Genomic DNA, 54,245 nt, shown 5'->3' with positions numbered 1-54,245 from the left:
GCTCAATCGTCACCGTGAACGCGAACGACCTCTCGTCCAGTCCGCCGGCCACGAGGGCGAGCCGCCGGGGCCTCCAGGACGTCCTGCCCGCAGATGCGTTCCCGCAGGTGCTCGCGCGTGTTCGAGCACAGTCGATCACTCCGCGGCCGATTGTGAACAGCAGTCACCAGTTCGCACTTATCCACTCACTCAGGGTCCCCGGTGGCGTACGCTGAGGTGCCACCGGACAGGCGTCCAAGCATCACCGGCGCGCCCCGGCGCGCGCCGGATCAGGGGCAGGGGGTGCACGATGGCGCGGCGCACACCGAAGTCCCAGCGGTCGCTCCTCGAACGCGAGACCGAACTCGTCGCCGTCGACGAGGCGCTGGCCGAACTCACGGGCATACGAGCCGAGGGGGACCACCCCCGTTCCGGCCCACGGCGCGGCGGCGTGCTCGCCTTCGCGGCCCCGGCCGGCCTCGGCAAGACGACGCTGCTCGCGGAGACCCGGCGCAAGGCCGCGGCCCTCGGCTGCACGGTCCTGTACGCCCGCGGCGGCGACCAGGAACAAGGCGTCGCCTTCCATGTCGCCCGCCAGCTGCTCCAGCCCCAGCTCGCCGGAGCCGGAGACGCGGTGCTGCGCGCCACCCTAGGCAGCTGGTACGGCATCGTCGGCCCCGCCCTCGGGCTGCGCGCCGCGGGTGAGGGCGCGCCCCCCGACCCCCAGGGCCTCGGGGACGGACTGGACTGGGTGCTCACCCACATCGCGGTCCGGCGCGCCCCCGTGGTCCTCGTGCTCGACGACGCCCACTGGGCCGACCCCGAGTCGCTGGGCTGGCTGTCCGCCTTCGCGCCCCGCGCCGAGGAACTCCCCATGCTCGTCGTCGTCGCGTACCGGCCCGACGAACTCCCCGCCCACGCCGAGGGGTTCCGCGGCCTGCCGGGCCGCTCCGGCACCCGCCCCCTCGGTCTGGAGCCGCTCAGCGCCACCGCCATCGGCCGGCTCGTCCGCGACGCCGTGGGCGACCACGCCGACGACGCCTTCTGCCGCGAGGCCTGGGCCGTCACCGCGGGCAACCCCTTCGAGGCCGTCGAGCTCACCGCCAAGGTCCTCGACCGCGGACTGCGGCCCGACGAGTCCAGCGCGCACCTCCTGCGCGACCTGGCCGCCGCGGCCAAGGGCAGCGGCCTGATCGCCCGCCTGGAAAGGCTGGGCACCTCCACCGTCCGCATGGCCTGGGCGGCCGCCGTCCTCGGTACGTCCATCTCACCGGCGATCGCCGCGAGCGTGGCCGGCCTGGGCGGCGAGGAGGCCGCCGACGCCGCCGACCGGCTGCGCAAGGCCCGCATCCTGGCCGGCAGCGACGTCCTGGAGTTCGTCCATCCCCTCATCGCCACCGCCGTATACCGGGCCATCCCCGACGCCGTCCGGGTCGCCCTGCACGGCCAGGCCGCCTGGTCCGTCGTGGACGCCGGGCTCGGCCCCTCCGTCGCCGCCCGCCACCTGCTGGAGACCCACCCCGAGGGCGACTCCTGGGTCGTCTCCCAGCTGCGGCAGGCCGCCCGCGACACCGCCCGGGCCGGCGCGCCCGACGCGGCCCGCCGCTACCTCGCGCGGGCGCTGCGCGAGCCGCCCCCGTACGAGGACCGGGCCGCCGTCCTCTTCGAGCTCGGCTGCTCCTCCCTGCTCACCGAGCCCGCCACCACGGTCAACCACCTGCGCGCCGCGCTGGAGGAGCCGGTCGTCGACCCCGAACTGCGCGCGGCGATCACCTACCGGCTCTCCCAGGCCCTCGCCCACTCCGACCGGCTTGGCGAGGCCGCCGACACCGTCGGCCAGGCCGCCCGCACCGCCACCAACGCGCGGACCCGGCTGCGGATGCAGGAAGAGCAGTTCATGTGGGACGCCTTCCGCTCCGACGAGCCCGACTCCCCGGCCCGCTCCCGCCGGCTGGCCCGCCTGGCCGACCGGCTCACCGGACGCGATCTGACCGAGCGCTACATCATCGGCCTGCGCGCCTGGGACGCCACGCTGCGCGGCGAGCCCGCGGAGACCGCCCTGCGGCACTCCGACCGGGCCCTCGACGGCGGCCTGCCCTGGGCCGACGAGAACTGGGGCTTCGAGGTCCCCACCCTCGTCGCGATGACGTACATGTACGCCGACCGGCCCGGCCGCGCCGAGGAGCTCTTCGCCGTCGGCATCGGCGACTACGAGCGCAAGGGCTGGCGCGGTGCCCACCTCGCCTTCGGATACATGCTGCTCGGCTACATCCGCTACCGCCGCGGCCGGCTCGCCGAGGCCGAGGACTTCGCCCGCGACGGGCTGCGCCTGGCCGACCGCGTCGGACGCGGCATTCCGGTGCAGTGGTACGGGGTCGCCATCCTGGTCGCGATCCTGCTCGCCCGCGGCCAGGTCCGCGAGGCCACCGCCCTCGCCGAGGAGTACGACTTCTGCGAGCCGTTCCCGGCCGCCGTGGTCTTCCCCGACGCGCAGGCCGTCTACGGCGAACTGCTGCTCGCCCGCGGGATGACCAAGGAGGCCATCGCCCAGCTCCGGTCGGTCGGCCGCCGGCTGGACCCGCGCGGCATGCGCAACCCCGCCTGGTGCCCCTGGCAGCTCCACCTCGCCCTCGCCGAGGCCCAGGACACCCCGGAGCAGGCCCGCGCCACCGCCGCCGAGGCCGTCGAACGTGCCCGCCAGTACGGCACCGCGTCCGCCATCGGCCAGGCCCTGCGCGTCGCCGCCGAGGTGGCCGCCGAGCCCGACCGGCTCAAGCTGCTGAACGAGGCGGTCGGCCACCTGGAGCGCTCGCCCGCCGGGTACGAGTTCGCCCGCGCCCTGGTCGACCAAGGCTCCGCCCTGCGCCGCGAGGCCCGGCTCCACGAGGCCGCCGAGCAGCTCTACCGGGGCCTGGAGACGGCCGTCCACTGCGGCGCCGACGGTCTGGCCGAGCGCGCCCGCGACGAGCTCGCCGCCGCCGGACTCCGCCCCCGCAGGCTCCGCGCCACCGAGACCGACGCTCTCACCGCCCAGGAACGGGCGGCCGCCGGCCGGGCCGCCCGCGGTGAGGACGACGAGCAGATCGCCGCAGGCCTGGACACCGATCCGGAGAACGTCACCCGGCTGCTCTCCGCCGTCTACCGCAAGATCGGCACCGACCGGGCGGGCCTGGCCAGGGCTCTGGCACCTTAGCGTCGCGGCCCCGGGCACGCGGGCGGCCCGGGGACCGTACGATGGGCCCATGTCGTTCCTCCGCCGCCGCAGCGCCGCAACGCCCACAGGGCCGGAATTCGACGTCCTGGCCATGGACCCGGGCGACTGGCCCGGCGAACTGGGCGCCGGGCTGCTGCCCGGAGAGGACGGCAGCTGCCAGGGCATCTTCCTGCGCTACGACCTCTTCGGCGGGCGCGGTCCCGCCATGCTGATCGGCAACCTCCCCGAGGGCTCGCCGGCCCGCGACCTCGAAGAGGGCCAGATCCCCTTCGAGGTCGCGCAGCTGCTGCTGGCCCTCGGCAACGACGAGCCGGTCGAGGTCGTCGGCACCGAGGACACCCCGGTCATGCACGGTGACAACCTGCTGATCGTGCGGAAGGTGAAGCTCTCCGAGGGGCGCATCGCCTGCACGCAGTTCGACCGCAGCGACGGCGTCCTGGTCACCATCGCGACCTGGGACCGTCCGATCACCGACGACCTCTACCAGCTGCTCAAGCCCCTCCCCGCGGAGATGTTCCAGCAGGACTGAACGGGACCCAGGAGGGCCGCAGGGTCACGTCCTCGGCCTTGACGTAGGCCACCCGGTGGCCGAACTGGATCTCGTAGTAGAGCTGCTTGCCGCGCACCACCACGTGCTGGGAGGCGTTGAAGGTGACCGCCCGGTAGTACTCGCCGCGCGTCGCCAGGCCCACCACGTAGCTCTGGCCGGCGAGCAGCCTGTACGGCAGCGGGGACTCCGGCTGCACCGGCACGCCCGCCGGGTAGGCGGCGGCCTCCGGATAGGCGCGCCCGTACACCGGGACGTCGGCGCGGCCCTCCTTGGGCGTGATCACCCAGCCCGTGGCGGGCACGGCGGTCCGGTGCGCCTTCGGGTCGTGGAACCAGGCCTTCTGGCCGAGGTACCAGATCGCCGTCCACTCACCGCGCCGCTCGGCCACCGCGAACTGCTGGCCGGTCGAGGCGCGGGCGCCGGTGTCGTTCACCCCGGTCGTCGAGGGGGCCTCCCCGTGCAGGCCGACGTCCTTGACGAGGGGGGCGTCCTCACTCGGCTCGGTGTAGAGCCGGACCGCCTCGGAGCCGCGGGACGGGCAGGTGTCACCGGCGGTGGCGCAGCCGGTGTAGACCGGGCGGTTGGAGACGTACTCCGGGTCGATCGTCACCAGGGCGCTGTCCGGCCCCGCGGTCACCCGGAAGGGCGCTCCCAGGAGCTGGAAGTAGTGCGCCCAGTCCCAGTACGGGCCGGGGTCGGTGTGCATGCCGGGGATGTTCGCGGCGGTCGGGCCGGGGACGTTGTCGTGGCCCAGGATGTGCTGCCGGTCCAGCGGGATGCCGAAGCGCAGCGCCAGGTAGCGGACCAGCCGCGCCGACGCCCGGTACATCGCCTCGGTGTACCAGGTGCCCGGATCGGTGAGGAAGCCCTCGTGCTCGATGCCCACCGACTTGGCGTTGACGTACCAGTTGCCCGCGTGCCAGCCGACGTCCTTGGTCCTCACGTGCTGGTCGACGTGGCCGTCCGCGGAGCGGATCGAGTAGTGCCAGGCCAGGTAGTCCGGCTTCTGCACCAGTTGGAGGGTGGTGTCCCAGGTGGCCTCGGTGTCGTGGACGACGATGTAGTCGATCTTCTGGCTCGTCGGCCGGTCGGCGAGGTCGTGGTTTCCGTAGTTGCCCGTGCCGTACTCCTCGTACGGGGCCGGGAGCCATTCGCACGCGATCGTGCGCGGGCACTCCGTCCCGTCCGAGGCGACCGTGCGCAGTCCCAGGGAGCCGAGCTGGCCGGTGTCCGGCGAGAGGCCGGGGTGCGCCTCCAGGGCGACGGTGTCCCCGTCGTCCGTGGTGCGGGCGGCGCCCTCCCGGATCACCTGGAAGACGTCGTCCGCGAAGACCGAGGCCGTCGCGGTGTCGTCGGCGCCGGAGTAGCGGGCCACCGCGCCGTACCAGCGCGCCGGGTCGGAACTCGCGGGCGCGCCCAGCGACTTCTGGGCCTGGGCGAGCAGCGCGGCACCGCCCTCGATGTTGGCCGCGGGGTCCTCGCGCAGCTCGTCGGCGGCCAGCCCCGTCAGCCCGGCGGCGCGGTCCAGCGTGGTGAGCGTCGGCGGCAGCGCCCGCGTGCCGGCGGCGGGCAGGCCGACGTCGACGAGGGGGCGTCCCACGTCGCCGCGCGGATCGTCGCCGCCGTCACCCCTTCGAGGAAAGTCGGCGAGTGCCGTCCGGGCGTCCGTGAGGTGCATGGGGCCGTATCCGGCGGTGACACTGGGCAGTCCGCGATGGGTGTCCCAGCGCGACTCCATGTACGCCACGCCCAGCAGCACGCTCTCCGGCACGTGATAGCGCTCGGCGGCGTCCTTGAAGGCCTGTTGGAGCGTTGAGTCCCGCTCGTCCGGGGTCGCGCCGGCCGCGGGCAGCGGCGACAGCGCGGCGACCGAGAGCAGGGCGCCGGCGGCCACGGTCACCGTGGCGGCGGTGACGACCTTGCGCGGGCGTCTCGCGTTGTGGGGGGTGGTTCCTCGCACTGCAGCCTCCTGTGGGTGACGCACGGGGCCGTTCGGAACCACAGAGGTATCCGTTGCTCGACGATCCGTCAACTATGCAGTGCGACAGCTGTTTACGCATGTCAGCGCCCGTGCCGGGAGCTTTCCCCGCACGGGCGCCATGGCCTGCGGTGCGTCAGTGGACTGGACCACAGGCGGTGCCGCCGCGGTCGTGAGACCGCCCGGGCGGCACCGCGACGGCACCGGAGGACTCTCCCCTGGCCCCCGGGTCCGCGACCGCGGTGATGCGCCGTCCACCACGCACCGGTTCCTCCTCTTCCGTCCGGGAACCGGCTCGGGGATCACCTCGTACCGACGGCGGCCCTGACGGCCCGCCGGGCGAGGCCCCCGTCGTCGTGCAGCCGGCGCAGCAGCAGCCGCTGCTCCTCGCCGGCCTCGGCCGCGCCCGGACCCGCCGGGACGGTGCTGCGCATCGTGCGCTGCACGGCCGTCTCGTAGGTACGGATCTCGCGGGTGATCACCAGCATCAGGTTCACCAGGAAGGCGTCACGCGCGATCGGGCCCGCGGCCTGCGCCATCTGGCTGATCTGCCGCCGGGTGACCGGGTCGTCGCCCAGGATCATCCAGAGCAGCGCCAGGTCGTAGCCGGGCAGGTACCAGCCGGCGTGCTCCCAGTCGACCAGCACGGGGCCGGCCGGGGAGAGCAGGATGTTGGACAGCAGGGCGTCACCGTGGTTGAACTGCCCCTGTACATGGGCCAGTCCGTGCAGCAGCTTCTGGAGGTCGCCCATGTCCCGGTCGGTGAGCAGCCCCAGCTCGTGGTAGCGGGACAGCCGCGCCGCGTAGTCGATCGGGGCGTCGAAGACCCCGGCCGGCGGGCGCCACATGTTGACCCGGGAGATCGCGCTCAGCGCCATCCGCACGTCGGCCCGCGGCGGGGCCTCCGACGGGTGCCGCTGCAGGGCGGCGACCCGTCCGGGCATCCGCTCCAGGACGAGCGTGCAGCTCTCGGGGTCGGCGGCGATCAGCCGCGGGGCCCTGACCGGCGGACGGTGCCGCACGAACGCCCGGTACGCGGCGATCTCGTGGCGGTACCGCTCCACCCAGGCGGGGGAGTGGTCCAGCAGGCACTTGGCGACCGCCGGGGCGCGGCCGGAGGTGCCGACCAGCAGCACCGAGCGGCCGCTGCGCCGCAGCATCTGGACGGGCGTGAACTCGGGGCAGATGCGCTGCACCGAGGCGATGGCCGAACGCAGTTGCGCGCCTTGGGGTCCGGTCAAGTCGAGCCTCCCGCTGAGCGGGTGGGAGGTCCCGGGCGCGCCCCTGCGCGGGCCGGGCAGCACCGGGCGAGGACGGATGGCGGTCCCTGTCCCGGCGAACCCCGGGAGCTGGGTCGGCCGGGGCGGTGCGGACACGGAGGACGATGCTGAATACATATGGGGAGACAGATCCCTTCGTGTGCCAACGAGCTCTTGACGAGGTGGCGGGGCCGGCGCGTGGACGGATCCGGAGCCGGAGTCGGCATCCGGTCCCGCACCCTGGGGAATGCGGGCCCGGGCCGGCGGTCCGAGCTGTCCACGCGCCGTACGCCCCTCGCGTACCAGTACGCACATGGCTCTCGAGGTGTTCAACGCTGATCGGCGTTTTTCGAAAGTTGTTCATATGCGACCGTTCGCGAGCCGGCGAGTGCCGGGCCGGGTGGCGCGTTCCTACCTGACCACCGAATGCGGGTGGCAGACCATCTGGCGCACCCTGGCGAACCCTGGCGAATGCTCGCGGCGGCGCTGACCGGCCGTTAGTGTCAACAGTGCCGAGGAACCTGGGGGCTTGAATGGACAAGGAAGCCAACACACGGCTATCGGACCTGTTCGCACTCACCGGATGGTCCAAGGGAGAGCTCGCGCGACTCGTCAACCGGCAGGCGGCGGCCATGGGCCACCCGCAGCTGGCGACCGACACCTCGCGTGTGCGCCGCTGGATCGAGACCGGGGAATCCCCCCGCGAACCCGTACCCACCGTGCTGGCGGCCCTGTTCACCGAGCGTCTCGGCCGTGTCGTAACCATCGAGGATCTCGGGTTCGGCCGGCATCGGCGTACGGGAAGGAAGCAGGCCGTCAGCGCCGACGGGCTGCCCTGGCCACCGGAGCGAACAGCCGCGGTCCTCACCGAATTCACGGGAATGGACCTCATGCTCAACCGACGCGGTCTGGTGGGCGCGGGTGCCGCGCTCGCCGCGGGTTCCGCACTCAGCAATGCCATGTACGACTGGCTGCGCACCGATCCGGCGCTCGCGGCCGACGCCCCCACCACCGACAACCCCTTCACCGTCGACCCCGCCTCCTACGACCTGTACGAGGCGGCCCCCATCGGCTCCCAGGAGATCGAGGCGCTGGAGCGCTCGGTCGAGGTGTTCCGCGCCTGGGACGCGTCCCGCGGCGGCGGGCTGCAGCGCAAGGCGGTCGTAGGCCAGCTCAACGAGGTGGGCGGCATGCTCGCCTACCACCACCCCCCGCACCTCAAGCGCAGGCTCTGGGGCGTGGCCGCCAACCTCGCCGTACTGGCGGGGTGGATGTCCCACGACGTGGGCCTGGAGCCCACCGCCCAGAAGTACTTCGTCATCGCGGCGCACGCCGCCCGCGAGGGCGGCGACCGGCCGAGGGCCGGTGAGGCGCTCTCCCGCGCCGCCCGGCAGATGGTGCACCTGGGCCGGCCCGACGACGCCCTGGATCTGATGAAACTGGCGCAGTCCGGCTCCGGGGAGGAGACCCTGCCGCGCACCCGCGCCATGCTCTGCACCATCGAGGCGTGGGCACAGGCCTCCATGGGCCGGGGCCAGGCCATGCGCCGCACCCTCGGCGAGGCCGAGGACCTCTTCACCTCCGACCGGGGCGACGTCCCGCCGCCCAGCTGGATGCAGATGTTCGACGAGGCCGATCTGCACGGCATGCAGGCGCTCGCCTACCGCACCCTCGCCGAGCACGAGCCGCTGGCGGCCCGGACGGCCCAGCACCACGCCAAGCAGGCACTGGAGCTGCGCGGTAAGGGCCGGGACCGGTCGAACATCTTCGACTACATCTCGCTCGCCTCAGCGTGCTTCATCGCCGACGACCCGGAGCAGGCGGACCGCTACGCGCGACTGGCGCTGCTGACCATAAGGCAGAACTCGTCGCTGCGTACGTGGGACCGGCTGCGGGAGATGTACCGGCTCACTGCCCGCTACTCCGACTTCACCAAGATCCAGGACCTGCGCGAGGAGATCGAGATCGCGCTGCCGAGCAGCCCCAAGCGCAAGGGCACCGCCATCTGAACGGAGTCCGCCGCGGAGGCCGCGGACGGACAGGGCGAGGCCGTGCGAGAAGAGGCCGCGCGCATCCATGAGCGGGACCAGCCGACTCGCGCCGAATGAGCCGGCTCTCCCGGATGCCGTCATCAGGTCAGCGGATCGCCATCAGGTCAGCACATCAACCCGTCAACACGTCGACCGCCCGCACCGCACCCGGTGTGGCGCGGCATTCACACGGCGGTCAGTGGAACTCGGCGATGAGCACGCAGGCGTCGTCCTCGCGCTCGGGGGCGCCGAGTTCCTCCACCACGATCCGTACACACTCCTGAGGAGTGCGCGCCCGGGCGAACCTCGGGCCGAGCTCCAGCAACCGCCGCACCGCGGCGGCCGCGTCCGACGCCGACACGGAACCCGAACGGCGCGGCAGCAGGCCATCGGTGTGCAGCACCAGCAGGTCGCCGGCGATCAGCCGCTCGGTCGCCTGGCCGTACTGGGCGCCCGACGTGGCGCCCAGCAGCACGCCCTCGGGCGCGTCGAGCAGCCGCCCCGTCCCGTCGCGGAAGAGCAGCGGGGCGGGGTGGCCCGCTTGCGCCCACACCAGGGAGCGGTCCTCCGGTCGGTAGCGGCAGCACAGGGCGCTGCCGAGAGCGGGCTGCGCCGAGCTGTCCAGCAGCTGGTTGAGCCCCTCCAGCAGCGGGGCGGGCTCCAGCCCGGTCATCGCCATGCCGCGCAGCGCGCCGAGCAGCATGGCCATGCCGGAGGTGGCGGAGACTCCGTGCCCGGTGAGGTCCCCTACGGTCAGCAGCGCGGAGCCGTCGGGCAGCTGCAGCGCGTCGTACCAGTCGCCGCCGACGAGGGCGCCGGTCGCGGACGGCAGGTAGTGCGCGGCGAGGTCGACGGTGGTGGGGCCGCCGTCCTGCGGGAACCGCAGGGAGCCGCGCCACGGCGGCAGCACGGCTTCCTGCAGCTCAACCGCCAGCCGGCGCTCGGTCTGCGCGATCTGCCGCTCGCGCTGCAGCGAGTCACGGGTCTCCCGCAGCGTCCGCTGGCTGCGGCGCAGTTCGCTGACGTCGCGGAGCACCGCCCACATGGAGGCGGTGGCCCCGGCGGCGTCGAGCACCGGCTCGCCCACCATGTGCACCGTGCGCACGGCACCGTCCGGGCGGACGATGCGGAATTCGCAGTCGATCGGCCGGGCGTCCACCAGACAGCCGGTGACCGCGGCGGTCAGCGTCTGCTGATCCTCGGCGAAGAGCCACGAGGGCAGCTCGTCCAGGGTCAGCGGTCCGTCCTCGACGGTCCGCCCGAAGATGCGGTACAGCTCCTCCGACCACTGGACACCGTCCGTGACCAGATTCCACTCGGCGCTGCCGGCCCGCCCCAGGGCCTGCACGGCGCCGGGACCCGGTGCCGGAACGGAGAGCTCCCGGGCCTCCCGAGCCGCGTACGCGGCTCCGCCATTCCCGGCGCCCGTGCTCCTGTCGCCGGTGGCGGGGAGGCCGTCGCGCAGCTGCCCGAGGTGCGCGCCCAGGTCGTCGAGCTGGTGGACGGCGAGGTCGCACAGCGCGCGCTGCCAGCGCAGCTGCGGGTCCTCCTCGTCCTCGGTGGCGGCGTCACGCCGTACGGCGTCGACCTTGCCGCGCAGCTGGCGGGTCTGGGAGATGAGCGCGTCCACGGCGTCGGGCTCAGGCTTCGCGGTGGCGCGGTCCTCATGCAAATGGGGCGGCATGACGCTCTCCGAACATGTCTCCGAACCGGGCGCCGGCCTCAACGGGCCGTACGGATGGGCCAGTCACGACTGTTGCACAAGGAGTGATGGCCCGTAAGGGTTTCCGCAATACCCGATCCGGTGGTGCTATAGGCATATGCCAGGAGCCCAGGAGCCCAGGAGCCCAGGAGCCCAGGAGCCGTCCACGGCCCGCGGACTCGGCGGAATGCCTCGGTCCGGGTAAGCTGCGGGCCGCCGCCCGCAGGCGTCCTCGCAAGCCGTCCCAGCGCCGTGCAAAGGGTTTGAACCCGGGACGATCTGCGAAGATACCTCGCAGCCGGTAACGGAAAATCCCGTTGCCAACCAACCCCCCGCACCGGATGCTGACCTCATGTTCGACCCCGACATAGCGCCCAGCGGTACCCTTCTCGGCCTCCTCCAGAGAGGACGCGGAGACGGGACCCTGCACGCCCTCGCGGCGCAGCGAGCCGACGCGCTCGCCGCGCTGGAGCAGTGCGTCCTGCGCGACCCCCGTCACGACTGGCGCGTGGAGTCCCGCTCCCTTTATTACGCGCGCCTGTACTCGGAGCTCGAGGGCCCGCTCGACGGGATCGAACAGCATCTCTTCCACCCTGACGACATCGTCACCCCCGACGAGCACCGCTGCGGCCTCGCCCTGTCCGTCCTCGGCCACCTCGCCGGCTACGGCCGCCGCGACGCCGTCCTGCTCCTGCGTCGCTACGCCGCCACGGGCGGCAGCTGGGAGTGGGCCCTGGACGAGCTCGCCGTGCGTGACGACGACGAGGCGCTGCGCGCGCTCGGCCCCGCCGTGCTCGCCCGATTCCCCCGCACCACGGAGGGTGACGCCCAGCTCGCGGCCGCGCTCCGCGAGGCGTACGAGCCCCGGCCCTGGCGGCTGTGGGCCGAGGATCCGGACCCCGCCGTCTCCGAACGTGTGCGCAAGGCCTCGGAACAGACCGCCTTCGACCGCTGGCAGCGCCAGATGCGGCCCGCCGGGCCGACCCCGGGCTGGAGCGTACGGGCCGTCCTCGAATGGGCCCAGGAGGGTCTGGCCGCCCATCCGCCGCAGCACCGCGACGCCCCCGCCGCCCGCTGCCTGGCCGCGGTCGCCGGTCCCGAGGACCGGGAGGAACTCGTCGAGGCCGCCCGCGGCGGTCCGGAGGCGGCCCGCGCGGCCGCTCTCCGCCACCTCTCCGACCGGCAGGACCGCGATGCCCTCGACCTCATCGAGGCCGCCGCGCTCAGCGACTGCGAACTCGTCGCCCGCGCCGCCATCGAGTCCTTCGAGCGGATGCGCAGCGTCGCCGCCCTCACCCGGGCCCGCATCTGGTCGGGTCGTGAGGACGCCCTGGGGGCCGCCGCCGCCCGCATGCTCGCCTGCCGCGGCGGCGAACAGGACGCCGACCGCGTCCTGGGCGCGCTGCGCCGCCTCGTCCAGCGCGAGGGCGCCGACGCCGAGGGCCTGGCAGGTCTCGTCGAGGGCTCGGGCCGGCTCTCCATCGACTGCGCCGCCCCCGTCCTGCGCCACATCTACCGCGAGACCAGTTCCTCACAGGTGCGCGGCGTCGCCGCCCACGCCCTCGCCCGCACCGACCCCTCCTTCGGCGCCGGACTCGCCGTCGAGTGCCTCTGGGACTGCGAGGAGACCACCCGCGAACTCGCCGCCCGCACGGCCACGACCGCGGACGTCCGCGTCCTGGCCCAGCTGCGCCGCCTCGCCGCCGACCCGGCGGAGGAGGCCGAGGTCCAGACAGCCGTCCGGGGCCGCCTCAGCTCGGGCGATCCCGCGCGGTAGCGCCGGCGCCCCGCGAGGCCTGCCCCGACCGCCGCAGTTCGCCCGTCGCCCCCAGAGCGGCGGGCTGCCGCACGCCGGCGGCCGAACGCGGCCGATGCGGCCCGGGAAGGCCCGCAGGTGACGGTGCGGCCGGAAGGCCCGATCAGGGGCCAACGCTCACGGCACGTTCCCCAAGGTGAAAGATCCACGTGACCCGGACAACGCCCGCGGAGCCGACAACGTCCGTATGCGAGTAGCCATCGTCACAGAGTCCTTCCCTCCCGACGTCAACGGAGTGGCCCACTGCGCGCTGCGCACGGCCGAGCACCTGGTCCGCAGAGGCCACGAGCCGCTGGTCATCGCACCCGCGGGCCCGCAGGACATGCCGCCGAACGACGACCCGTGCCCGGTCGTACGGGTGCCGTCGCTGCCGCTGCCCGGCTACCCGCAGGTCCGGGTGGCGCTCCCCGGCCGCAGGACCGCGGCGGCGATCGCCGCGCACCGCGCCGAACTCGTCCACCTGGCCAGCCCGTTCATCCTCGGCGTGCGCGGCATGGCCGCGGCCACCCGGCAGCACATCCCCGCGGTCGCGGTCTACCAGACCGACCTCGCGGGATACGCACGCACCTACCTGAGCCTCGGCGAGAACACCGCGTGGCGCCGCATCCGCGCCGTGCACACGGCCGCCGACCGCACGCTCGCCCCGTCCAGCGCGTCCCAGCGCGACCTGGAGGCGCACGGCGTCCCGCGCGTGCACCTGTGGCCGCGCGGCGTGGACTCCGTGCGCTTCGACCCCTCGCACCGCGACGAGGAACTGCGCCGCGAACTCGCCCCGAACGGCGAGGTCCTGGTCGGCTACGTCGGCCGCCTCGCCCCGGAGAAGCACGTGGAGCTGCTGGCCGGCGCGTGCCGCCTGCCGGGCGTGAAGGTGGTCGTCGTCGGTGACGGCCCCAGCGCCCAGGGGCTGCGCGAGGCGCTGCCGGGCGCGGTGTTCCTGGGCCGTCGCACCGGGCACGACCTGGCGCGGATCTACGCCTCGCTCGACGTCTTCGCCCACACCGGGCCCTTCGAGACGTTCTGCCAGACCGTCCAGGAGGCGATGGCCAGCGGGCTGCCCGTGATCGCCCCCGCCGTCGGCGGTCCGCTCGACCTCGTCGACCACGGCCGCACCGGGCTGCTCGTGCCGCCCGCCGACGTCGACGCGGTCACCGGCGCCGTACGGCTGCTCGCGGGCGCCCCGGCCGTGCGCGACCAATTCGGCGCCGAGGGGCGCGCCGACGTGGCCGCGCGCACCTGGGAGGCCGTCGGCGACCTGCTCCTGGACCACTACGCGCAGGTGCTCGACGCCCGTACGGCGGTGGCGGCATGACGGGCCGGCTGCGCATCGTGCGGATGGCCAACTTCGTCACGCCCACCTCCGGCGGCCTGCGCACCGCGCTGCGCCACCTCGGCGAGGGCTATCTGGGGGCCGGCCACGATCCGGTGCTGATCGTCCCGGGGCCCGCCGCCCGGGACGAGATCACCTCCCAGGGCAGGATCATCACCGTCCCGGGCCCGCTCGTCGCGGGCACCGGCGGCTACCGGGTGCTGACCGGACGGCCGCGCCTGGAGGCGCTGCTGGACACCCTCCGCCCGGACCGGCTGGAGGTCTCCGACCGCACGACACTGCGCTGGACCGGGGAGTGGGCACGCCGCCGCCGGGTGCCCTCCGTCATGGTCTCCCACGAGAGCGTCGACGGGGTGCTGCGCACCTGGGGCATGCCCAGCGGTCTCGCCCAGGGAGCCGCCGACCGGCTCAACCGGCGCAGCGCGCACGTGTACTCGCGCATCGTGTGCACGACCGCCTGGGCGGCCGCGGAGTTCGAGCGGATCGGGGCCCGCAACATCGTGCGGGCGCCGCTGGGCGTCGACCTGGAGGCGTGCCACCCGGCGCACCACGACCCCGGGTTGCGTGCCCGGTACGCCGGCGAGGCCGAGGTGCTGCTGGTCATGTGCTCCCGGCTATCGCCCGAGAAGCGGCCGGGACGCGCCCTGGAGGCCCTGGCGTACATGCGCCGGCAGGGCGTCGACGCCGTCCTCGTCGTCGCCGGGGAGGGGCCGATGCGCGCCCGGCTGGAGGCGCGGGCCCGGGAGGCCCGGCTGCCGGTCACCTTCCTGGGGCACGTTCCCGTCCGCCGCACGCTGTCCGCCCTCCAGGCCACCGCCGACGTGGTCCTGGCGCCGGGCCCGGTGGAGACCTTCGGACTGTCCGCCCTGGAGGCCCTCGCCTGCGGCACACCGGTCGTCGCCAGCGCGCTCTCCGCGCTGCCCGACATCCTCGGCCCGGCCGGCGCCGCGGCCACCGACGACGGCCCCGCCTTCGCCGACGCAGTCGGCCACCTCCTCTCCCGGCCCGAGCACATGCGCCGCGCCATCGCCCGCGCCCAGGCCGAGCGCTACGGCTGGCCCACCGCCGTCAGCGCCTTCCTCGCCGCCCACGACGCCGCGCCCCGGCTCGCCGCCCCGGATGTCACGCCATGACGACGGCGGGCACGGACACGCCCACCGCCCCCGGACGCGCTAGACCCGAGGCCCCGGGGCAGGCGGAGATCCCGATCCCGACCCCGGCTCGCGCCCCGGACCGGCCCGTATCCACCACCACGCGGGAGATACGTTTCGCCGCGCTCGGGGACTCGCTCACCGCGGGCCTCGGCGACCCCGTCGCCGGCGGCTGGCGCGGCTGGGCGCCGCTGCTGGCACAGGGGCTGGCAGCCGAGCCGTCGGCGGTGAGTCTGCTCAACTGCTCGCGCAGCGGCGCCCTCACCAAGGACGTCGCCGAGGAGCAGCTGCCGCGGGCCCTGGACCACCGGCCGCACCTGGCCTCGGTGGTGATCGGCGCCAACGACACGCTGCGCGGCACCTTCGACATCGAGACGGTGGCCCGGCGCCTGGACGCCGTCCTCGGTGAACTGCGCGCGCACGGAGCGGAGGTGCTCACCGCCTGCCTGCCCGACCCCGGACGCATGCTGGGGCTGCCGTGGCCGCTCGCCCGGCCGCTGGGCCGCCGGATGACCGCGCTGAACCAGGTCGTCCACGCCCTGTCCGAGCGGTACGGCGCCGTGCACCTGCACGCCGCCCGCCACCCCTGGGTCGCCGACCGCGCCGCCTGGAGCGCGGACCGGCTGCACCCCAGCGAGCTGGGGCACCGTCTGCTCGCCCGGGACTTCCACGCCCTCCTGGTCACCCGGGGCCTGTCGGACGGCGAGCCGCCGTCCACGACCCCCGGCGGCCCGGGACCGGGCGCCGCGGCGAGCGTCTGGTGGATGGCGACCAAGGGCACCCGCTGGGTCGCCGACCGCTGCACCGATCTGCTGCCCGACCTGCTGCGGCTCGCGGGCCAGGAGGCCAGGCACCGGCTGGCCGGCACGGACGGCCTGCTGGACCTGCGCTCCCGGGACGCCACGGCCGGCGCACTCGCCCGCCTGGGAGGGGCGTCCCTGGGACAATGAGGGAGTGACCGGGCACTGGGAGTTCTGGATCGACCGGGGCGGCACCTTCACGGACGTCGTCGGCAGACGGCCCGACGGCCGCCTGGAGACCTGCAAGCTGCTGTCCCACGATCCCGGGCGCTACCGGGACGCCCCCGTCGAGGGGATCCGGCGGATGCTCGGACTGGGCCCCGGCGAACCGATCCCCGCCGATCGGATCTCCGCCGTCAAGATGGGCACCACGGTCGCCACCAACGCCCTGCTGGAACGCAAGGGGGAGCCCACCGTCCTGGTCGTCACCGAGGGCTTCCGCGACGCGCTGCGCATCGCGTACCAGAACCGTCCCCGGCTCTTCGACCGCAGGATCGTCCTCCCCGAGGCGCTCTACGAGCGCGTCATCGAGCTCCCCGAACGCACCGACGCACACGGCGAGGTCGTCCGTCGCCCCGACCTCGCCGCCGCCGGAGCGGCGCTGCGCGACGCGCGCCGGGCCGGCCTCACGAGTGTCGCCGTGGTCCTGCTGCACGGCTACCGCCACCCCGCACACGAGCTGGCCGTCGCCCGGGCGGCCCGCGAGGCCGGGTTCACCCAGATCAGCTGCTCGCACGAGGTGAGCCCGCTGATCAAACTGGTCCCGCGCGGCGACACCACCGTGGTGGACGCCTACCTGTCGCCGATCCTGCGCCGCTACGTGGACGAGGTGGCCGCCGAACTGCGGGGCGTCCGCCTGATGTTCATGCAGTCCAACGGCGGGCTCCGCGAGGCCGGGCACTTCCGGGGCAAGGACGCCGTCCTGTCCGGACCCGCCGGGGGAGTGGTCGGCATGGCGCGCACCTCGCGGCAGGCGGGCTTCGACCGCGTCATCGGCTTCGACATGGGCGGGACGTCCACCGACGTATCGCACTGGGCGGGCGAGCTGGAACGCGTCCTCGGCACCGAGGTGGCGGGCGTGCGGATGCGGGCCCCGATGATGAACATCCACACCGTGGCGGCGGGCGGCGGCTCCGTCCTCCACTTCGACGGGCAGCGCTACCGCGTCGGCCCCGACTCCGCGGGCGCCGACCCCGGTCCGGCCTGTTACCGCAGGGGCGGCCCGCTCACCGTCACCGACGCCAATGTGATGCTCGGACGCGTCCAGGCGGCGCACTTCCCCGCCGTCTTCGGTCCGGACGGCGACCGGCCGCTGGACACCGAGGCCGTCCGCGCCGGCTTCGCGCGGCTCGCGGACGAGGCCGCCGCGACCGGCGACCGCCGTACCCCGGAGGAGGTCGCCGCGGGCTTCCTGGAGATCGCCGTCCTCAACATGGCCAGCGCCGTCAAGAGGATCTCCGTGCAGCGCGGTCACGACATCACGCGCTACGCCCTCACCAGCTTCGGCGGAGCCGGCGGCCAGCACGCCTGCGCGGTCGCCGACGCCCTGTCCGTCGACACCGTCATCGTGCCGCCGCTGGCGGGCGTGCTGTCCGCGTACGGGATCGGGCTCGCCGACGCCACGGCCATGCGCGAGCGGTCCGTGGAGACCGGGCTCACCGAGGAGAACCTGCCGGGGCTGCGGGAGGTCCGCGCCGAACTCGAAGGCCTGGCCCGCGCGCAACTGCGCGAGGACGGAGTCCCCGACGCCACCGTCGGGACCGTCACCCGCGTCCATGTGCGCTACGCGGGCACCGACGCCGCCCTGCCGGTGCCGATGGGGACGGTCGCCGCGATGCGCGAGGCGTTCACCGCGGCCCACCGCACGCGGTACGCCTTCACCATGGACAAGCCCCTGGTCGTCGAGGCCGTCTCGGTCGAGGCGATCGGCGCCGCGGGCCCCCCGGGACGGCACTTCGTGGAGCTGCCGCCCCGCGAGGGCGGCCTGCGCCCCACCGCCGAGGTGTCCCTGTACGCGGAGGGCCGGCAGAAGAGCAGTCCCCTCTTCCGCAGGGACGGGATGCGCCCCGGCGACACCGTCGACGGGCCCGCCCTCATCGCGGAGGCCGACGCGACGACCGTGGTCGACCCCGGCTGGCGGGCCGCGGTGGGCGAGCACGGCCACCTGCTGCTCACGCGGGTGCGGCCGCGGCCCGGCCGGGTCGCCGTCGGGACCGACGTCGACCCCGTGATGCTGGAGATCTTCAACAACCTCTTCATGTCGATCGCCGAGCAGATGGGCGTCCGCCTGGAGAACACCGCCCACTCCGTCAACATCAAGGAGCGCCTGGACTTCTCCTGCGCCCTCTTCGACCCCGAGGGCAACCTCATCGCCAACGCCCCCCACATCCCCGTCCACCTCGGCTCCATGGGCGAGTCCATCAAGGAGGTGCTGCGGCGGAACGAGGGGGCCATGCGCCCTGGCGACGCCTACGCTGTCAACGATCCGTACCACGGGGGCACCCACCTGCCCGACGTCACCGTCGTCACCCCCGTCTTCGACGACGAGGGGCGGTCGCTGCTCTTCCTTGTCGCCTCGCGCGGCCACCACGCGGAGATCGGCGGCCTCACGCCCGGCTCCATGCCCGCCTTCAGCCGCACCGTCCACGAGGAGGGCGTGCTCTTCGACAACTGGCTCCTGGTCCGCGACGGCCGCCTGCGCGAGGAGGAGACCCGCGCCCTGCTCACCGGCGCCCCGTACCCCTCGCGCGACCCCGACACCAACATCGCCGACCTGCGCGCCCAGATCGCCGCCAACGAGAAGGGCATCGCCGAGCTCCGCCGCATGACCGGGCAGTTCGGCCTCGACGTCGTGCACGCCTACATGCGCCACGTGCAGGACAACGCCGAGGAGTCCGTCCGCCGCATCATCGCCGGCCTGAGCGACGGCGACTGCGCGTACGAGACGGACAACGGAGCGGTGATCCGCGTCGCGGTGCGCGTCGACCGCGAGGCGCGCAGCGCGGTCCTGGACTTCACCGGCACCTCGCCGCAGCAGGAAGGCAACTTCAACGCCCCGCAGTCCGTCGTCATGGCGGCCGTGCTCTACGTCTTCCGGACCCTCGTCGCCGACGACATCCCGCTCAACAGCGGCTGCCTGAAGCCCCTGGACGTCCTCATCCCCGAGGGGTCGATGCTGGCGCCCGTGTACCCGGCCGCGACCGTCGCCGGAAACGTCGAGACGTCCCAGGCCGTCACCGGCGCCCTCTACGCCGCGCTCCGCGTGCAGGCCGAGGGCTCGGGCACGATGAACAACGTCACCTTCGGCAACGAACGGGTGCAGTACTACGAGACCGTGGCCAGCGGTTCCGGCGCCGGAGACGGCTTCGACGGCGCCGACGCCGTGCAGACCCACATGACCAACTCCCGGCTCACCGACCCCGAGATCCTCGAATGGCGCTACCCCGTCCGCGTCGACGGCTTCGCCATCCGCGAGGACAGCGGCGGCGCGGGCCGCTGGCACGGGGGGCGCGGCGCGGTCCGGCGCATCCGCTTCCTGGAGCCCATGACGGTCGCCCTCCTGTCCGGCCACCGCCGGGTCGCGCCGTACGGGCTGGCGGGCGGCGGACCCGGCGCCGTCGGCGAGAACCGCATCGAGCGCGCCGACGGCACGGTCACCCCGCTCGGCGGGGTCGACTCGGCCGACGTGGGTCCCGGTGACGTCCTGGTCGTGGCGACACCGGGCGGGGGCGGCTACGGGGCCGCCGGCGCCTGAGGGCTCCGGGCGCCGGCCCGCCCGGACCGTGCCGTTTGGGTCGTTGTCGGTGCGACCGCCTAGTCTGTGCGTCGTGACCACGACCGTTCCGCACCAGCTCAGCGGCGGTGTCCGGCCCGCGCCGGGACCGGCCGCCGACGAGGGCCTGGCCCGTCGGCTCAAGGCCCTGGCCTGCACCGCGCCGCTGCACGACCTCGACGCGCGCAAGGCCAACCTCGCGGGCGAGTACTCGGTGTACGCGATGGCGGAGGTCGCCCTGGCCGCCATCGACTTGGTCACGCTCAACATGGACTTCGACACCGGCGCCGACCACGACCAGATAATCTCCCGCCTGCTGCCCCGCATCGCCGCCCAGGCCCCCGCCCGTCCCGCCGCCGAGCACGAGCGCGTGGGCCGCTGGGTCCTGGAGAACCTGATCAACGTCGGCAGCGTCGACCGCGGCTTCCGCGCCGTCTACGGCACTTTCGGCGCGGACGGGGCATATGTCCGCCGCGATTACGACTTCAAGCTGATCGAGGAGGTCCCGGGGCGCGACGGCACGGTGTATCTGCGCACCACCGACGAGGCCGTCAACGTGCTCGTCGGCGCCCTCGACACCGACGTCACCAGCGCCCAGATCGCCGCCGAGGTCAAGCTGGAGGTGCTGATCAACCGGGGCCGCCTCGCCGACGCACAGCTCGCCGCAGAACAGGCCCGGTACCGCACGGTCCAGTACGCCGAGACGCTGCGCCGCGCCCTGGACGCCACCCGCCGCAACGTCCGGGCCGTCGACTGGCTCCGCACCGTCCCCGACATGATCGCCGAGGCGCTCGACCACGTCGCCGACCGCTACCGGCACGAGAACGCCATCCTCACCAACATCCGCAAGGCCAGGGACGAGTCCGAGGAGCAGGAGCACAAGCGGCGCGCCGCCGAGCTCGTCGACATCGTCAAGGACTGCATCCGCCGCCACACCCAGCTGCAGTCCCGGCTGCTGGAGGCCGGCCCGATCTTCCGCGCCGAACAGGACCGGCAGGCCTTCGCCGCGCCGCGCGGCAGCGCCCTCGTCGGCATGCTCGACCTGTACGGGCAGCTGGTCGCGCCGGTTCTGCCGCTCCCCGTCGAGCAGGCCACCCGCGTCACCGACGCCTGGTTCGCCCGGGGCACGGGCTTGCGCACCCCCGCCTCGGTGCGCGTCACGGACCTCGTGGACGCCCTGCTCACCCCGCCGCTGGAGCGCGAGCACCTCGGCGCCGAGATGCCCGAGCCCGATCTGGTCGCCACCCCGGACGACAGCCGGTTCAGCGAGGAGCAGCTCGAGACCGCCCTCGAACTGCTCGACCTGCCCCACGACGCCCCGCGCCGGCTGTCGGGACTGCTCGCCGAGGCCCGCCGCCTCGACCCGGAACTGCCCTACCTGGTCGCCCTGCTGGCGGTGCACGCGGCCAGCCCGCCGGTCGGCACGGCCTACCGCCAGGGCGAGGAGCGGTTGCTCTTCGCCGTGGACGACGGCACCCGGCTGGACGACCCCGAGTTCGGCGGCGCCGACCTGATCGTCGGCACGGCCCGGCTGGACGCCGCCGGCATGGCCGCGGAGCGGTCGGAGGTGGCGTGACCATGAGCGAACCGATGATGTGTACCGAGGAGACGACCCCGTGAGCGACCACCGCGACGGCGAGAGCGCGCAGCCGCCCGCAGCGGCCACCGGCCCGGCGGCCCTCACCCCCGCCGACGCCGCGGACGCCGCCCGCCTCGTCTCCTTCGGGCTCCAGCCGAAGCTGCTGCCCGCCCGCGACGCCGAGTACGCCGAGCTGATCCGCCGCTACCGCGAGGACCAGCCGTTCTCGCGTCTCGCCGACGCGGTCGCCGCAGGTCTCGGCCTGGTCGTGCTGGAGGTCTCGCCCAGGGCCGGCATGGCACTGGCCGCCGCCGAGGACTCGGTCTTCGCCGTCCGCATGGGCGACTACTCGCGCCGGGCCGCCTCCGACGCGGGCGACCGCTTCCTGCACGGCCTGGCCCATCTCGCCACCGCCGCCATGGCCTTCCCGCGCCCCGAGGACCTCGCCGACGACGCGTACATCGGCCGGGTCACCGTCAACGGCATCGACGGCTTCCTGCGCCAGGCCTGCCGCCGCCTGGAGGAACGCGCCGAGGAGCAGGGCGAGAACACCGACCCGGCCAGCGACGCCCCCGGTCTCGAGGCCGCCTGGCGGGTCTACGTTCGCCGCAGCTCCACCGGCGCCACCAAGGACGCCCGGCGCCTGGCGGGCTCGACCACCGGCATCGTGGGCAAGGCCGTCGCCTTCCTCGTCGACTCGGGCTTCCTGCAGCGCACGGGCGACGAGTCGGGCGGCACGTACCGCACCACCGCCCGCTACCAGCTCCAGGTGCGCGACATGGCGGGCAGCGCAGCCATGGCCGAGCTCCTCGACCTCGGCATCGTGCCCCGGGCCGGCGACACGGCGGCGCTGCTGCCGCCGGAGGAGGGCGACCTCGACCTCGTGGCCGGTGCCGGCCTGCCCTTCCACTCCTGAACCGCCCGATCCGCGGGATCCGCCCGATCCCGGCGATCTCCCCGACCACAGACCACCACGACGAGAGTCCTCCATGTACGAGCTGTCCCGGGTCCGCCTCTACTCCATCGGGCCTGCCGGTGCGCGCTACGCAGACACCGTGCTGGACCTGCGCGGAGTCGGCGAGCCTGTGCCGCAACCGGCCCCCGCGCAGGCGGAGTTCTTCGAGGACGAGCCGACCGGGCCGCCGCGCCGTCCGGCGCCGGCCGGGGTGCTGTTCCTGGAGAACGGCGGCGGCAAGTCGGTCCTGCTCAAGCTGATCTTCTCGGTCATGCTCCCCGGTCACCGCAACACCCTGGGCGGCGCCAGCTCCGGCGTGCTCCGCAAGTTCCTGCTGGCCGACGACTGCGGCCACGTCGCCCTGGAATGGCAGCACACGGTCACCGGCGAGCTGGTCGTCGTCGGCAAGGTCAGCGAGTGGCGCGGACGCCAGGTCTCCTCCGACCCCCGCAAGTTCGCGGAGGCCTGGTACTCCTTCCGCCCCGGTCCCGGCCTGGGCCTGGACTCCCTGCCGGTCGCCGAGTCCACCGCCGTACGGCCGTCCGCCGAGGGCACCTCGGGCGCGCGCGGCCGCCGCCGCACGATGAAGGGCTTCCGCGACGCCCTGACCGACGCCGGACGCTTCTACCCGCATCTGGAAGTGATGTGGGAGGAGATCCACGACCGCTGGAACGAGCACCTCGGCGAACTCGGCCTGGACCCCGAACTCTTCCGCTACCAGCGGGAGATGAACGCCGACGAGGGTGAGGCGGCCGGTCTCTTCGCGGTGAAGAAGGACTCCGACTTCACCGACCTGCTGCTGCGCGCCGTCACCGACACCCGCGACACCGACGGGCTCGCCGACCTCGTGCACGGTTTCGCCGGCAAGCTGGGCCGCCGCGCCGAGCTCACCGCGGAGCGGGACTTCACCGCGGGCTCCCTCGAACTCCTCGGCCGGATCGTCGACGCCACCGCCGCCCGTGACCAGGCCCGCGGCGTCCACGCCCAGTCCGAGCGCCGCACCCGCGGCCTGGCCCGCCGGCTGTCCGCCCGCGCCCGCGAGGAACGGGGCCGCGCGGCGGAGCTGGCGCAGGAGACGGCCCGCGCCGCCCACACCGTCACCGACGCCGAGGCCGCCCGCGGCCGCAGCTCGCTCGTCGCCGCCGAACTCGCCTACCGGCACGCCTCGCTGGCCCTGGCAGCCGGCGAGAAGAGCGCCACCGCACTGCGCCGCGAGCTCAACGACGCCCGTACGCTGCATTCCGCCTGGCAGGCCGCGGAGACCGTGCTGCGGCACCGCGCCGCCGCCGACCGGCTCGCCAGGGTCACAGCCGCCATCCGCGAGGCGGAGCGGGACGCCGCCCCCGCCCTCGCCGCCCGTACGAAGGCCGCCGGCGACCTCGTCCGCGTCCTGCGGGCCGCCGCGGACACCGCCGACGAGCGGGCGGACGCGGAGGAGGAGCGCTCGGCGGAGCTCCAGGCGCAGTCCGAGGCCGCCCATCGCGACGCCACCGCCGCCGCGACCGAGGCGCAGCGCGCCCGCAGCGAGTCCGGCCACCTCGCGCAGCGGCTGACCGAGGTCGAGCAGGAGACCGCCGAGGCGGTCCGTGCCGGCTGGCTCGACGACTCTGCCCCCGACGCCGACCCGGCCCGCGCCGCCCTGGAGGCCTCCGACGCCGAGAAGGCCGCCGCGACCGCCGCGGAGGCCGCCCGTGACGCCGCCCGCCGCGCCGGTGACCGCGCCAGGGAGGCCGCCGCCGCCGAATCGCGCGCCGAACTGTCCGCCGCCCGCGCAGCCGACGCCCTCGCGGCGGCCGAGGCCGCCCACGCCGCCGAGTCACGCGTCGCGGACGCCCTCGCGGCGGAGCCGCGGCTGGCCGAACTCCTCAGCCTGCCGCCCGCGCAGACGCCCGCGGCGGCCGCTCCCGCACCGGCGACGCAGGGCGCGGGGGAGCGCGGTCCCGCCATTCCCGCGCAGAGCTCGGCGGCCGGGCGGCGCGGCCCGGCCGGCTCTCGCCGCCCCGCCGAGCAGGGCCCGCTGACCGCCGCGGAACTCGACGCCTTCGCCGAGCCGTTGCAGGAGATGCTGGACGGCGCCGTGGCCGCCGCCGAGCGGCAGCTCTTCGATCTGCGCACCGCGGCCGCCGACGACGCCCGGATCCTGGCCGCACTCGGTGACGGCGGCCTCCTGCCGCCCGGCCCCGACGTCCTCGCCACCGTCGAGTACCTGGGCGAGCACGGCATTCCCGCGCTCCCCGGCTGGCGGTACCTGGCCCAGGCCGTCGACCCCGCCGACCACGCCGGCGTGCTCGCCTCCCGCCCCGAACTGGTGGACGGCGTCGTCGTCACCGACCCCCAGAGCTATGCACGCGCCCGCGAGGTGCTGGCGCTGGCGGCACTGCTGCCGCGGTCGACCGTCGCGGTCGGGACGTCCGCCGCGCTGCTCGCCCCGCCGCCCACGGCCGGCTCCGAGCCCGAGCTCTTCCTCGTCCCGCCGAACCCGGCGATGCACGACGAACAGGCCGCCGACGGCGAGCGTCAGGCGCTGCGCGCCCGCGCGACCGCCCGCGAGGAGGACATCCGCGGGCTCGCCGCCCGACTGGCCGAGGACCGCACACTGGCCGCCCGGCTCTCCTCGTGGCGTTCCGGCTGCCCGAGCGGCCGGCTCGCCGAGCTCGCCGCCGCCGTGGAGACCGCCCGGGAGACGGCGGCCGCCGCGCGCGAGGAGCTCGCCGAGGCACGCGCCGTACGGATGGAGACCGACGAGGCCGCCGCCGGGGCGACCGCGCTGCGTGACGAGCGCCAGGAGACGGCCCAGCAGGCCCGCCGGGCCGCCGACGCGCTCGCCGGTCTCGCCTTCCGGCTGCGGGAACGGGCCAACTGGCAGCGCAGGACGAGCGAACTGGCCGAGGACGCCGCCGAGGCCGAGACCCGCGCCGAGGCCTGTCTGACCCTCGCGCGCGCGGCCGACGAGGACCGCCGCGCCGCCCAGCGCGCCGCCGACGACGCCCGCCGCACCGCCCGGGTGCTGCGCGCCGAGCGCTCGGAGATCACCGGCGCCCCCGACGAGGCCCTGGAGGACGAGAACGGCGCCGAGGAGCCGACCGGTTCGCTGCCCGCACTCCGCGAGGCGTACCGCGCGGCCTCCCAGGTGTACGAGAAGGTGGGCGTCGGCGCCGACCTGCGGGCCGAGCAGGCCCGTGCGGAGAGCACCGAGCAGTCCGCGCTCTCCGAACTGGAGCGCCTCACCAACAAGGTGCGCACCCGCGCGGCGCAGCTGCTGGAGGGCCCGGACGGCGCCGACGGCCCGGCCCGCCAGGCCGCGGCGGCCCGCGCCGAACAGCTGGTGGCGACCCTCGACTCCCGTGCCTCCACGGCCAGTGAGCACCTCGGCCGGCTCCGCGGAGAGGCCGAGCGGCACGCGCCCGCGGACGGCGAGGCGCACACCGGGCTCCCCGAGGGGCTGGTGCCCCGCGACGCCGAGCACGCCCAGGAGCTGCTGCGCGGGGCCAACGCCGAACTCGCGGCCCGCACCGACGCGCTCACCGGCGCCCGTGACGGCCACGGCGCCCTCGTGCGGGCCCACCGCGCCGCCGAGGACGCGGCGACCGGCTTCGACGAGCTCGCCGCCCTGCTGCGGGACCTGCTCCGGGACGGCGACCGGCAGCCCGAGGACGGCGAGGAGGAGCCCGAGCCGCACTCCGGCTCCCTGGAGGAGGCCAGAACGGCCGCCGCCGAGGCCCGCCGCAGCCTGCGCGGCTGCGCCGCCGACCTGTCGGCCGCGGAGTCCCAGCTGCGCGAGGCCTGCGACGTCCTCGTGCGGCACGCCAACGCGGCCCGCTACGAGCAGGTGCGGACCCCGGCCCGGCAGCAGATCCGCGAGCTGCCCGCGTCCGCGCTGCCCGAGCACGCGGCGGCCTGGCACACCGCCTTCGCGCCGCGGCTGCGTGTCCTGACCGACGAGCTGGAGCAGCTGGAACGCAACCGTGACAGCATCGTCGACCGGCTGCGCGGCCTGGTGGAGTCCTCACTGACCACCCTGCGGTCCGCGCAGCGGCTGTCCCGCCTCCCCGAGGGACTGGGGGAGTGGTCGGGCCAGGAGTTCCTGCGCATCCGCTTCGAGGACCCGGACCACTCGGCGCTCAACGAACGGCTCGGTGCGGTGATCGACGAGGCGACCCGGGCGGCCGTCCGCAAGAACTCAGACCTGCGCCGGGACGGCATGTCGCTGCTGCTGCGCGGCGTCGCGGCCGGCCTGGAGCCCAAGGGCATCGCCGTGGAGATCCTCAAGCCGGACGCCGTGCTGCGCGCCGAGCGGGTCCCCGTCGGGCAGATGGGCGACGTCTTCTCCGGCGGGCAGTTGCTCACCGCGGCCATCGCGCTCTACTGCACGATGGCGGCGCTGCGCAGCAACGACCGCGGCCGCGACCGGCACCGGCACGCGGGCACGCTCTTCCTCGACAACCCGATCGGCCGCGCCAACGCCACCTATCTGCTGGAGCTGCAGCGCGCCGTCGCCGACGCGCTGGGCGTCCAGCTGATCTACACCACGGGCCTGTTCGACACGACGGCACTCGCCGAGTTCCCGCTGGTCGTACGGCTGCGCAACGACGCGGACCTGCGGGCGGGCCTGAAGTACATCAGCGTCGAGGAGCACCTGCGGCCCGGACTCCCGGTCCGGGACCCGGAGTCCGAGCCGGTGCACGGCGAGATCACGGCGACGCGCATGTTCCGCCGCCCCGCGGACCAGCCCGCCCCGCAGGGCGGCTGACCGCCGGGCCCGGGTCGCAGGTCCGGCCCCTACGCCCCGGGCCGTACGGGCCCCGGCCCCTCAGGCCGTACGGGCGCCGCTGCCGGACAGACGGCGGCGCCGTGCGGCGCCGCGTGCCTCGGCGCGGGCCCGGCGGCGCTCCCGCCGGCGCTCGCGGCGCAGCGCGCGCGCCGCGCTGCTCGGGCTGGACACCACGCCGTTGCGCTGGTTCCACACCTGACGGGTGATCCACACGTCCAGCACCGCCCAGGTGGCGACGACGGTGCAGGCTATGGCGGTGAGTGTCGCCGGGGCGGCGAGCCAGGACTTCCCGGCCGCCGCGAGCATGGCGATCACCGCGGCGATCAGGGTCAACGAGACGATGAGCCCGGCGCGCACGGCCGCCGTGCGGACCGGGTCGGCCATGCGGGGCCGGCCCACGGGCTCCTCGACCCACAACGGCCGCCGGGTCTTACGCGGCGGAATGTCGCGATCCAGTGCGTCCTCGACGAGGTCGTCCATGAAATCTGCTCCCCTGCGGGATACCGGTGGTGCGGTGCCGGATCCCCGATGTCCGACTCCAGAGTGGCTGCCCGGTTTCCGCCGATGAATGCCCTCCGCATTCCGGAACGCCCCTCCCCCTGGAAAACACGAACGACAGGGGCGTCAGGTTCCCTGTGCGCTGCATTTCAGCCAGCCGGGGCCACTGTTCATCCGTACGAATCGGGTCGTCCCGGGGCAAGGGTGGAAGGCGGGCTTTCTGCTTGGTCATGCGGCAGTAGTAGGCTCGCGCCGTTTGCAGTCGGAACACGACAGCCCTTGACCGGGTTTGACGTTGGGGAGGCCATGCGCTTTCGCGGTACGACGATCCGGCGGAAGATCGTGGCACTGCTGCTCATTCCGCTCGTGTCCCTCACGGCCATCTGGGCCTTCGCCGCGACCCTGAGCGGGCGTCAGGTCTGGGGTCTCTTCGGTGTCGAGCAGACCGTCAACGAGCTCGGCTACCCCGTCGAGGACAGCATCCAGGCGCTCCAGCAGGAACGTCGTTCCGCCATGCTCTACTTGGCCGATCCTCGTCGCTCCGACGCCCGCGGCAACCTGCTGGCCCGCGAACGCGAGACGGACGAAGTCGTCGCCCGGCTGCGCGCCAACGCCGCCTCCGGTGCCAACCGGGACCGGCTGACCCCGGACGCGCTGCACCGACTCGACCTTGTCGTACGGGAGTTCGGCGGCCTGTCAACGCTGCGCGACAAGGTGAGCAAGGCGACCATCACCCGCAACGACGCCTTCGGCGCCTACAGCGGCCTGTTCCACCCCGCCTACGCCTTCCTCGACTCGCTGAACCCGCTGAACAACGTCACCATCGACAAGCAGGGCCGCGCGCTGATCCAGATCACCCGCGCCCGCGAGGCGATCAGCCAGGAGGACGCCCTCATGGTGGCGGCCATCACGGCGGGCCACATGAGCCGGGACGAGATGCGCTCGTTCAGCTTCGCCGTCGCCGAGCAGCGCGCCTACTACGCGGACAACCTCGGTCTGCTCACCCAGGACGAGCGTGCCCTCTACGAGGAGTACTGGCGCGGTCCCTCCGGCCGCGCCCTGCGCGCCGCCGAGGACGCGGTCATCGACGCCGGCGCGTCCGGCGCCCCGCGGGCCGCCGACAAGGCGTCCTGGCAGTCGACCGCCGCCACCGCCCTCGCCCGGCTCGACACCATGGGCACGCGGGCCGGGGACCTGCACAAGAAGCGTGCCGAGCCGATCGCGATGCGGCTGGTCGCCACCGCCGCGATCGCCGGCGGCCTCGGTCTGATCGCGGTCGTCGCCTCCGTCATCGTCTCCATACGCGTCGGCCGCAGCCTCATCCGCGACCTGTCCCGTCTTCGCAAGGAGGCGCAGGAGGTATCCGGCACCCGCCTGCCGCGCGTCATGCGCCGTCTCGCCGCCGGCGAGGAGGTCGACGTCGAGACCGAGGCGCCCCGCCTGGACTACCCCGACGACGAGGTCGGCCAGGTCGGCAAGGCCGTCAACACCCTGCAGCGGGCGGCCGTCGAGGCCGCCGTGCGCCAGTCCGAGATGCGCCGCGGCGTCTCGGAGGTCTTCGTCAACCTCGCCCGCCGCAGCCAGGTGCTGCTGCACCGGCAGCTCACCCTGCTGGACGCCATGGAGCGCCGCACCGAGGACCCGCAGGAACTCGCCGACCTGTTCCGACTCGACCACATGACCACCCGCATGCGCCGGCACGCCGAGGGCCTGGTGATCCTCTCCGGCGCCGTGCCGTCCCGGCAGTGGCGCAAGCCGGTGCAGCTGATGGACGTCGTCCGGGCGGCCGTCGCCGAGGTCGAGGACTACGAGCGGGTCGACGTGCGCCGGCTCCCGCGGCTCGCCGTCACCGGCCAGGCCGTCGCCGACCTCACCCACCTCGTCGCCGAACTCATCGAGAACGCCACCGTGTTCTCGCCCCCGCACACCAGAGTCCAGGTGCACGGCGAGTCCGTCGCCAACGGCTTCGTCCTCGAGATCGACGACCGCGGCCTCGGCCTCACCCCCGACGCGATGCTCGAGGCGAACCTCCGGCTCGCCGAGACCCCCGAGTTCGAGCTCTCCGACACCGACCGGCTCGGCCTCTTCGTGGTCAGCCGGCTCGCCCGGCGCCAGGGCGTCCGCGTCTCGCTGCGCCAGTCCCCGTACGGCGGCACCACGGCCGTCGTCCTCGTCCCGGCGACGCTCCTCACCGAGGCCGGCGAGGACGCGGACGCGCCGTACGGCGAGGCGGACGAGGACGTCGAGGCGCCGCACGGACCGGACGAGCCGCGCCCCACCCCCATGTCGGCCGCCACCGAGCACAGTTTCCGGCAGTGGGGCCTGACCCCGGAGCCGCACGACGAACCGCGCGAGCACCGGCCGCACGTCACCGAGCCCGGTGAGCCCCTGGCGCTGCCCCCGGCCCGCAGCGAGGCCCCGCCGGCAGCGCCCGCCCCGGCCCCCGGGCCCACGGTGCTCCCGCGCCGCCGCCGTGCCCCGGTCCTGGTCGCCGAGAACGGCCGCCCGGTGAGCGAGGCCCCCCGTCCCGCCGATCCCGCGCCGGAGGAGCCCGCCACGGCGGTCCTGCTGCCCCGCCGGGTCCGCCAGGCCAGCCTCGCCCCGCAGCTGCGCACCGACTCCACCACCGGGACCCGCACGGCCGCCACGGGGCGCGCGGGCGACGACGGCGGGCGCGAGCGCTCGCCCGAGGAGGTGCGCGACCGCATGGCCTCCCTGCAGCGGGGATGGATGCGCGGCCGCGCGGACACCATTGACGAACCCGACGACCGCGAAGGCGCCGGCGGCACCGATGACCTTCACCCCGCCGACCGCACGGGGGTCCCCCCGGCGGAACGAGGGGGAGACAGCGCAACCAGATCCACCACGGAGGGGAACGGTCCATGACGGCACCATCGAGCCCGACTCGCGAGCTCAGCTGGCTTCTCGACGAACTGGTCGGCCGCGTGGCCAGCATCCGCAAGGCGCTGGTGCTCTCGAGCGACGGCCTGGCCACGGGCGCGTCCGAGGGCCTGACCCGGGAGGACGCCGAGCACCTCGCCGCCGTCGCCTCCGGCTTCCACAGCCTCGCCAAGGGCGTCGGGCGGCACTTCGAGGCCGGCAAGGTCCGGCAGACCCTCGTGGAGCTGGACGAGGCCTTCCTGTTCGTCACCGCCGCCGGGGACGGCAGCTGCCTCGCCGTGCTCGCCGACGCCGACTCCGACGTGGGCCAGGTCGCCTACGAGATGGCGCTGCTGGTGAAGCGGGTCGGCGTCCACCTGGCGACCACCCCGCGGACCGACGACGACGCGGCGCGGGCGGTGTGACGAGGGCGTCATGACTTCCGAAGCGGACCGCTGGTACGACGACGACGCCGGGCCCGTGGTGCGGCCCTACGCCATGACGCGCGGCCGTACCAGCCACGCCGCGGAAGGCCGGCTCGACCTGATCGCCCTGGTGATCGCCGAGTCCCGCAGCGCGGACGCGGACGCCGACGCCGACCGCACCCTGTCGCCCGAGCACCTCGACATCGTCGAGCTCTGCCGGGAGCAGCCGATGTCGGTCGCCGAGCTGGCGGCCGACCTCGACCTGCCCGTGGGCGTCGTCCGAGTGCTGATCGGCGACGTCCTGGAGGCCGGGCTGGTGCACGTCACCCGGCCCGTCCCGCCCGCGGAGCTGCCCGACGCCGGGCTGCTGCGCGACGTGATCGACGGCCTGCGCGCGCTCTGAGCCCGTCGACCCGCTCGGCGGTCCACGTCGGGTGACCGCCGCGATCGGCGACCCCGGAAAACGGTGGCGCGGGCGGCCGGGGCCACTCACATGACGGTCGCCTGCCCGGCGCGCCGGGGCATCCCCCAGGCGCGCGGGCTGTACTACGGCGCCGGGTTCCGGGAGCTCACGCGGGACGCGCCGCTCATCAAGACCAGGACCGCGGGCTGAGGACGGGACGTTCGGGTGGTCGCCGGTCAGGCCACGCCGGCCCGGGCGGCGACCTGAGGCAGGCGGATGTCGCCACATGACGGGGCGAAGGCCGACCGGCGCGGCACTGGTCGTCGCCGAGGCCGGTCGTCCGCCCGCCCGGTCCCCGGCGCAGGTCCTGCGTCGCCGCGCCGCGCAGCAACTCCCCGGCGGCGAGCGTCGCTGTCGCCAGGACGCGGACCCAGCGAGGCCCGTCGCGCGTCCGGTTCGCCGTGCGCGTCCGGCGCCGGCCGCTCGCCGGGGGAGGCGTCTACCCCTCCGGCGGGGACCGCGCGGCCCGGCGCCCGCGGAGCCCCGGGCAGGGGTTGAGGGCCCGCCAGGAAGGGGTGCGGGAGCGCCGGGTCGGTTGCCGGGCGTGTAACGCCTCGCGGACCGCTGGTAGTTGTGGGGTCGGATCGTAGTAATGTTCCACTGCCACAGCTGATCGCCCGATGCAGTCCTTAGGACCCAGGATGCCTCTGACCTGTGTAAACGGCACGACCGGAGGAGTGAGCGATGGCCTTCGGACGCTCTGAACGCCGTCTTTCCGTCGTCGAGCCCGTCACGCTGAAGATCCTGGTGGCAGGCGGCTTCGGTGTGGGCAAGACCACGCTCGTCGGCGCGGTCAGCGAGATCCGGCCGTTGCGCACCGAGGAGACGCTCAGCGAAGTCGGGCGCCCGGTCGACGACACCGCCGGCGTCGAGGCCAAGCGGACCACCACCGTGGCCATGGACTTCGGCCGGATCACCCTCCGCGACGACCTCGTGCTGTACCTGTTCGGCACGCCCGGCCAGGACCGCTTCTGGTTCCTGTGGGACGAGCTGGCGCAGGGCGCGCTCGGCGCGGTCGTCCTCGCGGACACCCGGCGCCTGGAGGACTGCTTCTCCGCGGTCGACTACTTCGAACGCCGCGGCATCCCCTTCGCGGTGGCCGTCAACGTCTTCGACGGGGCCGAGCGGCACGCCGCCGAGGTCGTGCGCGACGCGCTCGACCTCGACAACGAGGTGCCACTGGTGATGTGCGACGCGCGGGACCGCGCCTCGGCGAAGAAGGTGCTCATCACCGTGGTCGAGCACGCGGCCCAGGTGGCGGGCGACCGGCGGGCGGCCGCCGCCAACTGAGCCGCGCGGCGCGGGCGGGGACGGCGCGGGCCGATCAGCCCTCGGCCGCCGGCCCGGGGCCCTCCTCCTCGTCCTCGTCCTGCCAGCCGAAGCTCCGCTCGACCGCCTTCTTCCAGCGGCGGTACCCCTTCTCACGGGTCTTCTCGTCCATCCGGGGCTGCCACTCGGCGTCCTTCTGCCAGTGCGCCTTCAGCGTGTCCAGGCCGTCCCACACACCGGTGGCGAGCCCCGCGGCGTAGGCCGCGCCCAGCGCCGTGGTCTCCGAGATCCGCGGCCGCACCACCGGGACGCCCAGGACGTCGGCCTGATGCTGCATCAGCAGATTGTTGGCCGTCATGCCGCCGTCGACCTTGAGCCCGGTGATGTGCACGCCGGAGTCCTGGTACATCGCGTCGACCACCTCGCGGGTCTGCCAGCTGGTCGCCTCGAGCACGGCCCGCGCGAGGTGCGCCTTGGTGACGTACCGGGTGAGACCGGTGATCACGCCGCGGGCGTCGGAGCGCCAGTAGGGGGCGAAGAGCCCGGAGAAGGCCGGCACGATGTACGCGCCGCCGTTGTCCGGCACGCTCGCCGCCAGCGCCTCGATCTCGTCCGCCGACTTGATGATGCCGAGGCTGTCGCGGAACCACTGCACCAGGGCGCCCGTGATGGCGATCGACCCCTCCAGGCAGTAGACCGGGGCCTCCCCGCCCAGCCGGTAGCCCATCGTGGTGAGCAGGCCGTTCTTCGACGGGACCGGCCTGTTCCCGGTGTTGAGCAGCAGGAAGCTGCCGGTGCCGTAGGTGTTCTTGGCGTCGCCCGTCTCGTAGCAGGCCTGGCCGAAGACGGCCGCCTGCTGGTCGCCGAGTGCCGAGGCCACCGGCACGCCGCCGAGCTGGCCGACCGCCGTGCCGTACACCTCGGAGGAGGAGCGGATCTCCGGCAGGACCGCCTCGGGGACGTTCATCGCGGCGAGGATCGCCGGGTCCCACTCCAGCGACTCCAGGTTCATCAGCATCGTGCGGCTGGCGTTGGTGACGTCCGTGACGTGGACGCCGCCCTCCGTGCCGCCGGTGAGGTTCCAGATCAGCCAGGAGTCGATGGTGCCGAAGGCGATCTCGCCGTTCTCCGCGCGGCGGCGCAGCCCCGGTACGTTGTCCAGCAGCCATGCCGCCTTCGGCCCGGAGAAGTAGCTGGCCAGCGGCAGCCCGGTGGACTCGCGGAAGCGGTCCTGGCCGTCCTGGCCGCCGAGCTGCGCGCACAGGGCGGCGGTGCGGGTGTCCTGCCACACGATCGCGTTGTGCACCGGGCGTCCGGTGGTGCGGTCCCACAGCACGGTGGTCTCGCGCTGGTTGGTGATACCGAGCGCGCTGAGCTGGTCCGCGCGCAGCCGGGCCTTGGCGAGCGCGCCCGCCACCACGGCCTGCACCTTGGACCAGATCTCGGTGGCGTCGTGCTCCACCCAGCCAGGCTTGGGGAAGATCTGGCGGTGCTCGCGCTGGTCGAGCGCCACGATCGACCCGTCGGAGTCGAAGATGATGCAGCGGCTCGAGGTCGTGCCCTGGTCGATGGCGGCCACGTATCGGGTGGCCTGGTCGGACGTTTCTGTCATGACCGCCTCACTTGAACGCTACGTTGTAGATGAGACCGGACAGGGCGCCGCCGATCAGCGGGCCGGCCACCGGGATCCAGGCGTAGGCCCAGTCCGAGGTGCCCTTGAACGGGATCGGCAGGACGGAGTGGACGATGCGCGGCCCGAGGTCGCGGGCCGGGTTGATGGCGTAGCCGGTGGGGCCGCCCAGGGACAGCCCGATGCCGGTCACGAGCAGCGCCACGATCAGGGTGCCGGTGCCGGTCTCGCCGAGACCCTTGCTGAGGCCGAAGGCCAGGATCGGCAGGACGAGACCCATGGTGGCGATGGTCTCGGTGATCAGATTCTGCCACCAGATGCGGATCTCCGGGATGGTGGAGAAGACGGCGAGCGTCGGCTGGCGGGTCTCCTCGGCGGCGTTCGCCGCGAACTGGCCGTAGTACACCAGCCAGCACAGGACGGCGCCCAGCATCGCGCCGAGGATCTGCCCGGCGAGGTAGAACGGCACCTGGTTCCACTTGCCGGAACTGATGGCGACGCCGAAGGTCACGGCGGGGTTGAGCTGTCCGCCGGACAGCGGGCCGGCGGTGTACGCCCCGGCCAGGACGGCGAAGCCCCAGCCGAACGAGATGACGATCCACCCGGACGCCCGAGCCTTCGAGTGATGGAGCAGCACCCCGGCCACCACGCCGGCACCGAAAAGGATCAGGATCGCCGTCCCGATGATCTCGCCGACGAAGACGTCTCCGTTGGAATACATGACGGCTCCTTCGTGCAGGCGCACGGGTCGGCCATGCGCCGCCAGAGAGTTCGCTCGGAGGCACGGGTGGGGAGAGTCCCGCCTCCCACCCGGCTTCCGGGCCACCCGGAAGTGTTGTCCCGGGGTGATGGAGCGTCAAGGTATCGGACAGATCACCTGATTACGACCACCGACGAGCCGTGCCCGACCAGGCCTTGGTTCGCCGTCACCCCCACGCGGGCCCCGTCGACCTGGCGGGGCCCCGACCGGCCGCGCAGCTGCCAGGTCAACTCGCACACCTGGGCGAGGGCCTGGGCGGGCACCGCCTCCCCGAAGGAGGAGAGCCCGCCGCTGGGGTTGACCGGAATCCGTCCCCCGAGCGACGTGGTGCCCTCGCGCAGGAGTTCGACCGCCCCTCCCGGCGGACACAGACCCAGGTCCTCGTACCAGTCCAGCTCCAGCGCCGTCGACAGGTCGTAGACCTCCGCCAGGTCCAGGTCCTCCGGGCCGATGCCCGCCTCCTCGTACGCGGCTCGGGCGATGGCCGCCCGGAAGCCGGTGACCTGGGTGTGCGGATCGGCCGGGAGGGCGGAGTCGGTGGCGATGTCGGGGAGGTCGGGCACGGTTCGCGGATAGCCGGGGGTGACGGTGGACACCGCGCGGATCCGCACCGGGCCCGCTGTCGCGCGGCGCCGGGCGAAGTCCAGGCTCGACAGGACCACGGCGGCGCCCCCGTCGGACGTGGCGCAGATGTCGAGCAGCCGCAGCGGGTCGGCGACGACGGGGGAGGCGGCGATCTCGGCGGCCGTGACGGGCGTCCGGTACCGGGCGAGCGGGTTGGCGGCGCCGGCGGCCGCGTTCTTCACCTTGACCTGGGCGAAGTCCTCGGGCGTGTCGCCGTGCAGGGCCATGCGGCGGCGTGCGTACAGCCCGAAGTAGGCGGGGTTGGTGGCGCCGAGCACGTGGAAGCGCAGCCAGTCCGGATCGTCTGGCCGGTCGCCCCCGGCGGGCGCGAAGAAGCCCTTGGGCGCCGCGTCGGCGCCGACGACCAGGGCCGTGTCCACGATCCCGGCGAGGATCTGCGCCCGGGCGGCATCGACGGCCTGGGCCCCGGAGGCGCAGGCGGCGTACACACTGGCCACCCGGGCGCCCTGCCAGCCCAGTGCCCGGGCGAAGGTGGCCCCCGCGACGTAGCCGGGGTAGCCGCCGCGCACGGTTCCGGCGCCCACGACCAGGCCGATGTCCCGCCAGTCCAGACCGGCGTCGGCGAGGGCGGCGCGCGCCGCTACGACCCCGTATCGCGTGAAGGGGTGACCCCACTTGCCCCAGGGGTGCATGCCGACGCCGAGCACGGCCACGTCCCGGCTCATCGTCCGCCTCCCACGGGACGCCAGTGCCAGGTGGTCCAGGTGTGCTCCGCGTCCTCGTACAGCACGCCGGGCACCAGTTCCACCTCCATGCCCACCGCCAGGTCGGCCGTGCCGGTCCCGGGCTCGGCCTGCCCCAGCACGATCATGCGTTCCGCCGCCAGTTCCACCGCCACCAGGGCGTACGGCTCCCAGGGGCGCCCGGGGTCGGAGACGTACGGAGCGGGCGGGCGGTAGCGGGCGTCGGTGTACGACCAGACCCGGCCCCGCCGGGACAGCGGGACCTCCTCCAGCGCCTCCCCGGTTCCCGCGCAGGCCGGGTTGCGGCAGGCATGGTCCTCGCGGGGGAAGAACACCGCGCCGCAGTCACGGCACCGGGTGCCGAGCAGCAGGAAGCCGTCCGTGTCTCCGGCGCCACCGGTGAACCAGCCCGCCACCACGGGTTTCCGTACGCGTGCCACGGACCGCCCCCTCCGCGCCCTTACCTGACGACTCGTCAGAAGTGTGCCACGGGCGGCATGGCGGCGAAACGGGGTGGACGCTGTCGGTGCCGGGTGGTAAGTTCTTCTCGAATCGAGAAATACTCGAAGTGAGAACAACTGGCGATGGGTGGCGCACGATGGCAGACCGGCAGGGCGAGGACGCGTTCCTCGCCGCCTACGACCCGCACGCCTTCGACCCCATCGCCGTGACCGTCGACATCGTCGCGCTGACGCTGCGTCAAGGCGTGCTGCACGTCCTGCTGGTGCGCCGGGGCGGCCCGCCGTACGAAGGCGCCTGGGCGCTGCCCGGCGGCTTCGTCCAGGCCGGCCGCGAATCGCTGGACGAGGCGGCGGCCCGCGAACTGGCCGAGGAGACCGGGCTCGACGAGGCGCGCGGCCTGGGCCGCGTCCACCTCGAACAGCTCGGCTCCTACGGCCGCCCCGACCGGGACCCGCGTATGCACGTCGTCTCCGTCGCCTACCTCGCCTTCGCCCCGGACCTCCCCGAGGCGACGGCCGGCAGCGACGCCGCGGCGGCCGAGTGGATTCCCGTCGAGACGCTGACCCCTGAGGGGAAACCGGACGCCGCCCAGGCGCGTCCCTTGGAGCAGGACCGGCCGGCCGGGATCCACGGGGGTGGTTCCGGCCGCCGGTCCGACCGCTCCCCGGAGGGCCTGGCGCTGGCCTTCGACCACGCCACGATCCTCGCCGAAGGTCTCGACCGGGCCCGCGCCAAGATCGAGTACACCCCGCTGGCCACGGCCTTCCTGGGCGAGGAGTTCACCATCACCGAGCTCCGCTCGGTCTACGAGGCCGTCTGGGGCCGCGCCCTCCACGCCGGGAACTTCCACCGCAAGGTCCTCTCCGTCCCCGGCTTCGTGGAGTCCACCGGCGCCACCGCGACCCGCGGCGGCACCAGGGGCGGTCCCCGCGCACGCCTCTACCGCGCCGGCGACGCCCGCCTGCTGCACCCCGCACTGCTCCGCCCCGACCGGGAGGAGAGCGTCCGATGACCGCCACGACCCGCCGTACGTCCGCCCACCGCGTCCGCAGCTTCGACGACGCCCTGGCCGCCCTCGGCCGGCCCTTCCCGGCCGACGCCGCCGAGGCCGCCCGGCACTACCGCCGGCTCGCCCGGCTGCTCCACCCCGACACCGCCCCGCCGGGCCGCGCGGACGAGGCCGAGGCCGCCTTCGTCCGCCTCACCGCCCAGTGGCGGCGGCACGCGGGCGACGGCCCGACCCTGACCACCGCCCGGGGCGCGTACCCGCTCGGTCCGGTCCTCGTCACCGGCGACCTGGCCGTGCTGCGCGCCGGCGGACCCGACACCGTACTGAAGATCCCGCGGCGGCCCGCCGACAACGACCTGATGGAGCGTGAGGCCGACGCGCTCACCCGGCTGCACACCGTGGCCGACGCCCGGCACCGCGCCTACGCCCCCCGCCTGGTCGAGTCCTTCCGCCACCGCGGCCCCGACGGCACCGAACGCCGCGTCAACGCCCTCCAGCGGCTGCGCGGCTTCCACACCCTCGCCGAGGTCCGCGCCCTCCACCCGGGCGGCCTCGACCCGCGTGACGCCGCCTGGATGTGGCGCCGCCTGCTGGTCGCCCTCGGCTGGGCGCACCGGGCCGGCATCGTCCACGGCGCCGTCCTGCCCGAGCACGTCCTCATCCACCCCGCTCAGCACGGCCTCGTGCTGATCGACTGGTGCTACTCCACCGAACGCGGCGGCACCGTCCCCGCCCTCGTCGAGCGGCACCGCGCGCTCTACCCGCCCGAGGTGACCGGCCGGCGCCCCGCCACCGAGGCCACCGACATCCACCTCGCCTCGCGCTGCGTCGAGCAGCTGATGGGGGACCGCGCGGCGAGGCCGCTGCGCGCCTTCCTCCACGGCTGCACCCTCATCGCCCCTGGCCTTCGGCATGGGGGACCCCAGGCACGCCGCCCGCACGACGCATGGCGGCTCCTCGCGGAGCTGGACGAGCTCCTGGAACGCCTGTACGGCCCGCGCACCTTCCGCCCGTTCACGATGCCCGGCACCGGCACCGGCACCTGACACACCTGACACGCCTGACACACCAAGGGGGAACCACCATGGGCAGCGGAAGCTGGTCCACCAACGTCTACGACGCCGCCGCGCGCTACCGCGCCGCCTCCGGCGCCGGCGCCTTCGCCTACAGCGACCGCGTCACCTCGTCCTCGCCGCGCAGTTCCTGGACCGCGCACGCCTCGCTCGACCCGAAGGGCATCGGCGTCCGCGAGAGCCGCGACTCCGACGAGCACCCCGCCTCGCTCGCCATCTCCGTCCTCTTCGACGTCACCGGCTCCATGCGCACCGTGCCGCAGGTGCTGCAGACCAAGCTCCCCGAGCTCTTCGGCCTGCTGCTGCGCAAGGGCTACACCGAGCACCCGCAGATCCTCTTCGGCGCGGTCGGCGACGCCACCTGCGACCGGGTCCCGCTCCAGCTCGGCCAGTTCGAGTCCGACAACCGCATGGACGACGACCTGGGCAACATCCTGCTCGAGGGCGGGGGCGGCGGCCAGATGACCGAGTCGTACGAGCTCGCCATGTACGCCATCGCGCGGCACACCTCGATCGACTGCCACGAGAAGCGCGGCCGCCGGGGCTACCTCTTCCTCATCGGCGACGAACTGCCCTACGGCAAGGTCAAGGCCCGCGAGGTGCGCGACGTCCTCGGCGACGACCTCGCCGAGGACATCCCCGTCACGCGGATCGTCGCCGAGCTGAAGCAGAAGTTCGACGTCTATTACATCCTGCCGGCGGGCTCCTCGTACGTCGGGAACGCCGAAGTGCTGGGCACCTGGCGCAAGCTGCTGGGCCAGAACGTCATCGAGCTCGACGACCTCGACGCCGTCTGCGAGACCATCGCCCTCACCATCGGGCTCGGCGAGGAGGCCATCGACCTCGCCGAGGGCCTCGACGACCTCGACGCCGTCGGATCCACCGCCACCGCCACCGTCGGCAAGGCCCTCGCCGCCCTCGGCCGCGACCGCGCGGCCGTCGCCGCGACCGACGCGCCCCTGATCGACGACCAGGACACGCCGCCCGGAACGACCCGCCTGTAACCGGGCGGTGGCGCCGTGGGCAGCCCCCCTCCCCCCGGGCCTCGCCCCGGTCCCGCCCGGGGGAGGACGGGCACACGCCACGCACCGGCGGACAGCCGGCGACAGAACACGAACCCCCACCGGAGGGAGCGGAACCGTGCACACCATCGTCGTCGACCTCGGCTACGGCGACGCCGGCAAGGGCACCGTCGTGGACCGGCTCTGCGCCACCGAGCCGGTCCACACGGTCGTCCGCTTCAACGGCGGCGCCCAGGCGGCCCACAACGTCGTCACCACCGACGGACGCCACCACACCTTCGCCCAGTTCGGCTCCGGCACCCTGCGCGGCGTCCGCACCCACCTGTCCCGCTTCGTGCTCGTGGACCCTCTCGCGCTGGCCGCCGAGGCCGACCACCTCACCGCGCTGGGCGTCCCCGCGCCGTTCTCCCTGCTCAGCGTGGACCGCGAAGCCCGCCTCACCACCCCGTACCACGCCGCCGCCAACCGCCTGCGCGAGCAGGCGCGCGGCGCGGCACGCCACGGCTCCTGCGGCATGGGCATCGGCGAGACCGCCGCCTACGCCCTCGCCCACTCCGAGGACGCCCCCACCGCGGGCGACTGCGCTTCACGCCCCCGTCTGCTGCGCAAGCTCCGCCTCCTGCGCGACCGCCTCGCCGACGAGTTCGGCCGGTCGCTGCCGGCCCCGCCACCCGAGGACTGCGCCGACGCCTTCACCGCCTTCGCCCGTGCCGTCACCCTCACCGGCGACGGCCACCTCGCCCGCGTCCTGCGCGAGGACACCGTCGTCTTCGAGGGCGCCCAGGGCGTACTCCTGGACGAATGGCACGGCTTCCACCCGTACACCACGTGGTCCACGACCACCTTCGCCAACGCCGAGACGCTGCTCGCGGAGGCCGGGGCGACGGCCCGCCGGCTCGGCGTGGTGCGGACGTACACCACCCGGCACGGCCCGGGCCCACACGTCACCGAGGACCCCGAACTCGCCCCGCTCCTGCCCGAGCCGCACAACGGGCACGGCCCCTGGCAGGGCGCCTTCCGCAGCGGCCACTTCGACGCCGTCGCCCACCGCTACGCCGTCGACGTCTGCGGCGGCGTGGACGCCCTCGCCGTCACCCACCTCGACGCCCCCGCCCGCCGCTGCCCGCAGCTGCGCCTGGTCCGCGCGTACGACACAGGCGAGACGCGGCTGCCCACCGCCCCGCCAGGCGACCTCGCCCGCCAGGCCGCGCTCACCGACCGGCTGCTCAAGGCCCGCCCCGCCCGCTGGGACGTCCCGGGCCCCGATCCGGCCGCCTGGTCGCGAGCGATCGGTGAGGTCCTGGGAGCTCCGGTCGTCCTGGAGTCCCACGGTCCGACGGCCGCCGACAAGCGGGAGGTTCAGCGCAGGATCCCGGCCTGCCGCGCGGCCGTCATCCAGGACGGGAACTCCGACAGGATCCGGTCGTAGAGCTCCGCGTCCGGCACGCCGGCGATGTCGTCCACGGCGAAGAACCCGACGTTGTCGACGCGCCGGCCGGGCAGGGTGTCGAAACGCTCCAGCACCCCGTAGTTGGCCCGGCCCAGACCGACGAACTGCCAGAACACCGGCTCCTCCACCGCCTCCCGCAGCTGCTGCTCGATCTGGGCGTTGCGGTAGACCCCGCCGTCGGAGAAGAACAGCACGAGCGTCGGCGCCGCCGTCGGGTTCGCCCGCACGTACGCCCGGACCTCCGCGATGACCTTCTGCTCCTCGTTCTGGATGCCGACGAAGCGCATGTCGACCTGGCCCGGCTGCAGCCCGTGCCGGGGCTTCTTGGGGCGGCCGAACAGACTCAGCTCGCCCACCCGGACGTGCAGCCGCAGCCACATCGGCAGCTCCGCGATCCGCAGGTCCGGCAGGCGCGCTGGGTGCGAGGCGAAGGTCCACGCCTGCATCTCGCCGTCGTCGTCCAGTTGCGCCGCGACCGCCGCCATGCGCTCGACCACGTCGGCGACGACCCCGCGCGCGTACAGGCCGCTCATCGAGCCCGACGCGTCCAGCACGAGGACCACCCGCGCCACGACGCCCGCCGCGCCGTGCTTGCGCAGGCTGACGGCCACCTGCTCCTTGCGCAGGCTCAGCCGCTTGCGCATGTCGGGAGGCAGGTGCTCCTCGCCCATGGTGAGCCGGGTGGCCGACGGCGGAGCGGCCGCGGCCGGGAAGGGCGGCGGCGGGGGCACCGTCACGGGGAGCGCGGGCCGCGGGTACTGCGGAGGTCGAGGCACAGGCGGTGCGGGCGGCTGGGGCGAGTCGACGGTGATCCCGAAGTCCGTGGCGAGTCCGGTCAGCCCCGACGCGTAGCCCTGCCCGACGGCACGGAACTTCCACACCCCGCCGCGCCGGTACAGCTCGCCGCCGATGAACGCCGTCTCGGTCGTCGCCGGCATGTCGAACCGCGCGATCTCGGCCCCGTTCCGGGCGTCCAGCAACCGCAGCCGCAGTCCCGGCACCTGCCCGAAGGTCCCGCCGTCCGCGGAGGCGCACAGGACGACCCGCTCGACCGCCGGCTCCACGCGGGCCAGGTCGACGTCGAGCGCGTCCGACGCCTGCCCCGGGCCCGTGTGCTTCCCGGTGTGCCGCACGGCTCCGGAGGCGTGCACGGGCTGGTTGTAGACCACGAAGTCGGCGTCCGAGCGCACCCGCCCGCCGTCCGTCAGCAGCAGCGCGGAGGCGTCGACGTCGGGTACGCCGGGACCGGCGGTCCAGTCGAGCACCGCCCGCACGGCGGGCACGGGAACCGGCAGATTGGCGCCTTTGCCGAGGGATTCGGGTGTCACGGACGCCAGTGTGCCCTCTCAACCTCCGGGACGGACAGGGCTGCGCGCGGCGCCCCGGCCCGAACAGGCCGCACGGGGCCCGGCGAACCCGTCGGATACAGTCCGCGCGTGACCACTCGTCAGAAGGACAGCCACTGCTCCTACTGCGGTACGCCGTTCTCCCCCGCCGCGGGCTGGCCGCGCTCCTGCGCCGCCTGCGGTGGCATCACGTACCGCAATCCGCTCCCCGTCGCCGTCGCCCTGCTCCCGGTACGGGCCGCCGCGGGCACCGGCCTGGTCGTCGTACGCAGGGCCATCGAGCCGGGGCGCGGACTCCTCGCCCTCCCCGGCGGCTTCGTCGACCTCGGCGAGACCTGGCAGCAGGCCGTGGTCCGCGAACTCGACGAGGAGACCGGCATCGAGGCCTCCGCCGACGACGTCCGGCTGGCGGACGCCCTCAGCGGCGACACCGGCCACCTCCTGGTGTTCGGCCTTCTGCCGGAGCGCGCCGCCGAGGATCTCCCGCCCGTCGTCGCCACCGAAGAGACCGACGACCGGGAGGTCCTGCTCGCCCCGGCGGAACTGGCCTTCCCGCTGCACACCGAGGCGGTGCGCAACTGGTTCGACGGCCGCTACTGAACGACCGCGCCGCGCACCCGCACCGGGTACCCCACCTCGTCGTGCCCCTCACGGACCACGACGACCTCGCCGTCCACCAACCGCGAGGTGAAGCGCTCCACCCGCGGCTCGGCCCAGCCGTCGCCGGCGTCGGTGATCAGCATCCCGCCACCGGCGCGCCCGGTCACCGGCGCCCACACGTCGAGCCCCACCGTGCCGTCCTCCTCCGCCACCGGCACCACGGCACCCGCCCGCGCCAGCACCGGGATACGTTCCGGCGGCGCGGCCAGCAGCACCTGCCCGGGCCCCTGATGCGCCTCCCCGGTCGCCGTGTCGTACCACAGACCCCGCGGCAGCCGCACCGCACGCTCCGTCGCCCCCTGCTCCAGCACCGGGGCCACCAGCAGCGCGTCCCCCAGCAGGAAGGCGTCCCCGCAGGAACGCAGCTTGCGGTCCTCCGGATCGCCCCACCACACCGGCCGCACATAGGGCGCCCCGGAACTGCGCGCCGTGTGCGCCAGGGTGTAGAGGTACGGCATCAGCCGCTCGCGCTCGCGCATCGCCGCCCCCGCCGCCTCCAACACCCGGGGCCCGAACTCCCACGGCTCGCGGTGCCCCGCGTGCAGCGCCGAATGCGTACGGAAGAACGGGAAGTACGCGGCCATCTGGAACCAGCGCAGATACAGCTCCGGCGTCGGGATCCCGGTGAAGCCGCCCACGTCCGGCCCCGAGTACGGCACTCCGCACAGGCCCAGCCCCAGCACCAGCGACAACGAGGAGCGCAGCCCCGGCCACCCCGTCGACACATCGCCCGACCACGTCCCGCCGTACCGCTGCATGCCCGCCCAGCCGGAACGCGAGAACAGGAACGGCCTTGAGTCGGGGCGCAGTTCGCGCAGCCCCTCATGACCGGCCCGGGCCATGGTCAGCCCGTACACGTTGTGCGCCTCGCGGTGGTCGCCGCCGCGGCCCTCCAGGGCGTGCCGGGCGGAGCGGGGGAGCGTGGTGTCCCCGAAGGCGGCGAAGGACACCGGCTCGTTCATGTCGTGCCACACCCCGGCGAAGCCCTGCGTGAGCCGCTCCGCGTACAGCCCGCCCCACCACTTGCGCACCCGCGGATCGGTGAAGTCGGGGAAGACCGCGTCACCCGGCCACACCACGCCGCGGACCGTGCGGCCCTGCGCGTCCCGTACGAAGGCGTCGGCCGCCGCCCCGCTGTCGTGGACCGGATTGCCCGGCTCCAGCTTGACCGCCGGGTCCACGATCGACACCAGGCGCACCCCGTTGCCGCGCAACTCCTCGGCGAGCGCGGGCAGGCCGGGGAAGCGCTCGCGGTCGACGGTGAAGACCCGGTGGCCGTCGTAGTGGTCGATGTCCAGGTGCAGCGCCGACAGCGGGAGCTCCCGCTCCCGGTAGCCCGCCGCGACCCGGCGCACCTCGGCCGCGGTGCCGAAGCCCCAGCGTGAGTGCTGGTACCCCAGCGCCCACCGCGGCGGCAGCGCCGGCCGCCCGGTCAGCGCGCTCCAGGAGGCCAGGACCCGTGCGGGCGTACCGGGAATCACCCAGTAGCGCAGCGGACCGCCGTCCATCCGCACCTCGCAGCCGCCGGGCCGGTCGTGGCCGGAACCCGCGCCCTCCTCACCGTCGCGCAGGGTCACCCGGCCGTCCCAGGTGTTGTCGTGGAAGACCAGATGGCTGCCCGCGTCGGCGACCACCAGCTGCACCGGCATCGTGATGTACAGCGGATCGGTCTCCGGTTCGAAGGCACCGCCCGGGTCGGTGTTCCACAGCCGGTACGTGCCCTCGCCCAGTCGCGGCCCCGAGGCGCGCCCGCCGAGCCCGAACACCGCCGCGTCCGCCGGCGTCTCCGACCGCTGCACCCAGCGCGGCTCCGCGCCCTTCGCGGCGGTCAGCGGATCCCACCACCGCGGCGGCAGGTCACGCCGCAGCAGCAGGCCGCCCGGCGTGCGGAACTCCACCGCCCCGTGCCGGGACACCAGGACCGTGATCCGCTCCGACACCACCCGCCAGCCGTCCTTGTCGGGCTCGATGACCGCCCGGGTGTCCGCGTCCGGGCAGCCGCCGTCCAGCGCGTACGAGGGCTCCGGCTCGGCCCCGTCCCAGCCGCAGAACACCGCGCCGCCCGACGCGACCCGCACCCGCAGGCTCGACCGGGCGAAGCGGACCAGCCCGCCGCCCGGCAGCGGATCCGCGCCCTCGGCCGCTCCCGGCACCCTCGCCCGCTCCGGTCCCCGGCGCGGGAGGTCCCGCGCGTCGGTGCGCTGCCGGCGCCATGCCGCGCGCACCGCCCTCAGCCCGTTCGCCGATCCGACCTGCCGTACCTGTCGCACCAGGTCCCGAGCATCCATAAGGCCCACCCTTTCACCGTTCCCGCCCGCCCCGCCGCCGGATCGGCCGCCTTCCACCTGGCGGCCCGGCACATGGTTCCACCCCCGAATGTGTGGGGTGTGCCCTGGCGCCGGCGACGATCACGTGGCATCGTCCTGCCCAGCCGTGACCGGGGACATTCCGCCCGGCCGGGGTCCAGCAGCACACAACGCAGCGTCGCGTACCGTCCGGGAGCCGCCCCATGAGCACCACACCTGAGCCCACCGCCGACCCGGTGACCGAGCAGCCCCTCTGGCAGCCCGGCCCGGACCGGGTCTCCGGTGCCCAGGTGACGCGCTTCCAGACCTGGGCCGCCGAGCGCCACGGCGCGCCGGCCCCCGACCCGGCCGACCCCGTCGCCGGCTACCAGGCGCTGCACGCCTGGTCGGTGCGCGAGCCGGAGGCCTTCTGGCGCTCCGTCGTCGAGTGGTTCGACGTGCGCTTCTCGTCCCCGTACGAGACCGTCCTCGCCGACGCCTCCATGCCGGGCGCGAAGTGGTTCCCCGGGGCCACGCTCAACTACGCCGAGCACGCCCTGCGCCCCGCCGGCGACGCCGCGCGCGCCGACGCGCCCGCGCTGCTCCACCTCGACGAGCGCCACGACATCGGCGAGACGAGCTGGTCCGAACTGCGCCGCCAGGTCGCCTCCCTCGCCCACGAGCTGCGCGCCCTCGGCGTCCGGCCCGGCGACCGGGTCAGCGGCTACCTCCCCAACATCCCCCAGGCCGTGGTCGCCCTCCTCGCGACCGCCGCCGTCGGCGGCGTGTGGACTTCCTGCGCCCCGGACTTCGGCGCCCGCAGCGTCCTGGACCGCTTCCAGCAGGTCGAGCCGGTCGTCCTGTTCACCGTCGACGGCTACCGCTACGGCGGCAAGGAGCACGACCGCGCGGGCGTCGTCGCCGAGCTGCGCGCCGAACTGCCCTCGCTGCGCGCCGTCGTCCACATCCCGCTGCTGGGCAGCGCCGCCCCCGAGGGCACCCTGGAGTGGGACGCCCTGGTCTCCGGCGACCAGGAGCCCTCGTACGAGCAGGTGCCCTTCGACCACCCGCTGTGGGTGCTCTACTCCTCCGGCACCACCGGCCTGCCCAAGGCCATCGTCCAGTCCCAGGGCGGCATCCTGCTGGAGCACCTGAAGCAGACCGGCCTCCACATGGACCTCGGGCCGCAGGACCGGTTCTTCTGGTACACCTCCACCGGCTGGATGATGTGGAACTTCCTCGTCGGCGGCCTGCTCGCCGGTTCCACGATCGTCCTGTACGACGGCAGCCCCGGCTTCCCCGACACCGGCGCCCAGTGGGGCGTCGCCGAACGCACCGGCACCACCGTCTTCGGCACCTCCGCCGCGTACGTCATCGCCTGCCGCAAGGCCGGCGTCCACCCCGGCCGCGACTTCGACCTGTCGGCCGTCAAGTGCGTGGCCACCACCGGCTCCCCGCTCCCGCCGGACGGCTTCCGCTGGATCCACGACGAGGTCAAGGAGGACGTCTGGATCGCCTCCGTCAGCGGCGGTACCGACGTGTGCAGCTGCTTCGCGGGCGGCGTCCCCACGCTCCCGGTGTACATCGGCGAACTCCAGGCTCCCTGCCTCGGCACCGACCTGCAGGCCTGGGACCCCTACGGCAAGCCCGTCACCGACGAGGTCGGCGAGCTGATCGTCACCAACCCCATGCCGTCCATGCCGATCCACTTCTGGGACGACCCCGACGGGACGCGCTACCGCGACAGTTACTTCGAGATGTTCCCCGGCGTCTGGCGGCACGGCGACTGGATCACCCTCACCTCGCGCGGCACGGTGATCATCCACGGCCGCTCCGACTCCACCCTGAACCGCCAGGGCGTCCGCATGGGCTCCGCCGACATCTACGAGGCCGTGGAACGACTCCCCGAGATCCGCGAATCCCTCGTCATCGGTGTCGAACAGCCCGACGGGGGCTACTGGATGCCGCTGTTCGTCCAGCTCAGCGAGGGCGCGGTCCTCGACGACGCCCTCCGCGACAAGGTCAAGCGCACCATCCGCGAGCGACTCTCCCCCCGTCACGTCCCCGACGAGATCATCCCGGTCCCCGGCATCCCGCACACGCTCACCGGCAAGCGCATCGAGGTCCCGGTCAAGAAGCTCCTCCAGGGCACGCCGCTGGACAAGGCCGTCAACCCCGGCTCGGTCGACAACGTGGACCTGCTCACCTTCTACGCGGAGCTCGCCCGCACCCGCGGCTGAGGTGAGGCGGGGCAGCGGGTGACCGGGCCCCGCCATCGAGTACGCCGTTGGGGTGTGGTCGGGTGTTCCGCCACGCGGGACGCCCGACCACAATCCACCCCTGGGCCGCACGGGGCGGGCGACCCGAGGCCCGGTCCGCTCACCCCCCGTACGTCGCCCCGAACTCCCCGAGGACCTCGGCGAAGTCGACCGCCAGCGCAAGCGCATCGGCGGGCGGCAGATCCGCCGTCGTGATCCGCACCCCGGGTCCCGCCGCCAGGCGGAACCTCGCTCCGGCCGCCACCCACCACCCCCGCGACCGCAGCCCGTTCACCACCGCCGCCTCGTCCCGCACCGGTACCCACACGTTCAGGCCGCTCGCCCCGTGCGCCGGGATGCCGCGCCGCCGCAGTTCACCGGTGAACGCCTCCCGTCGCTCCGTGTACGCGTCCCGCGCGGCCCCGACGAGCACCCGGGCCCCCGGGTCGGTCAGCAGCCGGGCGACCATCTCCTGCAGCACATGACTGATCCACCCCGAGGTCAGCAGCAGCCGCCCGTCGTGCCGCGCCAGCGTCGTGGGGTCGCAGGCGAGCGCGGCCCACCGCAGGTCCGTGCCCAGGTACTTGGTGACCGTGCGCACCTGCGCCCACCGGGGCGGCTCTCCCGACGTCAGGCTGTTCAGCGGCACGCCCGCGATCTCGGCGGCGTGGTCGTTCTCCACCACCAGCACATCGGGTGCCTCCCGCAGTACGTCCAGCAGCGCGTCCCGCCGTCCGGGCGAGAAGCAACCGCCGTACGGGTTCTGGGAGCGCGGGCTGCACACCACCGCCCGGGCCCCCGCCCGCAGCGCGTCCCGGAGCGCTTCGGGACGCATGCCCTCGTCGTCCACCGCGACCGGCACCATGCGCAGCCCCAGCGCGGGCACGAGGTCGAGCAGATGGTGGTACCCCGGATCCTCCATCGCCACCGCGTCGCCGGGCCGGAGTTCGACCGACAGCAGGCGGCCGACGCAGTCGAGCGCGCCGTGCGCGAACGTCACCTGCCCGGACGGCACCCCGTCGCGCTCGAACCACTCGCGGGTCAGCGACTCCAGTTCGGGCAGCCGCGGGGACGCCCGGTGCGAACGCACCCCGGGAGCCACGCGCACCGACGACGGCAGCTCCGGCAGGAAGGCCGGGTCGGGGTGCCCGCCCGCAAGGTCCCGCAGCCCGGGCGGCACCCTCGGCGGCCGGCGCGACGCCACCGCCGGCGCCTCCGCGACGACGGTGCCGCCCCGGCCGCGGGTGACGACGATGCCGCGCTGCCGCAGCTCCTTGTACGCGGTCGCCACCGTCCCGGGGCTCACCCCCAGGCGCTCGGCCAGGGCCCGCACCGGGGGGAGCGCGGCACCCGGGGACAACGTCCCGTCGGCCACGCCCCGTTCGACGGACGCGGAAATGCCCTTGGCGCTCGTACCGGTGATCGCATATTGTGCTGCCACATTCGTAAGTCTGTATCAATACAAACTTCGGGTCAAGGGGGCAGTGCATGCGATTCCCTCGCAGTCGCGGCGACATCGAGAACCTCGTACCGGGCGGCCGCGACGGCCGCCGACTGCTGTGGGTCAGCTTCACCGACAAGGCCGGTTCCGGCCTCTGGTACGGCACTTCGGCGCTGTACTACACCTACGTCGCCGGTCTCGCCCCGCACCGGATCGGCCTCCTCCTCGGCATCGCGGGAGCCGTCGGCGTCGCGGGCACCCCCGTCGCGGGACGCCTGGCCGACCGCGTCCCGCTCACCCGGCTGCTCCCCGCCGTTCACGCCCTGCGCGCCGCGGCCGCCGTCGGCATCCTGCTCACCGGCACGTTCTGGCTGCTGCTGCCCATCGCCGCCCTCGGCAGCCTCGGCGACCGCGCCGCCTCGGTGCTCACCAAGCTGTACGCCGCGCGCGTCGCGGGCCCGGACCGCGTCCGCTACCAGGCGCTTCAGCGCACCGTGGTGAACATCGGCTTCGGCATCGGCGGACTCACCGCCGCCGTCGCCCTCGCCATCGGCACCGACACCGCGTACCGCGCGATGCTCGCCGGGGACGCCCTCTCCTTCGTCGGCGCGGCCCTGCTCGTTCTGCGCTGCGCCGAACCGCCCACCCCGGCAAGGGTGGTGACCTCCGCGACCACCCCCGCCGGCGGGGCACCGCCCCGGACGACCGCACCGTCCGCGAGCCCCTGGCGCGACCGCGGCTACCTCGGCTACACCGCCACCGAGACCCTGCTGTTCCTCGACGACACGGCACTCAACGTCGGCCTGCCGCTGTGGATCGCCACCGCGACCGCCGCCCCGCACAGCCTCGTCGCCCTGCTCTTCGTCCTGAACAACGTCCTCGTCGTGCTGTTCCAGGTCCGCCTCAGCCGCCTCGGCGACGAGCCGCGCAGGGCCGCGGCCTCCCTGCCCCTGCTCGGCGCCGCCTTCCTCGTCGCGGGGGCCGCCATGGCCGTCTCGGCCGTGGACTCGGAAGGGGTCGCGGTGGTCGCCCTCGTCGTGGCCGCGACGGCCTTCACCGCCGCCGAGATCGTCCACGCGGCGATCTCCTGGGAGTTGTCCCTGGCCCTCGCCCCCGGCCGCTCGCAGGGCGCCTACCTGGGCGTGCACGGACTCGCGCAGTCGGCCCAGCGCTCGGCGGGCCCGGTGCTCCTCACCTCGGCCGTCATGGCCGCCGGCCCGCTCGGCTGGCTGGGCCTCGGCGGCGGGCTCGCCGCCGTCTCCCTCGGGCAGCGCGCCCTGGTGCGCCGCCGGCTTGACCGGCTGGACTCCCTGGAACTCCCGGAGCCGGCCACCGCGCCGGCCTCCGTCACACCCCACCGACCGGTCACTGTCAGTGGCGGGGATTACGGTGAGTGACAGTTGACCGCCGTACCGAGGGGGAGCCGTCATGGCACACACCAAGCACCGCAAGCAGACCACCCGCCCCGCCCGCCGCCCCGCACGGACCGGCCGCCGCGCCCTGCGCCGCGAGGCACCGACCACCGTCGCCGTCCTCACCGACCCCGGTGACTTCGCCGCCATGCGGGAGTACGGCAGCTTCACCTTCGACGACCACGCGACCTACCTGCGGCAGATGGAGGGCCTGCTGCGGTCCCTCGCCTCCCGCGGCATCCACGTCCGGGTGGGGGTCTTCGACCCCGGGGAGTACGCCGAGTACTGCGCCGACACCGGCCACGACCCCGACAGCTCACGCTCCCGGACGCGGTACGCCGCCGACGTCACCACGGCCGGTCCCACCGTCCCGTACAGCGGCCAGCCCCTCGAACTCCTCGTCACCGAGCTCGAGTACGAGGCCGGCCGCCAGGCCACCTGGGAACGGGCCTCCGACATCCTGGCCCGCGCCGGGGACTGCTCGGGCTGCGGCGACGACCTCGCCCGGACCTCCTTCGACCGCGCGTCCCAGGCCCTGATGCGCCTCCTCGAAGCCGCCGGGCCGGGCCACCACCACCTCGTGTGCAGCGTGCCCGCCGAGGGCACCACACTCCTCGCCGCCATGCGCGCCCGCTGCGACGACCGGGGCATGGTCCACCTCGTCGAGGCCGAGGCCCTGGTCTGCTGCACCGTCCTCGCCGCCGGGATCGCCGAGGACAGCACCGGAGGCGTCGTCCTGCGCAGCGGCACGGGCACCGGCCAGCCCCCACCGGGGCGCCCCGACGAGGTCCGCGGCTGGACGCTGCGCGACGGCTGGCTCCAGCCCCTCACCGAGGCCCAGGTCTTCAACGCCTACTGCACGGACGCCGAGTCCGGCGACCCCGTCCCCCCGGAGCCCGGAGTCGTCCACCGCCCCGGATTCGTCCTCCCGCCCCCTGAGGACGGCTGACCACAGCGAACACCGAAGGGCGCCCCACCCAACGGTGGGACGCCCCTCGGGAGGACGCGGAACGGTCACTCCCCGGACAGCACCGCCTGCGCCGCGCGCCGCGCCTCGTCGGCCGTGTCGGTCGCCCGGGCGGCCGCCGCCGCCCGCTCGCACTGCGCGAGGGTGTACTTCGCCAGCGTCGCGCGGACGTAGGGAAGCGAGGCCGCGCCCATCGACAGGCTCGTCACGCCCAGACCCGTCAGCACACACGCCAGCAGCGGATCGGAGGCCGCCTCACCGCACACACCGCAGCTCTTGCCCTCGGCCCGCGCGGCCTCGGCGGCCGCCGCCACCAGGTCCAGCAGCGCCGGCTGCCACGGGTCCTGGAGCCGCGAGACCGAACCGACCTGGCGGTCGGCCGCGAAGGTGTACTGCGCCAGGTCATTGGTTCCCAGCGAAAGGAACTCGACCTCCTGCAGGATCGACCGCGCCCGCAGCGCCGCCGACGGGATCTCCACCATCGCCCCGAACTTCGCGTGCAGCCCGGCCTCCCGGCACGCGTCCGCGAACGCCTTGGCGTCGATGCGGTCCGCCACCATCGGCGCCATGACCTCGAGGTACACCGGCAGACCTTCGGCGGCCCTGGCCAGCGCCCGCAGCTGGGTGCTGAGCACGTCGGGGTGGGCGAGCAGCGTCCGTAGACCGCGCACACCCAGTGCCGGGTTCGGTTCGTCCGCCGGTGTCAGGAACTCCAGCGGCTTGTCCGCCCCCGCGTCCAGCACCCGCACCACGACCCGGCCCTCGGGAAAGGCCTCCAGCACCTGCCGGTACGCCTCGACCTGCGTCTCCTCCGACGGCGCGTTCTTCGAGTCGTCCAGGAACAGGAACTCCGTACGGAACAGACCCACGCCCTCCGCGCCCGCCTTCACGGCGGCCTCGACGTCACCGGGACCGCCGATGTTCGCCAGCAGCGGCACCTTGTGACCGTCCGATGTCGCGCCCGGCCCCGAGGACGCCGCGAGCGCCGCCCTGCGCTCCTCCGCGGCCTTCGCCAGCTCGGCCCGGCGGTCCCTGCTCGGATCGACGTAGATGTCGCCCGTGCTGCCGTCCACGGCGATGACCGTGCCCTCGGCCAGCTCGGTGGCGCCCGGCAGCGCCACCACCGCCGGCACGCCCAGAGCACGGGCGAGGATCGCGCTGTGACTGGTCGGGCCACCCTCCTCGGTCACGAAACCGAGCACCAGCGACGGGTCCAGCAACGCCGTGTCCGCGGGCGCCAGATCGCGCGCGATCAGCACGTACGGCTCGTCGCTGTCCGGCACACCCGGCATCGGTACGCCGAGCAGCCGTGCCACGATCCGGTTGCGCACGTCGTCCAGGTCCGCCACCCGCCCCGCCAGATACTCGCCCGCGTTGGCCAGCAGCGCCCGATAGGAGGCGAAGGCGTCGTAGACCGCGCGCTCGGCCGAGCTGCCCACCGCGATACGGCGCTCCACATCGGCCATCAGCTCGGGGTCCTGCGCCATCAGCGCCTGTGCCTCCAGCACAGCCTGTGCCTCGCCGCCCGCCAGGTTGCCGCGTGCGATCAGGTCATTGGCCACCGCATCGACCGCCTGACGCGCCCGGGCCTGCTCCCGAGGCGCCTCATCGGCCGGAATCTGCTTGGCCGGGGGCTCGAGAACCGCGGTTCCCATGTGCCGTACCTCGCCGATCGCCACGCCGTGGCTGACACCGACGCCTCGCAGCGTTGTCTCCATCTCACCCGTCTCCGGTTGTCGCGGACGCACGCGACCGCGTTGCCTGTGTTTATGCGTCGGGAGTGGCCTTGCCGAAAAGGCTACGTCCAAGAGAAGAGCGTGGCCCCGGCGGTCACCTCTCCGTCCTCGACGAGAGCGGTCAGCGCATCGGCCGTCGCCTCGAGCGCCACCACCGGGCACACCGCGGACTTGCCCGCGGCTTCGACCGCCGCGGGGTTCCACCGCACCATCGCCTGCCCGCGCACGACGGTGTCGCCCTTGTTGACGAGCACCTCGAAGCCCTCGCCGTTCAGCTGCACGGTGTCGATGCCGAGGTGGGTCAGCACCCCGTGCCCGTCCGTGTCCACCACGACGAACGCGTGCGCGTGGAGCGAGACGACCACCCCGTCCACCGGCGACACGGCCACCGAGGGCTCGCGCACGGGGTCGATCGCCGTGCCCGGCCCCACCATCGCCCCCGAGAAGACGGGGTCGGGCACCGCGGCAAGCCCGATGACGCGCCCGGTCAGGGGCGAAGAGACAGTCGTCATGATGAAGCCTCCAAGCAAGTGGTCCAGACCACTCAGTCTGCCACCCCTGCCGAGCCGGCCACACCACGCCACCGCCGATTTGCTCCGACCGGCCTCCTCCAGTACGTTGGCACAACCCCCGCGACGAGAAGGCCACGGAGACGTGCGCCCTCGAAGCGGTGCGGTAAATCCGACGGAAAGCATCTGCTAAAGTCGTCGAGTGCGAAAGCCGAAAGGCGGAAACGCAAAAGCAGAATCCCGCCGGCGGGAATCGGACGCGAAAGAGTCTGATAAAGTCGGAAACGTCGAAAGGTGAAAACCGGAAGACAAAACCCCGCTCCAACAGGGGGCCGGAAACGAAGAGCGGAAACGCGAAACGGATCTGGTAAGGTTGGAGACAATGAAGGGAAAGCCCGGAGGGGCCGGTGAAACGGTCTCGAAGGAAGCTTCCGTTCCTTGAGAACTCAACAGCGTGCCAAAAGTCAACGCCAGATATG

36 protein-coding genes are annotated in these 54,245 nt (G+C 74.1%); 23 read left to right on the top strand and 13 right to left on the bottom strand.

The features are described 5' to 3' along the window. Positions 1-289: 289 nt before the first annotated feature. Together ACWDAS_RS24045 and ACWDAS_RS24040 are read left to right on the top strand one after the other, a co-directional pair. Complete coding sequence (locus ACWDAS_RS24045) at positions 290-3,172, top strand: ATP-binding protein (protein ID WP_450394376.1); 2,883 nt, start codon at positions 290-292, stop codon at positions 3,170-3,172. 49 nt (positions 3,173-3,221) lie between these two features. Further along, positions 3,222-3,722 (top strand): hypothetical protein, encoded by a 501-nt coding sequence (locus ACWDAS_RS24040; RefSeq protein ID WP_450394373.1) that lies wholly within the window; start codon positions 3,222-3,224, stop codon positions 3,720-3,722. On the opposite strand, the gene ACWDAS_RS24035 is transcribed toward ACWDAS_RS24040, so the two are convergent. Together ACWDAS_RS24035 and ACWDAS_RS24030 are read right to left on the bottom strand one after the other, a co-directional pair. Continuing rightward, the gene (locus ACWDAS_RS24035) at positions 3,685-5,703 is read right to left on the bottom strand and encodes an N-acetylmuramoyl-L-alanine amidase (RefSeq protein ID WP_450394370.1); all 2,019 of its coding nucleotides are present in this window, start codon (positions 5,701-5,703) and stop codon (positions 3,685-3,687) included. The genes ACWDAS_RS24040 and ACWDAS_RS24035 overlap by 38 nt on opposite strands. Positions 5,704-6,023: 320 nt before the next feature. Beyond that, entirely contained in the window at positions 6,024-7,118 is a 1,095-nt protein-coding gene (locus ACWDAS_RS24030; protein ID WP_450394367.1) for an aminoglycoside phosphotransferase family protein, read from the bottom strand. Positions 7,119-7,513: 395 nt separating this feature from the next. On the opposite strand from ACWDAS_RS24030, the gene ACWDAS_RS24025 reads away from it, so the two are divergent. Continuing rightward, on the top strand, positions 7,514-8,989 hold the full coding sequence (locus ACWDAS_RS24025) for a DNA-binding protein NsdB (RefSeq protein WP_450394364.1): 1,476 nt from the start codon (positions 7,514-7,516) through the stop codon (positions 8,987-8,989). Positions 8,990-9,206: 217 nt separating this feature from the next. Here ACWDAS_RS24025 and ACWDAS_RS24020 read toward each other — a convergent pair whose 3' ends face one another. Then, positions 9,207-10,694 carry a PP2C family protein-serine/threonine phosphatase gene (locus ACWDAS_RS24020; protein ID WP_450394361.1) on the bottom strand — a complete coding sequence of 496 codons (1,488 nt, stop codon included), beginning with the start codon at positions 10,692-10,694 and terminating at the stop codon, positions 9,207-9,209. Between the two features lie 370 nt (positions 10,695-11,064). Between ACWDAS_RS24020 and ACWDAS_RS24015 the strand changes: the two genes are divergently transcribed. From ACWDAS_RS24015 to ACWDAS_RS23980, 8 genes are all read left to right on the top strand, one after another. Beyond that, a complete protein-coding gene (locus tag ACWDAS_RS24015; protein WP_450394359.1) occupies positions 11,065-12,489 on the top strand; it encodes a HEAT repeat domain-containing protein in 1,425 nt (474 codons plus the stop codon). A gap of 226 nt (positions 12,490-12,715) precedes the next feature. Beyond that, on the top strand, positions 12,716-13,837 hold the full coding sequence (locus ACWDAS_RS24010) for a glycosyltransferase family 4 protein (RefSeq protein ID WP_450394643.1): 1,122 nt from the start codon (positions 12,716-12,718) through the stop codon (positions 13,835-13,837). After that, positions 13,834-14,988: a glycosyltransferase gene (locus ACWDAS_RS24005; protein WP_450394356.1), complete on the top strand. Its 1,155-nt coding sequence runs from the start codon at positions 13,834-13,836 to the stop codon at positions 14,986-14,988. Before ACWDAS_RS24010 ends, ACWDAS_RS24005 begins: the two co-directional genes overlap by 4 nt. Continuing rightward, positions 14,985-15,956, top strand: coding sequence for an SGNH/GDSL hydrolase family protein (locus tag ACWDAS_RS24000; protein WP_450394354.1), 972 nt, complete (start codon positions 14,985-14,987; stop codon positions 15,954-15,956). Before ACWDAS_RS24005 ends, ACWDAS_RS24000 begins: the two co-directional genes overlap by 4 nt. 4 nt (positions 15,957-15,960) lie before the next feature. Next, the gene (locus tag ACWDAS_RS23995; RefSeq protein WP_450394351.1) at positions 15,961-19,560 is read left to right on the top strand and encodes a hydantoinase B/oxoprolinase family protein; all 3,600 of its coding nucleotides are present in this window, start codon (positions 15,961-15,963) and stop codon (positions 19,558-19,560) included. A 73-nt stretch (positions 19,561-19,633) separates the two neighbouring features. Further along, entirely contained in the window at positions 19,634-21,154 is a 1,521-nt protein-coding gene (locus tag ACWDAS_RS23990) for a hypothetical protein (protein ID WP_450394349.1), read from the top strand. 40 nt (positions 21,155-21,194) lie between these two features. After that, complete coding sequence (locus ACWDAS_RS23985; RefSeq protein ID WP_450394347.1) at positions 21,195-22,073, top strand: hypothetical protein; 879 nt, start codon at positions 21,195-21,197, stop codon at positions 22,071-22,073. A 73-nt stretch (positions 22,074-22,146) separates the two neighbouring features. Then, complete coding sequence (locus tag ACWDAS_RS23980) at positions 22,147-26,862, top strand: hypothetical protein (protein WP_450394342.1); 4,716 nt, start codon at positions 22,147-22,149, stop codon at positions 26,860-26,862. 60 nt (positions 26,863-26,922) lie between these two features. On the opposite strand, the gene ACWDAS_RS23975 is transcribed toward ACWDAS_RS23980, so the two are convergent. Further along, positions 26,923-27,363 carry a hypothetical protein gene (locus ACWDAS_RS23975; RefSeq protein ID WP_450394340.1) on the bottom strand — a complete coding sequence of 147 codons (441 nt, stop codon included), beginning with the start codon at positions 27,361-27,363 and terminating at the stop codon, positions 26,923-26,925. 324 nt (positions 27,364-27,687) lie between these two features. Here ACWDAS_RS23975 and ACWDAS_RS23970 point away from each other — a divergent pair, with 324 nt between their 5' ends. The 4 genes from ACWDAS_RS23970 to ACWDAS_RS23955 all read left to right on the top strand — a co-directional run bounded on the left by ACWDAS_RS23970 (position 27,688) and on the right by ACWDAS_RS23955 (position 32,439). Beyond that, on the top strand, positions 27,688-30,267 hold the full coding sequence (locus ACWDAS_RS23970; protein ID WP_450394338.1) for a sensor histidine kinase: 2,580 nt from the start codon (positions 27,688-27,690) through the stop codon (positions 30,265-30,267). Further along, on the top strand, positions 30,264-30,686 hold the full coding sequence (locus tag ACWDAS_RS23965; RefSeq protein WP_450394336.1) for a roadblock/LC7 domain-containing protein: 423 nt from the start codon (positions 30,264-30,266) through the stop codon (positions 30,684-30,686). Before ACWDAS_RS23970 ends, ACWDAS_RS23965 begins: the two co-directional genes overlap by 4 nt. A gap of 10 nt (positions 30,687-30,696) precedes the next feature. Then, a complete protein-coding gene (locus ACWDAS_RS23960) occupies positions 30,697-31,089 on the top strand; it encodes a DUF742 domain-containing protein (RefSeq protein ID WP_450394334.1) in 393 nt (130 codons plus the stop codon). Between the two features lie 744 nt (positions 31,090-31,833). Continuing rightward, positions 31,834-32,439, top strand: coding sequence for a GTP-binding protein (locus tag ACWDAS_RS23955; RefSeq protein WP_450394332.1), 606 nt, complete (start codon positions 31,834-31,836; stop codon positions 32,437-32,439). A gap of 34 nt (positions 32,440-32,473) precedes the next feature. Here ACWDAS_RS23955 and glpK read toward each other — a convergent pair whose 3' ends face one another. The 4 genes from glpK to ACWDAS_RS23935 form a co-directional block, all read right to left on the bottom strand. Next, positions 32,474-34,030 (bottom strand): glycerol kinase GlpK, encoded by a 1,557-nt coding sequence (gene glpK, locus ACWDAS_RS23950; RefSeq protein WP_450394329.1) that lies wholly within the window; start codon positions 34,028-34,030, stop codon positions 32,474-32,476. 7 nt (positions 34,031-34,037) lie between these two features. Further along, on the bottom strand, positions 34,038-34,769 hold the full coding sequence (locus ACWDAS_RS23945; RefSeq protein ID WP_450394328.1) for an MIP/aquaporin family protein: 732 nt from the start codon (positions 34,767-34,769) through the stop codon (positions 34,038-34,040). A 152-nt stretch (positions 34,770-34,921) separates the two neighbouring features. Beyond that, entirely contained in the window at positions 34,922-36,118 is a 1,197-nt protein-coding gene (locus ACWDAS_RS23940) for a lipid-transfer protein (protein ID WP_450394326.1), read from the bottom strand. Beyond that, positions 36,115-36,555 carry a Zn-ribbon domain-containing OB-fold protein gene (locus ACWDAS_RS23935; protein ID WP_450394641.1) on the bottom strand — a complete coding sequence of 147 codons (441 nt, stop codon included), beginning with the start codon at positions 36,553-36,555 and terminating at the stop codon, positions 36,115-36,117. The genes ACWDAS_RS23940 and ACWDAS_RS23935 overlap by 4 nt, the downstream gene beginning before the upstream one ends. Before the next feature lie 179 nt (positions 36,556-36,734). Between ACWDAS_RS23935 and ACWDAS_RS23930 the strand changes: the two genes are divergently transcribed. The 4 genes from ACWDAS_RS23930 to ACWDAS_RS23915 all read left to right on the top strand — a co-directional run bounded on the left by ACWDAS_RS23930 (position 36,735) and on the right by ACWDAS_RS23915 (position 41,131). Then, positions 36,735-37,610 carry an NUDIX hydrolase gene (locus tag ACWDAS_RS23930; protein ID WP_450394324.1) on the top strand — a complete coding sequence of 292 codons (876 nt, stop codon included), beginning with the start codon at positions 36,735-36,737 and terminating at the stop codon, positions 37,608-37,610. Beyond that, positions 37,607-38,653, top strand: coding sequence for a molecular chaperone DnaJ (locus tag ACWDAS_RS23925; protein WP_450394321.1), 1,047 nt, complete (start codon positions 37,607-37,609; stop codon positions 38,651-38,653). Before ACWDAS_RS23930 ends, ACWDAS_RS23925 begins: the two co-directional genes overlap by 4 nt. 38 nt (positions 38,654-38,691) lie before the next feature. After that, a complete protein-coding gene (locus tag ACWDAS_RS23920; protein WP_450394319.1) occupies positions 38,692-39,684 on the top strand; it encodes a hypothetical protein in 993 nt (330 codons plus the stop codon). A gap of 136 nt (positions 39,685-39,820) precedes the next feature. Then, the gene (locus ACWDAS_RS23915) at positions 39,821-41,131 is read left to right on the top strand and encodes an adenylosuccinate synthetase (RefSeq protein WP_450394316.1); all 1,311 of its coding nucleotides are present in this window, start codon (positions 39,821-39,823) and stop codon (positions 41,129-41,131) included. Here the strand turns inward: ACWDAS_RS23915 and ACWDAS_RS23910 are convergent. Further along, complete coding sequence (locus ACWDAS_RS23910; RefSeq protein WP_450394314.1) at positions 41,062-42,480, bottom strand: VWA domain-containing protein; 1,419 nt, start codon at positions 42,478-42,480, stop codon at positions 41,062-41,064. The two genes, ACWDAS_RS23915 and ACWDAS_RS23910, sit on opposite strands and share 70 nt — an antisense overlap. Before the next feature lie 108 nt (positions 42,481-42,588). Here ACWDAS_RS23910 and ACWDAS_RS23905 point away from each other — a divergent pair, with 108 nt between their 5' ends. Next, positions 42,589-43,098 carry an NUDIX domain-containing protein gene (locus tag ACWDAS_RS23905; RefSeq protein WP_450394311.1) on the top strand — a complete coding sequence of 170 codons (510 nt, stop codon included), beginning with the start codon at positions 42,589-42,591 and terminating at the stop codon, positions 43,096-43,098. On the opposite strand, the gene ACWDAS_RS23900 is transcribed toward ACWDAS_RS23905, so the two are convergent. After that, positions 43,092-45,446: a glycoside hydrolase family 31 protein gene (locus ACWDAS_RS23900; RefSeq protein WP_450394309.1), complete on the bottom strand. Its 2,355-nt coding sequence runs from the start codon at positions 45,444-45,446 to the stop codon at positions 43,092-43,094. The genes ACWDAS_RS23905 and ACWDAS_RS23900 overlap by 7 nt on opposite strands. Positions 45,447-45,667: 221 nt before the next feature. On the opposite strand from ACWDAS_RS23900, the gene ACWDAS_RS23895 reads away from it, so the two are divergent. Then, positions 45,668-47,683: an acetoacetate--CoA ligase gene (locus tag ACWDAS_RS23895; protein WP_450394307.1), complete on the top strand. Its 2,016-nt coding sequence runs from the start codon at positions 45,668-45,670 to the stop codon at positions 47,681-47,683. Between the two features lie 139 nt (positions 47,684-47,822). Here the strand turns inward: ACWDAS_RS23895 and ACWDAS_RS23890 are convergent, their stop codons facing one another. Then, positions 47,823-49,142 (bottom strand): aminotransferase class I/II-fold pyridoxal phosphate-dependent enzyme, encoded by a 1,320-nt coding sequence (locus ACWDAS_RS23890; RefSeq protein WP_450394304.1) that lies wholly within the window; start codon positions 49,140-49,142, stop codon positions 47,823-47,825. Between the two features lie 47 nt (positions 49,143-49,189). Between ACWDAS_RS23890 and ACWDAS_RS23885 the strand changes: the two genes are divergently transcribed. Next, the gene (locus tag ACWDAS_RS23885) at positions 49,190-50,539 is read left to right on the top strand and encodes an MFS transporter (protein WP_450394301.1); all 1,350 of its coding nucleotides are present in this window, start codon (positions 49,190-49,192) and stop codon (positions 50,537-50,539) included. A 31-nt stretch (positions 50,540-50,570) separates the two neighbouring features. After that, on the top strand, positions 50,571-51,503 hold the full coding sequence (locus ACWDAS_RS23880; protein WP_450394299.1) for a hypothetical protein: 933 nt from the start codon (positions 50,571-50,573) through the stop codon (positions 51,501-51,503). A gap of 65 nt (positions 51,504-51,568) precedes the next feature. Here ACWDAS_RS23880 and ptsP read toward each other — a convergent pair whose 3' ends face one another. Then, complete coding sequence (gene ptsP, locus ACWDAS_RS23875; RefSeq protein ID WP_450394296.1) at positions 51,569-53,239, bottom strand: phosphoenolpyruvate--protein phosphotransferase; 1,671 nt, start codon at positions 53,237-53,239, stop codon at positions 51,569-51,571. A gap of 80 nt (positions 53,240-53,319) precedes the next feature. Continuing rightward, complete coding sequence (locus ACWDAS_RS23870; protein ID WP_450394293.1) at positions 53,320-53,769, bottom strand: PTS sugar transporter subunit IIA; 450 nt, start codon at positions 53,767-53,769, stop codon at positions 53,320-53,322. Positions 53,770-54,245 lie beyond the last annotated feature (476 nt).

The organism is Streptomyces sp. NPDC001070 (assembly GCF_053598835.1).
This window is presented reverse-complemented; position numbering and strand designations above follow the sequence as displayed.

Bases quoted from the DNA above. Each gene is read 5' to 3' on its own strand.
- ACWDAS_RS24045 (WP_450394376.1), top strand. From the start codon at position 290: ATGGCGCGGCGCACACCGAAGTCCCAGCGGTCGCTCCTCGAACGCGAG.
- ACWDAS_RS24040 (WP_450394373.1), top strand. From the start codon at position 3,222: ATGTCGTTCCTCCGCCGCCGCAGCGCCGCAACGCCCACAGGGCCGGAA.
- ACWDAS_RS24030 (WP_450394367.1), bottom strand. From the start codon at position 7,118: ATGTATTCAGCATCGTCCTCCGTGTCCGCACCGCCCCGGCCGACCCAG.
- ACWDAS_RS24025 (WP_450394364.1), top strand. From the start codon at position 7,514: ATGGACAAGGAAGCCAACACACGGCTATCGGACCTGTTCGCACTCACC.
- ACWDAS_RS24020 (WP_450394361.1), bottom strand. From the start codon at position 10,694: ATGCCGCCCCATTTGCATGAGGACCGCGCCACCGCGAAGCCTGAGCCC.
- ACWDAS_RS24015 (WP_450394359.1), top strand. From the start codon at position 11,065: ATGTTCGACCCCGACATAGCGCCCAGCGGTACCCTTCTCGGCCTCCTC.
- ACWDAS_RS24010 (WP_450394643.1), top strand. From the start codon at position 12,716: ATGCGAGTAGCCATCGTCACAGAGTCCTTCCCTCCCGACGTCAACGGA.
- ACWDAS_RS24005 (WP_450394356.1), top strand. From the start codon at position 13,834: ATGACGGGCCGGCTGCGCATCGTGCGGATGGCCAACTTCGTCACGCCC.
- ACWDAS_RS24000 (WP_450394354.1), top strand. From the start codon at position 14,985: ATGACGACGGCGGGCACGGACACGCCCACCGCCCCCGGACGCGCTAGA.
- ACWDAS_RS23980 (WP_450394342.1), top strand. From the start codon at position 22,147: ATGTACGAGCTGTCCCGGGTCCGCCTCTACTCCATCGGGCCTGCCGGT.
- ACWDAS_RS23975 (WP_450394340.1), bottom strand. From the start codon at position 27,363: ATGGACGACCTCGTCGAGGACGCACTGGATCGCGACATTCCGCCGCGT.
- ACWDAS_RS23970 (WP_450394338.1), top strand. From the start codon at position 27,688: ATGCGCTTTCGCGGTACGACGATCCGGCGGAAGATCGTGGCACTGCTG.
- ACWDAS_RS23965 (WP_450394336.1), top strand. From the start codon at position 30,264: ATGACGGCACCATCGAGCCCGACTCGCGAGCTCAGCTGGCTTCTCGAC.
- ACWDAS_RS23960 (WP_450394334.1), top strand. From the start codon at position 30,697: ATGACTTCCGAAGCGGACCGCTGGTACGACGACGACGCCGGGCCCGTG.
- ACWDAS_RS23955 (WP_450394332.1), top strand. From the start codon at position 31,834: ATGGCCTTCGGACGCTCTGAACGCCGTCTTTCCGTCGTCGAGCCCGTC.
- glpK (WP_450394329.1), bottom strand. From the start codon at position 34,030: ATGACAGAAACGTCCGACCAGGCCACCCGATACGTGGCCGCCATCGAC.
- ACWDAS_RS23945 (WP_450394328.1), bottom strand. From the start codon at position 34,769: ATGTATTCCAACGGAGACGTCTTCGTCGGCGAGATCATCGGGACGGCG.
- ACWDAS_RS23940 (WP_450394326.1), bottom strand. From the start codon at position 36,118: ATGAGCCGGGACGTGGCCGTGCTCGGCGTCGGCATGCACCCCTGGGGC.
- ACWDAS_RS23930 (WP_450394324.1), top strand. From the start codon at position 36,735: ATGGCAGACCGGCAGGGCGAGGACGCGTTCCTCGCCGCCTACGACCCG.
- ACWDAS_RS23925 (WP_450394321.1), top strand. From the start codon at position 37,607: ATGACCGCCACGACCCGCCGTACGTCCGCCCACCGCGTCCGCAGCTTC.
- ACWDAS_RS23920 (WP_450394319.1), top strand. From the start codon at position 38,692: ATGGGCAGCGGAAGCTGGTCCACCAACGTCTACGACGCCGCCGCGCGC.
- ACWDAS_RS23900 (WP_450394309.1), bottom strand. From the start codon at position 45,446: ATGGATGCTCGGGACCTGGTGCGACAGGTACGGCAGGTCGGATCGGCG.
- ACWDAS_RS23895 (WP_450394307.1), top strand. From the start codon at position 45,668: ATGAGCACCACACCTGAGCCCACCGCCGACCCGGTGACCGAGCAGCCC.
- ACWDAS_RS23885 (WP_450394301.1), top strand. From the start codon at position 49,190: ATGCGATTCCCTCGCAGTCGCGGCGACATCGAGAACCTCGTACCGGGC.
- ACWDAS_RS23880 (WP_450394299.1), top strand. From the start codon at position 50,571: ATGGCACACACCAAGCACCGCAAGCAGACCACCCGCCCCGCCCGCCGC.
- ptsP (WP_450394296.1), bottom strand. From the start codon at position 53,239: ATGGAGACAACGCTGCGAGGCGTCGGTGTCAGCCACGGCGTGGCGATC.
- ACWDAS_RS23870 (WP_450394293.1), bottom strand. From the start codon at position 53,769: ATGACGACTGTCTCTTCGCCCCTGACCGGGCGCGTCATCGGGCTTGCC.